The organism is Neoroseomonas terrae, assembly GCF_018129025.1.
Classification (GTDB): Bacteria; Pseudomonadota; Alphaproteobacteria; order Acetobacterales; family Acetobacteraceae; genus Neoroseomonas; species Neoroseomonas terrae.
Genome location: NZ_JAAEDI010000025.1, coordinates 1 through 55,930, shown reverse-complemented (window position 1 = coordinate 55,930; position 55,930 = coordinate 1). Strand labels below are relative to the sequence as shown.

Genomic DNA, 55,930 nt, shown 5'->3' with positions numbered 1-55,930 from the left:
CCGCGATCAAGGACCTGCTGCGGTCGCTGATCTCGCGGCAAGCGCGGCGGCAGCGGATGCGCGCCTGATCCGTCGCCCGCGTTGACCGCGAGGCGGCGGCCCGCCAGCCTGCGGCCAGCACGCGGGGGGAATGGGCATGAGGGTCGGCGTCATCGGTCTGGGCAGCATGGGCATGGGCGCGGCGCTGAGCCTGCTGCGGGCCGGCCACGACGTGACCGGCTGTGACATGCGCGAAGCAGCACGGGCCGAGTTCGCCGCCGCCGGCGGTGCCGTCGCCGCCAGCACCGCCGAGCTGCCCCAGGGCCTGGAGGCGCTGGTCGTGCTGGTGGTGAACGCCGCGCAGACCGAAACCGCGCTGTTCGGCGCCGATGGCGCGCTGGACCGCCTCGTCCCGGGCGCGGTGATCGTCAGCTCCGCCACCATGGGGCCGGACGCCGCCCGCGCCCTGGCGGCAAGGGCCGCGGAACGCCAGTTCCTCTACCTCGACGCGCCGGTCTCGGGCGGCGCCGTGAAGGCGCGCGCGGGGGAGATGACGGTGATGGCTTCCGGCTCCGCAGCCGCCTTCGCCGCGGCGGAACCGGTGCTTGGCGCGGTCGCCGCCAAGGTGTGGAACCTCGGCGAGGAACCCGGCATCGGCGCCACGGTGAAGGTGGTGCACCAGCTCCTCGCCGGCGTGCACATCGCGGTGGCGGCCGAGGCGTTGGCGCTCGGCATCCGCGCCGGCGCCGATCCGCGCCAGCTCTATGAGGTGGTGACGAGCGCCGCCGGCAATTCCTGGATGTTCGAGAACCGCATGGCCCGCGTGCTGGACGGGGACGACGCGCCGCGCAGCGCGGTGGACATCTTCGTGAAGGATCTCGGCCTGGTGGCCGACATGGCGCGCGGGCTTGATTTCCCGGTACCGCTCGCAAGCCAGGCGCAGCAGCTCTTCACCGCAGCGCGCGCGATCGGCCAGGGTGGCAAGGACGACGGCTTCGTCATCCGCGTCTGGCAGGCGATGACCGGGATCAAGCTGCCGGGCGACTGAACGGCATCAGGGCAGGTGGACGGCCAGCCAGATCGTCTCCGCGCCCGGATCGGTCCAGGCGACGCGGTGGCGGCAGCCGGCCGGCAGATGCGCCCAATCGCCCGGGCCCAGCGCCTGTTCCGTCCCATCGGCGAAGGCGAGCCGCCCCGCGCCGGCGACGAGCAGCACGAATTCCGGCCAAGGCTGCTCGTACCACGCCCCGTCGCGCACAGCGCGGGAGGCGATGCGTTCCACCCGCGCACCGCCGGCATGCAGCAGTTCCGTGAACGTCTCGGCCCCCGGCGCCTGGGGCGCCGGGCCGTCGCGCAGGTTGCCGAAGCGCGGCACCGTCACGCCGCGAGCGCGGCCTCCACCGCCGTCGCCACCTGGAACAGCCGGGCATCGCCCATATGCTCGCCGGTCAGCATCAGCCCGACCGGCGCCTCGCCTTCCGCGTGGCAGGGGATGCTGATCGAGCAGCGGTCGAGGAAGTTGCCGACGGCCGTGTTGCGCAACAGCAGCATGTTGATGCGGTTGTATTCCGGCTCCGCCTCCACCTCGGCCAGGCGCGGGGGCACGATCGGGCAGGTCGGGCCGATCACCGCATCGAAGCAGGCCGTGCGAGGGGCGATGGCAGCGATGATGCGAGCACGGGCCTCGACCAGTTCCACGTAGTCTGCCGCCGACATCCGTTCTCCACGGCGGATGCGCTTCAGGATGCGCGGGTCGTAGGCCTCGGCCTTCTCGGCGATCAGGCTGTGGTGCCAAGCCCAGGCTTCGCTCGCGGCGAAGCCCCCTGCCCCGTTGACGGCGGCGATCTGCTCGAGCTCGGGCAGGTCGAATTCGATCACCTGCGCCCCGGCGGCCGATAGGCGCGTGAGGGTCCGCCCGAACACCGCGGCGACGGTGCCGTCCATGCTGTCAGTCAGGAAGGTGCCGCGCGGCAGGCCCAGCCGAAGCCCTTTCATCGGCAGCGCCCGCGGCGGCACCGCGTCCTCGGCGCCGGCCATGATCGCGTCCACCACCGCGCAGTCGCCGACGCTGCGCGCCAGCGGCCCGGCGGAATCGAGCGAGGTCGCAAGCGGCAGGATGCCCCTGATCGGCACGCGCTTCGCCGTCGGCTTCCACCCCACCACGCCGCACAGCGCGGCCGGGATGCGGCAGGAACCGCCGGTATCGGTGCCAAGCGCGGCGAAGCCCATGCCATCGGCCACCGCGACACCGGCGCCAGAGGACGATCCGCCCGGCAGCCGACCGGCCCCGCGATCCCACGGACTTTTCGGCGTGCCGTAATGCGGGTTCACGCCGAGGCCCGAAAACGCGAACTCCACCATGTTGGTCCGGCCGAGGATGACGAAACCCGCGCGGATCAGCCGCTGCACCGTGGGCGCCGTGGCCTTCGCCGCAGGTGCTCCCTTCAGCGCGACGGAGCCTGAGCGCGTCGTCATGCCTGCCTCGTCGTACAGGTCCTTGATGCTGATCGGGATGCCGGCATAGGCCGACGGCGCACGCCCCGCCGCGCGCAGCGCATCCATCGCTGCCGCCGAGGCACGCGCGCTGTCGGCATGGACCGTGATGAAGGTCCGCGCGCCCTCGCCTTCCGGCGCCGCGATCCGCGCGAGCGCGGCATCCGTGAGCGCCGCGGCGGTTGTGCGGCCGGCCGCGAGCGCGGCAGCGGCCTCGGCGATGGTCTTCATGCGGGCGCGGCTCCTTGTTCAGCGCCGCATTGTTCCGCTGCTCCCGGAGATCGACAAGGGCATGGGTGAGCGCGAGAATTTGGCGTGCAGTCAGGCTTGCAGAGGTACATATTCTCGCGCAGGCTCCACGCAGGGATTGCAGTATCCCGCCACCTGGGAGGCTCCCGATGTTCGACCTCGACCGCTTCATCGCCGATTGCCGCGGCGCGATCGCGCAGGACAGCAGCCACAAATCGGTGCGGGAGATCGTCGCCCGCGCGGTGTCCGACCACGCGGGCGTGACGCGCGCCCTCGGCGAGCCGACGCGCGCCGGGCTGACGCCGATCTACCGGTCGGAGAACCTGACCATCCTGAACCTGGTCTGGGGCCCGATGATGACGCTGCAGCCGCACGACCATCACATGTGGGCCTGCATCGGCATCTATGGCGGCCGCGAGGACAACATCTTCTGGCGCCGCATCGCAGAGGGCAGCGGCCACCGCATCGAGGCGGCCGGCGCCAAGGCCATCGGCACCGGCGATTGCACGGTGCTCGGCAAGGACATCATCCATTCGGTGACGAACCCGATCCCGCGCCTGACCGGTGCGCTGCACGTCTATGGCGGTGATTTCTTCGCCGCTCATCGCAGCGAGTGGGACCCGGAGACGCTGGAGGAAGGCCCCTATGATTCGGCCAAGGTGATCCAGCGCTTCGAGGCGGCGAACGAGATGCTGGCGCGACACTGACGCCGATCGCGGCCGGTTATTCAGCCCTTTTCCAGCACCCGGACGGCAAGCGTGGCCCGTCCGGTCTGCTTGCCATCACGCCGGGAACGGCAGTCGGTCCGAGCGTGATCGCGCTCTGCGCGCGCTCTGCGCTGCCGGCCCGATGCTCGGCACCGGGGCCGGCAGCGCCGCCTGCGGCTGATCAATAGATGTCCGGTTCCGGCGTCGGCATCGTGCCTTCCAGGAACCGCATGTCGCAGCCCTCGTCAGCCTGGGTCACGCTGTCGAGGTACAGCGATGTCCACCCGCGCGTGTAGCGCCGCGGCGGTGGCGTCCAGGCGGCGCGGCGCTTCTCCATCTCCGCCTCGTCCACCAGCAGGTCGAGCCGCCGGTTCGCGACATCCAGCCGAATCAGGTCGCCATCCTTCACGAAGGCCAACGGCCCGCCGACATGGCTTTCCGGTGCGACATGCAGCACGCAGGTGCCATAGGAGGTGCCGGACATGCGCGCATCGGACAGTCGCACCATGTCGCGCACGCCCTGCTTCAGCAGCTTCTGCGGCAGCGGCAGCATGCCCCATTCGGGCATGCCGGGCCCGCCCTGCGGCCCGGCCTGCTTCAGCACCAGGATCGAATCCGCGGTGACGTCGAGATCGGGGTCGTCCAGCCGCTTCTTGAGGTCGGCGTAATCCTCGAACACGACGGCGGGGCCGGTGTGCTGCAACAGCCGCGGCTCCGCGGCGCTGGTCTTGATGACCGCGCCGTTCGGCGCCAGCGAACCCTTCAGCACCGCGAGCCCGCCTTCCGCCTGCAACGGCTTGTCGAGCGGCAGGATGACGCTGTCGTCGAACACCTCGGCGCTGGCGATGTTCTCGCCGATCGTCCTACCGGTGACGGTGCGTGCAGAGAGATCGAGATATTCCGCGATGCGCTTCATGAAGGCGCGCGCGCCGCCCGCGTAGAAGAAATCCTCCATCAGCTTGTCGCCGGCATTTGGGCGGAGATTCGCGATCAGCGGCACGCGTGCCGACAGCCGGTCGAAGCGTTCGAGGTCCAGCATCACCCCCGCCCGCCGCGCCATCGCGATCAGATGCGGGATGGCGTTGGTCGATCCGCCGAAGGCCATTGTCGTCGTCACGGCATTGTCCACGCTGGCCTCGGTGATGATGGCCTGCGGCGTCAGATCCTCCCAAACCATCTCGACGATGCGCTTGCCGGCATCGGTCGCCATGCGCGGATGCGCCGAATCGCTCGCCGGGATCGAGGATGCGCCGGGCAGCGTGAAGCCGAGCGCTTCCACCGCCAGCATCATCGTCGCGGCAGTGCCCGCGGTCATGCAGGTGCCGAAGGACCGGGCGATGCCGCCTTCCATGTCCTTCCACTGTTCCTGGGTGATGTTCCCCGCGCGCAGCTCCGCGTGGTACTTCCACACGTCGGAACCGGAGCCCAGCGTCTTGCCCCGCCAATTGCCGCGCAGCATCGGGCCAGCAGGCACGAAGATGCTCGGCAGGCCGCTGCTGATCGCCCCCATCATCAGCCCCGGCGGCGTCTTGTCGCAGCCACCCAGCAGCACGAGACCGTCGCAGGGATGTGACCGCGCGAGTTCCTCCGTCTCCATCGCCAGCATGTTGCGGTACAGCATGGAGGTCGGCTTCTGGTACTGCTCGGTCACCGGATGCGCGGGCAGTTCCACCGGGAAGCCGCCGGCCTGCCACACGCCGCGCTTCACTTCCTCGGCGCGCGTGCGGAAGTGGAAATGGCAGGGGCTCATTTCCGACCAGGTGTTGATGATGCCGATCACCGGCTTGCCGCGGAAATCATCCTCGCCATAGCCCGCTTGCAACATGCGGGAGCGATGGCCGAAGGCGCGAAGGTCGTCCACGCCGAACCAGCGATGGCTGCGCAGATCCTCGGGGCGCTTGCGGGTCATTGGATGGTTCCTCCTGGCGACGGCTCGGCTTCCGCGGGAAGCTGCCAACTGCTATGGCAGTTGTCCATGGCCGCTGCGAAGACAGCCCGTGGGAGGATCGCGCCGCTGCCCGAGGAGGATAGCCTCTCCCTCGGTGAGCGCGCCTACCGGCAGCTCCGCGACGCCATCGTCGAGGGCCTTCTCCCCGCCGGGCGCAAGATCTCCGAGCGCAGCCTCGCCATCGACCTCGGCATTTCCGCCCAGCCGGTGCGGGAAGCGCTGCGCCGCCTCGAACAGGATGGCATGGTCATCACGCTGCCCCGCCGCGGCACGATGGTTGCCGAGGTCAGCCCCGTCCGGCTCGCCGAACTCGGCCGCATCCGTGCGGCGCTGGAAGGCGTCGCAACAGCGCTGGCGGCGGAGCGGATGGATGACGCCGCATTGGCCGTCCTTGCCGCCATCCTGAAGCGGATGCAGGCCGGTACCGAGGCGCATGACGTCGATGCGCTGGCGGAGGCGAATGCCGAATTCCACGCGCTGATCCACCAGGCGACCGGCAACCCCTTCCTCATTCGCTCGCTCGGCTCGCTGCAGGCGTACGACCACCTCGGCCGCCGCCGCGCCGTGGGCAGCACGCCCCGCGACTTCCCGAAGGCGCTCGCCGAGCACCGGGGCATCGTCGCCGCCCTGAAGAAGCGCGATCCTGCGCTGGCCGAGGCGCGCATGCGCCAGCACATCCTGCGCTCGCTCGTCACCAACGGCGTGCTGCCGCCACAATCGCCACGAAAGGGCCACGCCCCATGAGTCTCGGCCAGGCCCTGACGGGCATCTCCGGCATCCTCGTCACGCCCTTCGACAGCCACGACGCCATCGCGCCGGCGCGCCTCGAACCGATCGTCGCGCGCTGCGCCGCCGCCGGGGTCGACGCGCTGACGGTCAACGGCAACACCTCGGAGTTCTACGGCCTGACCTTCGCCGAAGCCGAACGCATGCAGGCCGAGGTCCCGGCCATCGTCGCCGGCCGCGCCACGGTAGTCGCCGGCATCGGCCGCAGCGTGAACGAGGCGGTGCGCCTCGCCGCACGCGCCAAGGCCGATGGCGCGGATGCAGTCATGATCCACCAGCCACCGGATCCTTTCGTCAGCCCGCGCGGCATTGCCGACTATATCCGCCGCGTCGGCGACGCCGCCGGCCTGCCGATCGTGCTCTACCTCCGCAACGCCGCGATCGGCGATGCCGCCATCACCGCCATGACAACGATCCCGGGCGTCGTCGCGGTGAAATGGGCGAGCACCGACCTGATGACCCTGGCCCGCGCCATCCGCGCCGCGCCGCAGGTGCAGTTCGTCTGCGGCCTTGCCGAGCCCTGGGCACCGCCGATGACGGCCCTCGGCGCGCAGGGGTTCACCTCGGGGCTGATCAACGTCGCGCCGGAACGCTCCGTCGCCATCCTCGCTGCGTTGCGCGCGGCGGACTTCACCCGCGCCAACGCCCTGATCGCCGAGATCGGCGCTTTCGAAGCCCTGCGCGCGGAGGAACAGAACGGCGCGAACGTGTCCGTGGTGAAAGCGGCACTGGCGCTATCCGGCAACGACGTCGGCGCGGCGCGCCCGCCGGCAGCCTGGCCGATTGCGGCGGAGTCACTCGCGCGCCTGCGGACGCTGTTGGCGTCGTGGTGATGATGGGCGACCGGAGAGGGGCTTTGCCCCTCTCCGGACCTCACCCCACCAAAGGCCGGAAGGCCTTTGGAAACCTCGACCTGGCGCCGGGCAAGGCTGACACTTCAGTACGACGCCGGTTGTGCCCTGCCCGATGCTGGGATCGTTCCGGGCCTTGGGCATGCGTAGCGCGTCCGACATCGCCGGAACGTGCAGGGCCTCAGGGGTCGCACCGGCTCCATCGCCCATACGGTCTCGGCAATGCCGGTTTGCGAGAGCCGTCAACGGTTTCCAAAGGCCTTTCGGCCTTTGGCGGGGAGGGTCCGGGAGGGGCGGAGCCCCTCTCGGTCTCGTCCGCCGCCAGACCAAAGCGCCCGACCCGCGAACCGACGTTCCCGACACCCCCCACCATTCCTGGGGTAGCTGACCTGCACCCTCCCTCCCACTGGAGCCACCCACTCGCATGAAACCCGTCCTGCTGACCGGCGCCTCCGGCAATCTAGGCCGCCACCTCGCGAAGACCCTGGCCGAGAAGGGCTGGACCCTGCGGCTTACCGACATCGCGCCCTTCCCTGATCCGCTGCCCGCCGGCGCCACCTTCGTAAAGGCCGACATCAACGACGGCGTCGCGCTGCTGCGCCAGGCGGAAGGCTGCGGCGCCATCCTGCACTTCGGCGGCGTCTCGGTGGAGAAGCCCTTCGAGGAAGTCTTCGGTCCGAACCTCCGCGGCCCCTACCACGTCTATGAGGCCGCGCGGCGCGAAGGGGCGCGCGTCGTCTTCGCGAGTTCCAACCATTCGATCGGCTTCCACGAGCGCCCGACCGGCAACCAGGCGAAGCTCGACTACGACTGCGACTTCCGCCCGGACGGCTACTACGGCCTGTCCAAGGCCTATTGCGAGCTGATGGGCCGGATGTACTGGGACAAGCACGGGGTCGAGAACGTCAATCTCCGCATCGGCTCCTGCTTCCCGAAGCCGATCGATCGCCGGATGCTCTCCACCTGGCTGTCCTATGCCGACCTGACGCGACTGGTCGAACGCTGCGTCGTCGCGGAACGCACCGGCCATGCGGTGATCTGGGCGTGTTCCGACAACCCCGCCTCCTACTGGGGCAAGGACCATCGCGACCGCATCGGCTGGGCGCCGCAGGATTCCGCCGAGCCCTATCGCGGCGAGGTCGAGCACATCACCGCCGACCCGGTCACCGAGCGCTACCAGGGCGGCGGCTTCACAGCGATGGAGTATTCGCGGCAGAAGCCCTCCCCGCGCGACGCCTTCAGCCTGGAAGATTGAGACCGATGCTGCGGTTGCATGCCGGCGACTGGATGGCCGACCTCGCACCGGAGGATGGCGGCGGCATGACGCTGCTGCGCTTCGCCGGCCGCGACATCCTGGTGCCGGCGCCGGCGGGCAGCCGCCTCGGCGGCCCTTTCGGCGCCTTCTGGATGATCCCCTGGGCAAACCGGCTGGATGCCGGCCGGCTCGGGGACCACCGCCTGCCGGTGAACCGCGCCTCGGACAACACCGCCATCCACGGGCTGTCACGCGACCGGGCGTGGCAGGTCGAGGCTGCCGCGCCGGATCGCGCCGTGCTGACCCAGGCGGTCGATGCCACGCCCTATGTCTACGCCGCGCGGCTCGACGTCGCGCTCGGGCCGAACGGTCTGTCACTGGCCCTCGCCGTAACCAATACGGGCAGCGCGCCGATGCCCGTCGGCTTCGGCTGGCATCCCTGGTTCGTGCGCACCGTAGGCACGCGCCTCGCCTTTCGCGCGACGCATCGCTGCACGCATGACGCGCGCGGCCTGCCCATCGCCATCGAGCCCACCGAAGGGTTGGATGGCGGGGACGACGCCTTCCTGGGCCTCGACACCCATTTCGCGGGCTGGGACGGCACGGCACGCCTCGCCTGGCCGGGGCTGGCGGTGACCATGGCGGCGACTGGTGCCCTGGCGACCAACCTCCAGATCTATGCCCCGCCCGACAAGGCGGTGCTCTGCGTCGAACCGTCCTCTCACATGACCGACGTCGCGAACCGGGCGGATCTCGCGCCGTTCGGCCCGATGCGGGTGCTGGCCCCGGGCGAGACGCTGACCGGCACCATCACGCTGACCGCCGAGAGTTCACACCTGCCCTAAGGCGCGGCATAGGATGGGGGGATGGGAACGCCACGCACCGCCCTCATCCTCGGCGCCGGGATCATGGGCCTGTCCGCCGCCTGGGCGCTGTCCCGCCAGGGCGTCGCGGTCCGCATCGTCGAGCAGGACCCGGTCCCCAACCCCCGCGGCGCCTCGGTCGACCACCACCGGCTGATCCGCCACGCCTATGGTGCGCAGGCGGGCTACATGCGGATGGTCGATCCGGCCTATGCGGCCTGGGACATCGTGTGGCGCGATCTCGGAGAGGTATTGCACATCCCGACGGGGGTGCTTGCCGTCTCCGGCTCCGCGCGGGGCTGGCTCGGCGAAAGCCGCGCCGCGCTCGCCGCGGATGGCCTGCGCTTCGACGACCTGACGGCGCAGCAGGTCGCCGCCCACTTCCCGATCTTCACCGAGGCGGGCATCGGCGCCGCCTTCCACATGGATGCCGGCGGCGTGCTGCTGGCCGAGCGCATCGTCGCCGGGCTGGCCCGTGCCTGCGCGGCCCGCGGCGTGGTGATCGAACGTGCCCGCGCCACGGATGTGGACCCGGCCCGCGCGACGCTGCGCCTCGACGACGGCAGCGAGCGTAGCGCAGACCTGTTGATCGTCGCCGCCGGCCCCTGGGCGCCGCGTCTGCTGCCGGCAGCGCTCGCGCCACGCGTGGTCGCCTCCCGCCAAATCCTCGTCCTGCTCGACCCGCCGGCGCAGCATCGGGAGGCCTGGACACGTGCGCCGATGCTGCTCGACCTCGCCGAGGATGGCGGCTTCTACGCCGTGCCGCCGGTCGCCGGCACGCCGCTCAAGATCGGCGACCACCGTTTCTCCCGCAGCGGCGACGCCGAAGCCGACAGCCGCGACGCAACTCCCGCGGAGGCTGAGGAGATCCTCGCCTTCGCACGCCCGCGCCTGCGCGACATGGCGGGCTACCGGATCGTCGGCGCCCGCGCCTGCTACTACGACGTCGAGGATGGCGAGCGCTTCGTCGTCGAACCGCTCTCGTCGCGCTGCCTCGTCATGTCCGGCTTCACCGGCCATGGCTTCAAGTTCGGCCCGGTGCTCGGCCTTGCCGTGGCGGCGGCCGTCACTGACGCTGCCCTGCTGCCCGCGCTGTCCTCCTGGGCCGCCGGACAGGCGCCGCCCGCACCCGGCCTGCTCGCGGCCCTGCAAGGTGTCCCCGCATGACCTCGACCGCCGCCACCGACCTGATCTTCGGCCTGACCCGCGTGGTGGGCCTGCCGGCGCTGCCCGGCGCGGCGCTCGGCCCCGACGACATCGCCCAGATCGTCACGGAAGCCGACCGCTTCTGCACCGAGGTCCTGCTGCCTGACGCGCTCGCCGCCGACCGCGCCGGCGCCACCTATGCCAATGGCGTGGTGAAGACGCCGCCGACCTATCCGCCCGCCTACGCGAAATGGGTGGAAGGCGGCTGGCAATCGCTCTCGGCGCCGGAAGCGCATGGCGGCCAGGGCCTGCCCGCGGCGCTCTGGACCGCGATGGTCGAGCTCGGCATGGCCGCCGACACCTCCTTCATGCTCGGCCCGCTGCTGACGGCCGGCGCGATCGAATGCCTGGTGCATTACGCGACGCCCGACCAGGCCGTGCGGTGGCTGCCGAAGATGGTCAGCGGCGAGTGGACCGGCGCGATGTGCCTGACCGAGCCGAACGCCGGCAGCGACCTCGGCGTGCTGCGCACCCGCGCGGAACCGCTTCCCAATGGCAGGTATGCGCTGCACGGCCAGAAGATCTTCATCACCTGGGGCGAGCACGACTGCACCGACAACATCGTCTACCTCGTCCTCGCGCGCCTGCCGGATGCGCCGCCGGGCTCGCGCGGCATCAGCCTGTTCGTCGCGACGAAGCTGAAGGATGACGGCAGCCGCAACGACCTCCGCTGCGGCGGCATCGAGCACAAGCTCGGCATCCACGGCTCCCCCACCTGCGTCATGCTGTTCGAGGGCGCGGAGGCCGAGCTGGTCGGCGAACCGCATCGCGGCCTGAATGCGATGTTCGCGATGATGAACAATGCCCGCCTCGGCGTCGGCACCCAGGGCGTCGCGCATGGCGCCGCCGCGCTGCGCCTCGCGGAGGCCTACGCGGCAGAGCGCGTGCAGAGCGGCCGCATCATCGCCGAGCACCCCGACGTCGCGCGCATGCTGACGGAGATGCGCGCCATCACTCTCGCGGGCCGTCTGCTGGCGCTGGAGACGGCAATCTGCGTGGATCGGGGCGACGCCGCCCAGGCGCGGCTTGCCCTGCTGACGCCGATCACCAAGGCCTGGTGCACCGATCGCGGCGTCGAGACGGCCTCCACCGGCGTACAGGTCCATGGCGGCATGGGCTTCATCGAGGAAACGGGTGCCGCGCGCATCCTGCGCGATGCGCGAATCGCGCCGATCTACGAAGGCACCAACGGCATCCAGGCGATCGACCTGCTGGTGCGCAAACTTGCGAAGGATGGCGGCGCGGAGATGCGTGCCCTGCTCTCGGAGGTGAGGCGCAGCGCCGATGCGCGCCTGCACGCTGCAGCCGACCGGCTGGCGACCGCGACGGCGCTGGTGCTCGACGCCCAGGGCCGTGATGCGGATGCCGCGCAATCCGTGGCCGTCGCCTATCTCGACGCCGCGGGCTGGCTGCTCGGCGGCTGGATGCTCGCGCGCGCGGCAGCCGAGGATGAGGCCGCCTATGGCGCACTCTCGGAATTCTACCTCCGCCGCCTGCTGCCGCGCTGCGCCGGGCGCGTCGCGGAAATCGAAGGAGCCCTCGCCGCCTGACGCCGAATGCCGGGGCAACGTTCCGCGCGCCCCCGCGTTCACCCACATCGACGCCGCGCACCACCCACGCCAACGAAGCCGGATGAACGCCCCTTTCATTGTCCGCACCCGCCCGCACATCGCGGTCATCGGCGCCGGCCCGGGTGGGCTGGCCGCAGCCATGCTGCTTGCCGCGCGCGGGTTGCGTGTCACGATCTTCGAGCGTGACAGCGTCGTCGGCGGCCGCACGCGCACGCTGCAAGCCGAAGGCGGCTATCGCTTCGATCTCGGCCCGACCTTCTTCCTCTACCCGCGCGTGCTGCGCGAGATCTTCGCGAGCTGCGGCGCCGATCTGGATGACGAGGTCGAGCTGATCCGGCTCGACCCGCTCTACCGCCTCATCTTCGCCGGAACCGATCCGCTGACGATCGACGCCACGCCCGATCTCGACCGCATGGAAGCCGAGATCGCGAAGATCAACCCTGCCGATGCGCAGGGGCTGCGGCGCTTCATGGCCGACAACCGTGCCAAGCTCGCCGCCTTCCGCCCGGTGCTGGAACGGCCCTTCGACGGGCTCGCCGATTACCTCTCACCGGCAATGGCCAAGGGGCTCCGCCACCTGCGGCCCTGGGCCTCGGTGAATGACGACTTGGCGCGGCATTTCTGCGACCCGCGCACCCGCCTCGCCTTCACCTTCCAGGCGAAGTACCTCGGCATGTCGCCGTTCCGCTGCCCGAGCCTGTTCTCGATCCTGTCCTTCCTGGAATACGAGCATGGCATCTTCCACCCGCGCGGCGGCTGCGGCGCGGTCTCCGCGGCGATGGCGCGCGTAGCCGAACGGCTGGGTGTGGAAATCCGCCTGAACGCCGCCGTCGAGCGCATCGTCTTCGAGGGCAACCGCGCCGCCGGCGTCGACGTCGCCGGCACGCGCCACGCCATCGATGCGGTGGTGGTGAACGCCGACTTTGCCCATGCCATCCCGGGCCTGATCCCACCCGTGCAGCGGCCGCAATGGCCGGACGGGAAGATCGCCGCGGCGCGCTACTCCTGTTCCACCTTCATGCTGTACCTCGGCATCGAAGGCGCACTGCCGGGCCTTGCCCACCACACCATCCTTCTCGCCGAGGATTACCGTCGCAACCTCGCCCAGATCGAAGCCGGCGAGATTCCCGACGACCCGTCGATCTACGTCCAGGCCGCGACGCAAACGGACCCGTCGCTCGCACCTGACGGTCATTCCGCGCTGTATATACTGGTGCCGGTCCCGAACCTGCGCAACGGTCTGGACTGGGCCGCGACGACGCAGCATTGCCGCCGCCTCGCGCTGGACCGCCTCAAGGCAATCGGCCTGCACGACATCGAGCCACGCATCCGCAGCGAACGCATCGTGACGCCGCAAGGCTGGCGCGACGACTTCGCCGTGGGCTATGGGGCAACCTTCAATCTGGCGCACGACATGCGCCAGATGCTGCATCTGCGCCCGCGCAACCGCTTCGGCCGCGGGCGCGGCGTCTATCTGGTCGGCGGCGGCACGCATCCCGGCAGCGGCCTACCGGTGATCTATGAAGGCGCGCGCATCAGCACGCGGCTGCTGATGGAAGACCTCGGCGTGGCGGCTGCGGCCACGCCAGGCGATTGAAGGGAAGGGGCTGCGTCATGGGTGCGAATGTCGTCATCATCGGCGGAGGGCTGGGCGGCCTCGCCGCCGCCGTGGTGGCACAGGCGCGCGGCCACCAGGTGACGCTGCTGGAACGCAACGCCTGGCTCGGCGGCAAGGCGGCCGTCCTGCACCTGGACAACCCCGACGGACCGGGCCGCTTCCGCTTCGACATGGGGCCGACCATCCTGACCGTGCCGCGCGTCCTGCGCCGCATCTGCGCCGAAGCCCGGCGCGATCAGGCCGAAGCGATCCCGCTGATCCGCCTCGATCCGCAATGGCGCTGCTTCTTCGACGACAACACCCGCATCGACCTGATGGCGGATGTCGATACCATGGCGCGGGCGATGGACGCCTTCGCGCCCGGCAATGGCGCCGGCTATCGCAGCTTCCAGCAGGCGTCGCGCCATCTGCACGAGGTCAGCGAGAAGTTCTTCTTCTGGAAGCCGGTCGAGGGCATCGGGGACACGCTGAACTTCACCGACAATTTCAAGCCCGAGGTGCTGCGGGACGTGCTCGCGCTGCGCATGGGTCGTACGGTCGCCAAGGTCATCCGCGGCCATGTGCCCGATGCACGTCTCGCGCAGATGCTCGACCACTACACGCAGTATGTCGGCTCGAGCCCCTACCTCGCCCCCGCCGTGCTGTGCAGCATCGGCGACATGCAGGCGTCGGAGGGCATCTGGTATCCGGTCGGCGGCACGCGCGCCGTTGCCGAAGGTCTGGCGGCGCTGGCCCGCGATCTCGGCGCCGATCTGCTCACCGACAGCGAGGTGACCGCGATCGAGATCGACCGCGGCGCAGTGCGCAGCGTCACCGCGAATGGCGAGCGCATTCCCTGCGATGCGCTGATCTCCAACATGGATGCGGTGCGCACCTATACCGAGCTGGTGCGTGGCGAGCCCGCGCGCCGCATCGCGAAGAAGGGTTACGAGCCCGCCTGCTCGGGCGTCGTGCTCTATCTTGGTCTCAACCGGCGCTACGACCACCTCGCCCATCACGACTTCGTCTTCTCCCGCAATGCGGAGGAAGAGTTCGACGCCATCTATCGCCGCGGCGTCCCCGCCCCCGACCCGACCGCCTATCTCTGCGCCCCCTCGGTCAGCGACCCGAGCGTCGCGCCGGAAGGCGGCGAGGCGCTCTACGTCCTGGTCCACACGCCGCATCTGCGCCCGGGCCAGGACTGGTCGGCGATGTTCGCGCCCTATCGCCAGGTGATCCTCGACAAGCTGAAGCGTACGGCGGGGCTCGAGGACATCGAGGACCGCATCGTCGTCGAGCGCGCCCTGACGCCGCAGGACATCCACGACCGGTACAAGGTGCTGGACGGGGCGATCTACGGGCTTGCCTCGCACGGTGCGTGGCTCGGTGCCTTCAAGCCGTCGAACCGCTCGAAGACCGTGAAGGGCCTGTATCTCTGCGGTGGCGCTTCGCATCCCGGCCCTGGCATGCCGATGGTCATGATGTCCGGCTGGATCGCCGCCGACGCGCTGGACCGCGACCATGGCGGGCGTGGCATGTCGGCCGCCGCCGACCGCGCGGGCCAGCGGGACGCGCTGCGCGCCGCCGAATGACCCCGCCGCGCGACCCGGTGGCGCTGCGCTCGGCGCGGCACATCGCCTTCTTCGATGTCGCCTTCACGCGCTTCTTCCGCCGCCACATGCGTGCGCTGCGTATTCCGGCCTGGGGCATGCCCGCCATCCCGCCCGGCGCGCCGGCAGTGGTGTTCGCGAACCATCCTTCCTGGTGGGACGGCATGGCGGTGATGCTGATCGGCCGGCGCCTGCTGGGGGACCGGCAGGTCTTCACGCCGATGGATGCCGCGGCGCTGGAGAAATACGCCTTCATGCGCCGCATCGGCGTGTTCGGTATCGAGCCGGGCACTCCCCGCGGAGCAGCCGCCTTCCTGCAGACGGCGCGGCGCGTGCTGGGCGAGCCGTCACATCTGCTCTGGATCAACGCTCCTGGCCGCTTCGCCGACCCCCGCGAGCGCCCCGTTCCCATCGCCCCTGGCCTAGCGCGGCTGCCGGAACTGGCGCAGACCGCGCATTTCGTGCCGCTGGCCCTCGACTATCCGTTCTGGTCCGAGCGCAAGCCGGAGATGCTGGCCGCCTTCGGTCAGCCCGTGCCAGCGGCGTCGTTGCTTGCACTCGACCGCGACGCGCGGATCGCGTCGTTCGCGACTGCCCTTGCCGACACCTGCGACCGTCTGACGCAGGACGCCATCACCCGCGACCCCTCACGCTTCGAGACGATCCTTCAAGGGCGCGAGGGCATGGGCGGCGTGTACCAGCTTTGGCGCCGCGCCGGCGCGATGCTGCGCGGCCAACGCTTCGACCCGCGCCATACGCCGGATGGCCCGACATGATCGCGGACGCCGCCTGGATCGCGCTGGGCCTCGCCGCGCTGCCCGCAGCGATCGGGCTCGTCAATCTGCTGCTGCTTCGCGCGCCGCGCGGCGGTGGCTCGCCGGACACCGTCGTCTCGATCCTCGTGCCTGCACGCGACGAGGCTGCCTCCATCGCGACTTGCGTCGAAGCGGCGCTCGCGCAGCAAGGCGTCGCGATCGAGGTCATTGTCATGGACGACGCCTCGACCGACGGCACGCCCGCCATCGTAACCGCGATCGCGACGCGCGACGACCGGCTGCGGCTCCTGACCGCACCAGCCCTGCCCCTCGGCTGGTCCGGCAAGATGCACGCCTGCGCCCGCCTCGCCGAAGCCGCGCGCGGCACGCATCTGCTGTTCATCGACGCCGACGTCACGCTCGCGCAGGGCACCGCCGCCGCGCTGTCGGGCCACGCACAGGCACATCGCCTCGGCCTTGTCAGCGGCGTACCGCGGCAGCGCATCGGCACACTGGGCGAGGGCCTGACGGTCCCCATCATCAGCCTGCTGATGGTCGGCTACCTGCCCGGCGGCGGCCGCGCCTTCACACGCTTCCGGAGCCTCGCCGCGGGCTGCGGCCAGATGATGCTGGTGGAACGCCGCGCCTACGATGCCGCCGGCGGCCATGCCGCGATCCGGGCGACGCTGCATGACGGCCTGATGCTGCCGCGCCGCTTCCGTGCCACCGGGCACCGCACGGAACTCGTCGCCGGCGCCGGCCTTGCCACCTGCCGCATGTATCGCGGCATCGCCGAAGCCTGGCGCGGCTTCCTCAAGAACGCACGGGAAGGCATGGCGACGCCGTTCGGCTTGCCGGTCTGGACGATGCTGCTGGCGGGCGGCCACCTGTGGCCCTTCCTGCTGCTGCCGGATGCGCGGGCGATCGCGGCGTTGGCGTTGATCTTCGGCCTGCGTCTCGCGGTCACGCTGCGCGCGCGCGAACCTCTCTGGACCGTGCCGCTGCATCCGTTCGCGGTCGTCGTCGCGCTGGGCATCCAATGGACGGCGCTGGTGCGCGCCCTGCTCGGCCGCCATGAGGGCTGGAAGGGCCGCGCCTATGCGGCACCCGAGGCACCATGACGCTCGCGGCCGGCCCGCCCACCCGTGACGCGGGCAGCGAGAACTTTCCTGTCGCCTCGCGGCTGATCGCGCCGGCGCTGCGGCCGAAGGTGCTGGCCTTCTACAGCTTCGTGCGTACCGCCGACGACATCGCCGACAGCGCGACGCTGACGCCGGCCGAGAAGCTGGCACGCCTCGATTCGCTGGAATGCGCGCTCGATGATCCGGCAACGACCGACCCCGTCACGCGCCCGCTGCATGACAACGCCGTCGGCACGGGGGAGGCGCGATGCATGCTCGCCGCCTTCCGCCAGGATGCGACGCAGCGGCGCTACCCGGACTGGGCCGCGCTGGAAGCCTATTGCAACGTTTCGGCAAACCCCGTGGGGCGGCTGCTGCTGCGCCTGCATGGCGAGACATCGCCCGACGCCGAGGCGGCGGCAGACGCCCTCAGCACCGCGCTGCAGGTACTGAACCATCTGCAGGACCTGGTGCCGGACCGCGACGCGCTGGACCGCATCTACCTGCCGGAATCATGGATGGCGCTGGCAGGCGGCGAAGCCGCCTTCTTCGACCCCGCCAACCTCGTGCGACGCCGTGCCGTGCTCGATACGGCGCTGGACCGCGTGGCCGAACGCCTCGACGCCGCAGCGGCATTGCCGCGCCTCCTCGCCTCCCGCCGCCTCGCCATGGAAGCCGGGGTCACGCTCGCCATGGCGCGCCGCCTGCTCGCCAGGCTGCGCGGGGCTGATCCGATCGCCGGACGCATCGCGCTCACCAAGGCCGATGCGCTGACCGCGCTCGTGTCGCTCCGCACCCCATCGGACGCCGCGCTGGTCCGCGCGCACGTTACCGCGTCACGTTCCTCCTTCAGCCGCGGGATGGCGGCGCTGCGCGGCGACCGTCGCCGCGCGCTCTGGGCCGTCTATGCCTTCTGCCGGGCCGTGGACGACATCGCCGACGGCGCCATGCCCGTCGCGGAGAAGCGGCGCCTCCTCGCCCGCTGGCGAGACAAGCTGCGGCGCCCCGACTGTGCCGTTTCCCGCGAACTCGCGCGCGCGCGCGACCGCTACGAGCTGCCGGTCGTGGAGTGCGAGGCGATGATCGACGGCATGGAGACCGATGCCGCGCCCGCCGTCCGTATGGCCGATGCCGACGCTCTCGATCTCTATTGCCGCCGCGTGGCGGGCAGCGTCGGCGCCATGGCCGTGCGCATCTTCGGCGCGCCGGACGCGACCGCCTTCGGCCTCGCCCTCGGCCGCACGCTGCAACTGGTGAACATCCTGCGCGACATCGACGAGGACGCCACGCGCGAGCGAGTGTACCTGCCGCTCGATATGCTTGCCGCTCACGGCGTCGAGGACGCAGCGGCTGCGCGCCTCCTCGCCGCCCCGGGTACATCCCTCGTCGCCCATGCCATCGCCGCGCAGGCAGAGGCCGGGTTCGTGGAGGCCGACATGGCCCTGCGGGGCCTCGACACCACCGCGCTGCTGCCGGCCCGCATCATGATGTGGGGATATCGGCGCCTGCTCGCGCGGCTGCTGGCCCGCGGCTTCGCGCCACCGCGCACCCGCATGCGCCTCAGCCGCGGCGACAAGGCGCGCATGGCGGCCTTCGCGCTGCGCCTTGCACCGGTCAGCGCGCGATGACCGTCCATGTCGTCGGCGCAGGCGTCGCCGGGCTGGTCGCGGCGCTGGGGCTCGCGGAGGCCGGCCGCGCCGTGACGCTGCACGAAGCCACGTCCGTCGCCGGCGGCCGCTGCCGCGCCCTGCCCGACGGCACCGACAACGGCACCCACGCGCTGATGGGCGCGAACCACGCCGCGCTGCGCTTCCTCGACGCTATCGGCGCTCGCGACCGCTGGGTGGAACCGGAGCCCGAAGGCTTGCCGCTGTTCGACCTCGCCGACGGTTCGGCGCGTCGCGTCGCCGCTTCGCCGCTCGCGTGGCGTGACCCGTCGAAACGCCCGCCCGGCCTGACGATCGGCGGGGTGGTCACCCTGCTTCGCATCGCCTCCGGCATCACCGACCAACCCGTCGCCGAGGCCCTCGCGAAGCATCCGGCGCTGCTGCGCAGCTTCATCGGGCCTCTCACCGTCGCCGCACTCAACACCCCGCTTGCCGAAGCCTCCTCCGCCCGCCTCGGCCAGGTGCTCCGACGCATCCGCGGAACCGGGGCCGCGCGGCTTCTGGTGGCGCGGGACGGGCTGGGACCGGACCTCGTCGCCCCCGCGCTGACCGCGCTAGAGCGCGCCGGCGCCACGATCCGCTTCGGCGCCCGCCTGCGGGCGATGACAATGGCCGAGAGTCGCGTCATCGCGCTGCACCTCGGCGAGGACACGCTGCCGATGGGCCAGGACGACGCGGTCATCCTCGCGCTGCCTCCCTGGGAAACCGCGCGCCTGATCCCCGGTCTGCGCGTGCCCGACCGCCATGCCCCGATCCTGAACCTGCACTTCGCCCATCCCGGCGCCGACCGCGTCCGCTTCCTCGGGGTGCTCGGCGGCCTCGTCCAATGGGTGCTGGTTCGCCCCGCCGGCATCAGCGTGACCGTCAGCGCCGCCGACGCGGAAGCCGACGAACCCGTCGACGCGCTTGCCCCTCAAGCCTGGCGGGAGATCATCGCCACCGCCCGCGCCTTCGCCCTGCCAGGTGACTGGCCCGACGCGCCGCCCCCCTGCCGCGGCGTGAAGGAACGCCGCGCCACACCCCGCCACGGCGTCGGCATACCGCCCGTCGCACCTCGCCAGCCGATGCGGAACCTCGCGCTGGCTGGCGACTGGACCTGGCCCGGCCTGCCGGCAACCATCGAAGCCGCGGCACTGTCAGGCGAGGCGGCAGCGGGAACGGTGCTCAGGACATGACGGCGTTGGTCGAGCATCACGGGGCGCTGCCGGCCGAGGCGGGTCTCGGAGAGGGGCTTTGCCCCTCTCCGAACCTCACCCCACCAAGGGCCGAAGGGCCTTTGGAAACCTCGATTTGGTGCTGGGCAGACGCTTTGCCTGCGGCAGACGGGACCGCATCGGGCACCGCGCATCGGATTCGATCCTGGGCGCCGGGCCCACCGTTCGTCCCCCGTCGGAACTGTCGCGCCCGACACCAAATCGAGGTTTCCAAAGGCCCTTCGGCCTTTGGCGGGGAGGGTCCGGGAGGGGCGGCGCCCCTCCCGGTTCCGCCCCGGTCCGCCCCTCACGCCGCAACGGCGGCGCGCCGCTCATGACCCCCGCCGCCGCCCTCGCCGCCCTGCGCGCGGCCGAAGCCCGGGATGGCGCGCCGGACCTCACTCGCCGCCGGGCCCTGCTGGCACGCCTGGCTGACGAGATGAAGCGCCGCGCCGAGGACATCGCCGCCGCAGCTGATGCCGACTTCGGCGGCCGCTCCCGCACCGAGACGATTCTCGCCGATGCCATCCTCGTCGCTGATGCGGCGCTCCATGCACGGCGCCGTCTGCGAGGCTGGGCACGCCCGCGCCGCGCGGGGGTCCCGATCCACTTCCAGCCCGCGCGGGCGTGGATAGAACCCGTGCCGAAGGGGATCGTCGGCATCATGGGACCGTGGAACTACCCCTTCCAGCTCACGCTGGTGCCGGCGGTCGATGCCATCGCCGCGGGCAACCGGGTGGTTCTGAAGCCGTCGGAACACGCGCCGCGCTGTGCCTCTCTGATCGCCGAGATCGTGGATGCGGCGCTCGGCCCCGAGATGGCGCGCTGCGTCACCGGAGATGCGACGGTCGCGGAGGCCTTCGCCGCGCAGCCCTGGGACCATCTGGTCTTCACCGGCGGCACGGCCACCGGGCGGGCCGTGGCTCGGGCGGCGGCGGAGAACCTCGTGCCGGTCACCCTGGAACTCGGCGGCAAGTGCCCGGCCGTGGTGCTGCCCGGCACCGACCTCACAACGGCGGCACGAGCGATCATGGTGGCCAAGGCGCTGAACGGCGGCCAGACCTGCGTCGCCCCCGACACCGTCCTGCTGGTTGGCCACGACCGCGCCGCCTTCGAGACAGCATGCCGCGCCACCGGCGTCGCCATGCCGGAGACGGCTATCGTCAGCGATCGCCAGGCCGGGCGTCTCGACCGCCTCGCCGCCGGCGCCGCGTTGACGCCTCTCGCCCCCGATGGGCCTGGCCGCCGCCGCGCCATCGCCCTGGCCGAAGCAGCGGACGACCATCCGCTGATGTGGGAGGAGGTCTTCGGCCCCATCCTGCCCGTCCGCGCTTGCTCCGACCTGCCCGAGGCGATTCGCTGGATCGCCGCGCGGCCGGCGCCGCTCGCCGTGTACCTGTTCGGCGGGACCGCGGCACAGGAAGCCGCCATCGCGGGCGCCACGCGCTCCGGCGCCGTCGTCAGGGACCGCTGCGTGGAACATGCCGGCATGCCGGGCCTGCCGTTCGGCGGCATCGGCGCTTCCGGCCATGGCCGCACGCATGGGGAGGAAGGCTTCCGGGCCCTGTCGAACCTCCGGGCGCGGGTTCGGCATGGGCGGTTCTCGCTCGCGCGTCTTCTCGACCCGCCGCGTTCCGCGATGGCGGAACGCATCCTCAGGATGCTGATGCGGCGGCATCGAAAGTAGGGCATACTGCCGTAATGGTTGTGCAAACGCAGAATCTTCCGCCTGTGGATACCCTGCGACTGCGGCTGCGTCCCGCGGAAGCCGACGATGCCGAAGCGCTGGCCGGCCTGATGAGCGAGGCGGTCAGCCGCCGCCTCGCCTCCTGGCCCGTGCCGTATACGCCGGTCATGGCGCTCGACCGCATCGCCGGCGTGCGCATGGCGGCAGCCGAGCGACGGTCGCTGCCGCTGGTCGTCGAGCGGCGGTCGGACGGCCAGGTGATGGGCTGGATCAGCATCTCACGCGCGCCGGGCGACCCGACCACGGCGCTGATCACCTATTGGCTCGGCGAGCATTATCAGGGCCTCGGCTACATGCGTGAGGCGATGCCCGCAGCGGTGCGCGAAGCCTTCACGCTGATGGACGTGGCGCGGCTGCGCGCCGCCGTCCAGGCGGACAACGCACCGTCACTCGCGGTGATCCGGCGGCTCGGCCTGGCGCCGATGGGCGAGGGCCGCATCTGGTGCCCCGCGCGCGGCCGGGACGAACCCTGCCTGTGGTTCGAAGTGCCGCGCGAGGAGGTACGGCTGGAACAGCCGACGCACGCTGCTGCGGCATCCTGACGCGGCGCTACCGCCGAAGCGTTTCATGGTGTTCGCCAGTCCCGCGCGCGCAGTCGTTCCCGCGGGTTCGGACACCGGCTATCGTCGGCACCGATAGATACCGCCCGGGGTCCCATGGTCGGCTTCCCTGCCTCCCGCCTGCTCGACCTTCATGTGTGCCCGATGTTCACGGGCCCGGTGCCCCATGTCGGCGGTCCCGTGCTGCCGCCCTGCATGGTCACGGTGCTGACGGGCAAGCGCCCGCAGGCGCGAATCTCTGACATGGCCGTCTGCGTCGGACCGCCCGACGTCATCGTCGCCGGTGCCGCGACGGTGCTCGTCGGCGGTTTGCCGGCGGCTCGCATCCTGGACAGCACCGCCCATGGCGGCATCCTGGTGCTCGGCGAGTTCACCGTGCTGATCGGGGGGCCGGCCTTCAAGCTGCCGCCGAACATCAAGCTCGAGGGCTCGCCCAGCTTCCAGCAGAAGACGATCCGTGACCTCTACATGCTGTCCACGACCCCCACCGGGAAACAGCTCATCGACGACCTCGGCGCCTCCGGGCAGCCGGTGACCATCGTCGAGCACAGCGGCACCAACGGCTTCTGCACGCCGAATGACGGCACGAAGGCGGCCAACGGGACGGGCACGGGCTCGGTGATCCAGTACAACCCCGACTATCGCTCGAACGCCTATGACAGTTCGGGCAACCTGATCGCGCAGCCGTCGCAGGTCATCCTGGCGCATGAGATGGCGCATGCCCGGGCGAATGCGAATGGCAACCAGGCGCAGGGCACAGATACCGCCCCGCCGACATCCGAGCCCAACATCGATGCGGAGGAGGCCCAGGCCATCGGTACCGGCAGCTACAACGGCACGTCGCCGTCGGAGAACAGCCTCCGCCAGGATCTCGGCCTGCCGCGCCGCGACAACCATTTCGGCACGGGCGGCCCCACTGCCGGCGAACCGCCGCCGGTCAATCTCCGCCCCGGGAGCCCGCCGCTGTGACCGCCGTTGCATTTGGCGCGCGCCTGGATATCGAGGCGGCCTCGGGGCCCGGAGAGAATCCGCCGCTGCGCATCCGCTGGCGGCTGCGCAATGTGGGCGGCGTGGATCTCGGCGTGTTCGCGCGCCTGCCGGATGCCGACCCGGCGCGATCCTACGCGCCTGAGCTGTTCTACATCGATGTCGTCGCGGACGTGCTGCACCTGCGCAAGATGGTGCTGCCGGTGCCGCCCGGCCTGCAGATGGCCGAGCGGCAACCGCCCGGCGTCGTCATCCTGCGGGTCGGTGCCGAGGAGCAAGGCAGCCTCACGCTGGCCCAGCCGGTGCCGGTCTGGAACCCCTACCGCCACGCCGTGATGGTGGGTGAGGCCAGGGGCAAGCCGGTCGCGCCGACCCTGCCCCGCCGCGTTACCGAACTCGCCGTTTCTTTCGGCCTGTTCAACCTCCTGCCGGAGGAGAAGGTCTTTCCGCTTTCGCCCGACCGGCCCGAAGTGGTGCGGCTGTGGCCACCGGGAGCGTCGATGCAGCGGCAGGTGGTCCTGACCGACCATATCGCGCTGCCCCAGCCCGTCGTGGCGTTCGACTACGAGACGCAGCCACCGCCGCGGCGGCGGTAGTTTCCCTCAGGCGCCGGCGCAGGTGTCCGCGTAGCCGGCTTTCGCACCATGCAGCGGCAGGCCGACGGTCAGGGCACGGTCGCGCCGTGCGCATCGCGCCGCAGGTCAATCGACAGCGCTGCTCACGTGTAGCTTCGCGAAAAGGGAATGCCCGCCGCCGGACTCGAACCGGCACATCCTTGCGGACTGCGGATTTTAAGTCCGCTGCGTCTACCATTCCGCCAGGCGGGCACCTGTTTGTCGGCCGTCCAGGTAGCCGCCACACGAGCCCTACCTGCACCGTCGAACGGGCCAAGTATCTCCCCTAATGCCCCTCGTCGATAGGGGCGTGGCCGGGCACCTCGATCCGCTTCGGCGCCAGCAGCGCCAACCCGCCATCGGGCGCTGCACCGAAGGCGTGCAGCCAGAAGTACCGCGCCTCCGCATCCAGCGCGCCCATCACCGGCGACGGTGCGGACAGGATGCGCAGGCCACCGCTGCCGCCCATCCAGTCGACGTGTCGATGCCCGTGCATCACGACGATTCGCAGCGCGTGCCGGCGCAGCCGGCGCAGCACCCAATGCCCGTTCACCAGCGCCGTGCCGATGCGGTCCGCCAGCGCAGCGCCCGGTCGTGGATACTCGACCGGATGATGATGCAGAGCGACCACCCAGCGGGCCCGCGGCCATTCCCGCATCGCGATCTCCGCCGCGCGGAGCTGCGACAGGCCCAGGATGCCGAGCGCGTTGGTGAAGGAGAAATGCGTCTCGGCGTTGGAATCGAGCAGCACCACGCCGAGCCCGTCCGGCGTCGCCGGCGGCGCGATAAGCGGAAAGGCCTCGTCCCACGCGCCACGCGCGTCGAACCCCGCCCGCAGCCCGCCCTCATCCATGAAGCGCGCCAGCCGAGCCGCGCGCCCATCCTGCGCCAGCCAAGCGTCGAGCGTCGGCCCGACACGCCCGGTGCCGTGGTCCACCACGCGCACCCGCCGCCCCTGCACCCGCGCCATCGATGACAGGAAGCGCAAACGCCGCAGCTTTCCCCCCGGCGCGGTCGGCAGTTCCAGCCGCGACGGGTTGGCGCGATCGACGATGTTCACGTCGTGATTGCCGGGGATGATCAGGAGCCGGTCGCGCAGCGACGGATGCCGCGCCACGGCCTCCTCGAAGGCGATGAACTCGGCGTTGCGCGCCGCATCGGTGATGTCGCCGGTGATCAGCACCCATGCCAGCTTGTCGTCGCGATCTTCAGCTTCGATTAACGCCAGCGCGCGGTCGAAGCGCGCGTTGCCACGCGGCCCGTCACGGCCGCATTCCAGCCGGAAGCCATAGGCGTCGCCGACGATGTGGATGTCCGACAGATGCGCGACGCGCCAGCGCGCCTCCCCTTCATCGGGCGCGCCGATATCCTCCGGCGTGCCGGCCAGCGCCTCGGCGATGCTCCAGGCCGGCGCGCCGACCATCAGATAGACGGCGACGACCCAGACGCCATTGCGGATGGCGTCGAGCACGATGCCGACCAGCTCGCCCGCGCCGATGCCCGCCACGCGCAGCGTCGGCAGCGGCCCCGCCCACCAGGCGACCGCCGCGCCGAGCAGCGCGATCGCCGCGCCCGCCGCCAGCCCCGCATCCCGCCGCGTCGCCGCCAGGTTCCGGCCCGGCGCCGCGGTTTCCAGCGCCAGCCGCATCGCCTCCCGCACCGCGGTGTAGAGCGGCTGGACCAGACCGGCATTCAGCGCCCAGAAATTGCTCTCGACGACGCGGAACAGCGGACGGCCCCAGCGCCAGGCGACGACGGTCGCGATCGCCGCGAAGCTGACCAGCGCAGCGACGAGGCCAAGGCGCGCGACACCGTGCCAGGCCGTCTCGGTCAGCCACAGCACCGCCTTGGGCGCAGCACCGATCAGCAGCGCCGGCACCACCAGCAGCATCGTCGCAGCCAGCGCCAGCTTGGGCAGGCTGATCTCGAGCAGCATGCGCGTGGCGTGGCTGAACAGCGAGTGGCGCGAGGTGGAGGAGGCGTCGTCCTCGAGGTCCCCGTCGCGGGGGTCGGCGAAGGTCATCGGGCGGTGTGGGTGCGGGTGTGGCGCACCGTGGCGTCGCTGGTGATGCGGCGGCTGTGGACGTCAGAGGGGCTTTGCCCCTCCGACACCTCCTCACCAAAGGCCGAAAGGCCTTTGGAAACCTCCACCTGGCGCCGGGCGCCGATGCCGGTATGCGCGCCGAAATCTGTTTTTGCGCCCGAAGCAAGCTCGCAAGGACAACAGGACGGCAGCATTGCAGGACACCAAGAGATTGCGGTCCAGGATGCCCAGCATCCTGGCGGGTGGAGGCTTGGAGGAGGGCAGAGCCCTCCTTCGATCTTCCGCTTTCGGCCTTTGGCGGGGCTGGATTTGGGGAAGGCCCCGGTCCACTGAGCCGTCACGCACCCTCCCGCACGATCCGGCGGCAATGTACCAGCGCGGCTTCCAACAGGTTGTCCGTCGCCTCCGGCGTGCGGAACGCCGAATGTGAGGTCATCGTGACATTCGGCAGCGACGCGATCGGATGACCTGCCGGCAGCGGCTCCTCAACGAACACGTCGAGACCCGCCGCGCCGATCCGTCCGCTACGCAGCGCCTTGATCAGCGCCGGCTCGTCCACGATGGCGCCGCGCGCTGTGTTCACGAAGATCGCGCCCGGCCGCATCTTCGCCAGCCGCTCCGCACCGAGGAAGCCGCGCGTCTCGTCGTTCAGCAGCAGGTGCAGCGAGACGACGTGGCTCTCTGCCAGCAGCGTGTCGATGTCGGTGAAGGTCACGCCGGGATGCGACTTCGTCGACCGGTTCCAGGCCAGCACCTTCATGCCGACGCCGGCGCAAAGCCGCGCCATCTCCGCGCCGATCCCTCCGAAGCCGATGATGCCGACCGTCTTGCCGGTGATCTGCATGCCCTCGTCGCGCGGCCAGCCGCCGCCGGTCATGGCGTGGTGCGTCGGACCGATGCCGCGCGCAGCGGCCCACATCAGCGCGAAGGCCATCTCGGCAACGGCGGTGTCGCCATAGCCTTTGATGATGTGCACCTTCACGCCGCATTCGGCCTCCAGCGCCTCAGGGTCCATGTAGGACCGCGCGCCGGTGCCGAGGAAGACGATGTGCTTCAGGTCGGGGCAGCGCTTCACCACCTCGACCGGGAATTGCGTGTGGTCGTCGATCGCGATCTCGACGCCCTTCAGCAGCGCCGGCAGCGCCTCGGGGGAGATGTCGGGGTCCTCGTGAATCGCGACCGGCAGGTCATCGGCGCGGTGAAGCCGCCGCATGATGGCCGCGAGGGGGGCATTGGCATCGACGAAGGCGGCTTGCATCGCTCGATCTCCTGTTCAGACATCCGCGGCATGCTGCGCCAGCGCCGCCTCATCCCACACAATGCCCATCCCCGGCCGGTCCGGCACCAGCGCCATGCCGTCCTTCACCTGGAAGGGCTCGGCCACCAGCGGCGCCGCGACGTCCAGATGTTCCAGCAGATGCGCCGTCGGCGTCACATTCATCAGATGCACGCTGGCCTCGACGAAGATGTGGGACGACATCGGCACGCGATGCGCCGCGGCGATCGACGCCGCGCGCATCCACCCGGTCACGCCGCCGATCTTCATCGCATCCGGCATGCACAGATCGACCGCGCCGGCGGCCAGCGCCCGCTGCATCGCGGCCGGCCCCCACCAGTTCTCCCCGCCCTGCACCGGCACCGTCAGCCGCCGTGCGAGTTCCGCCAGCCCGGCATCGTCCTGCACCGGCAGCGGTTCCTCGAGCCACCGCACGCCGAGGTCCTGCAGCGCGCGGCCCCGCCGCTCGGCTTCCGGGAGGTCCAGCGCCTGGTTGTAGTCGACCAGGATGCCGACCTCGTCGCCCACCGCCTCGCGTACACCGCGCACCGTGTCGAGGTCGTCCTCGAGCCGCGCATGACCGATCTTGAACTTCACCCACCGGGCGCCGAGGGTCGCGACAGCCCGCCCGGCCTCCTCCGCCAGCATCGCCGGCCCCCACCCGCGCAGGGAGGCATAGATCGGCACCGGCCGGGCCTCGCCGCCCAGCAGCCCGCACAGCGGCAGCCCGGCGCGCACCGCCAGCGCATCCCACATCGCCATGTCGAGCCCGGACAGCGCGATCTGCACCAACCCCTCAGTGCCGAGGATGCGCCCGGCATCATGCAGCTCCCGCCAGATCGTCGCGGGCGCCAGCGATCGTCCGACCAACCCCGCGCCCAGGCTGCGCGCCAGCGCCGCCGTCGGTCCCAGTGCGGCCGGCGTGTACGGGAACACATAGGCCGTTCCCGCCGCCCCGCATGCGGTGTGCAGATCGACAATCACCAGCGGCGCCCGCCGGATGACGTTCAGGCTGTTGCGCAGCGGCGGCTCGAAGGGCGCATCGACCGCGCGCACACGGACCTCGGCGATGACGGGCAGGTTCATGGGCGGGTTCCTCCGCCGCCGATCCTGCCCGCGCCTCACGCCTCCGTCGAGGCGTGCTGCTCCATCAAGGCGACGTTCAGCTCCGCCCCCAGCAGCACGACATAGACCGACACCCAGAACCACATCAGCAGCACGACGACGGCGCCGAGCGGCCCGTACATCAGGTCATAGGTCGCGAAGTTCGAGACATAGAGCGTGAATCCGAAGGAGGCCGCCGCCCAGATCAGCGTCGCCACCACCGCGCCCGGCAGCGTCCAGAGAACCCCGGGATGCGACCCCGACGGCCCGAGCCGATAGACCACGATCAGTCCGAGGAACACCAGCAGCAGCAGCGTTCCCATGGACATGCCCCGCAGCGCCCAGGCCTGCGGCGCCGGCAGGCCCAGCAGCGCCGCTACGCCCGGCAGCGCGACCAGGGATGCGATGGCCAGCGTGGCCGCCAGCGTCACCGCCAGCGTAATGCCGATGGCGAGCGAGTGGTACCGCAGGAACCCCCGCGTCTCCGTCACGTCATGCAGCATGTTCAGGGCACCGAGCATCGCTCGCGTGCCCGCCGAGGCCGACCAGATCGCGACGCCGCCCGACACGATCGCGCCCCAGTTCATCGCCGGCCGCGGCTGCGCGACCAGTGAATGCAGCCGGTCCGCGATCAGCGAGAAGGTCTCGGCCGGCAGTAGTTCCCGCAGGATGTCGAGCTGCGGTTCTACCGTCGTGCTGTCGAAGGCCAGGCCATAGATCAGCACCAGCAGGAAAATCCCTGGGAACAGCGCCAGCATCGCGTAGAACGCGCATCCGGCCGCGGTCAGCGAGATCCGGTCCGACGATGCCTCCCGCATTACGCGAACGCCGATGGCGATCGCGCCCCGGCGGCGCGATCTTCGCCGGCGAAGGGGCGGCATGACATCCATGTCGCCACAGCTAGAACAGATCGCGTCCGAGTGGAATCACACAGCCGCGCGCTATCTCCGCGCGGCCTCCAGGGCCGCATTGGCCGGCGGTTCGAGCTGCCGCTCGGTCCTCGCCCGCAACTCCAGCGACGTGATCCGTCCATCCTGGTCGGTGTCGAGTCGCTGGAGCAGGGCGGCGAGCGCAGTGCCCGTCGGTGTACCTGGCCCCGCCATGTTGGCGGGACGTTGCTGCACTCCTTGCAGCGTGGCGGCGAATTCCTGTCGGCCGCCGGCAGCCTGAAGCCGAGCCGCATCCTGCTGGCTCTGCATGCGGAATGCCCGGATCGCCTGTGGCGCGGTGGGCGAACGCTCCGGGGTGATCTGCATGGCCGCGAACTCCTTCGTGGTCAGTCGCCCGTCCTTCTGTCGGGCCACGCCGTCCTGGCGCGGACGACAGCATTGCAGGCGGCGTGCCAGAAGCTGCTGGAGAGGGGCGCCGCCCCTCTCCAGACCTCTCCCCGCCAGGATGCTGGGCATCCTGGACCGCAATCCGTTGGTGGCGGGCGCGGCGGGCCAGCGGACCCTCGCAACGCTTCGGGCGCAGGAGAGCGGCTCGGCGAGCATCCTGACAGCGATGCCGGGCGCCAAGTGGAGGTTTGCAAAGGCCTTTCGGCCTTTGCTGGGGTGGTGTCGGAGGGGCAACGCCCCTCTGACGTCCGCAGCGGAGGTATCGCCGTCATCAGCCCCCAACGCCGCGGCCAAGCTGCGCGAATGGGTCAGCCGAGCCGCGCGAAGGTCAGCTCGTGCTTGTTGTGAAACCCATGGAAGAGCTGGGCTCCGGGGATCGCCGCGAAGGCCGCCGCGGCGTCGTGGTCCGTCTCGCCCTGGAACTTCAGCGTGCACACGAAATTCCGCGCGGCCCCCGCCTCCATCCAACGCCGGACAAGCCCCAGCAGGCGCTCCGGGTAGCAGATGATGTCCGAGAACAGCCAGTCGACCGGCACTTCCTGCCGGGGGTCGAGGCCGAAGGCGCTTTCCTGCCGGCAGGAAACGCCGGGCATGGCGGCGATGGCGGGGTCGAGCGGCGCCTTGTCCACCGCCGTCACGCGCGCGCCGAGCTTCGCCATGACCCATGTCCAGCCGCCGGGCGATGCGCCGAGGTCGAGGCAGGTCTCGCCCGGAACCGGGTGCCGGCCAAGCCGGGTCAGCGCCTCCCACAGCTTGAGGTAGGCGCGGGACGGTGGCCCCTCGCGATCCTCGGCGAAGTGGACTTCGCCGTTGACGAAGGGGCTGGTCTTGTTCGGGCTCGCCAGCATCCGGTCGGGGGCCAACAGCGTCCAGGCGCCGAGATGGCCGCTGGGCGCGGGTTCCGGAAACACCAGCGCCCGCGCCTTCACCGGCGGCAGGCGCTCGGCCAGCAGGGCCGACCGGCGGTGATGCAGCAGCGGGTAATGCGCCCAGTTCCGTTGGATCGCCCGCAGCGCATCGGCGCCGGCCTTAACGGAGGGCACCGCGATCTCCCGCGGATCCGTCCAGACATCGAGCGCCCAAGGTGCGGCCACCGGCATGTCGGCGGACAGCGCGAGGCGGCCGTGCCAGGCGTCGAGACGCGCGCCGGCGCGTCGAAGGTCCTCGGCAAGGTCGTTCTCGAAACCCTCGGCCGCCAGATAGGCGCTGCGGATCACCGCTTCAGCGCCGCCAGCGCCAGCAGCGCCCAACCGGCCATCAGCACCATGCCGCCAGTGGGCGCGAGCGGCAGCGCGATGCGCGGATAACCCAGCGCCCCCCACCACACGGCGCCGCAGAACAGCACCGTGCCGACGGCGAAGGCAAGGCCCGCGAGATGCGCGATCCGGCTGCCGCGCTCGGCCAGCAGCCCGGCCGCGATCAGGGCGAAGGCGTGCCAGCCCTGGATCATCAGCGCATTGTCCACCGCGCGGCGCGGCCCCGGCGCGAAGCCGGCGGGCGCGCCATGGGCGGCCCAGGCGGACAGGCCGACCGCCGCGAGCCCAGTCAGGGCACCAAGGAAAAGCCAGACCCGATTCATGGCCGCGCTTTAGCAGCCCGGCCGGGTTCTGTCGCGCCGACCCTATGCTGATCGGCACCGCGGCGGGGCCGCGATTGCCGTCGCGAGCCGTGCTGCGATCGGGCGAGGATGCCCGTCCGATCTGGACCAGACGCGCCCCACGCCCTGGGGCGGGACGCGCGGCAGCATCGCTAGACCCGCGCGTCCAGCACCACCTGCCCGAGCTTGACCATGTCCGAACCCGACACCGACGGCAGGTCTCCGAGATCGACGCCGGCGTTCCGCTTCATCGCGCGCTCATCGCTGATCGCCCGGCGATGCACCATCACCAGGTCCAGCGCCGGCAGGCCGAGGATGAACTGCCCGTAGTGCCCCGACGCCAGAAAGGCGCCACGCCATTCCGGCGCCTCGGACTGCATCGGCACCCACCAGTAGTACCCGTAGCCCATGGCGCGCCCGGCGAAGGTGCCGTGCATGCCTGCCGGTGTCACATGCGGCATCGTGCTTTCATGCACCCAGGCTTCCGGCACGATCTGCCGGCCATTCCATCGCCCGCCGCGGAGCGCCAGCAACCCGACCCGCGCCATGTCCCGGCCAGAAAGAAACATGTGATAGGCGAGGAACCGCGAACGATCGGGATATCCCAGCATCCGCTGCCGATCGCGATCGAAATCCTCGAAGCCAAGCGGCACGGCAAGCTGGTCGCGCAGTGCGTCATGCACGGCGATGCCGGTCAGCTGCTCGAAGATCGCGCCGGCGACGTTGAAGTCCCAGTTGTTGTAGTGGAAGCGCGTGCCGGGCGCGTGCGCCCCACGCTCCGGCGTGCCGGCATCATCCCCGCCCGGACTGCCCGCCGGGTAGTAAACGCCGGAGCGGCTGGTCAGGATGTCGCGGATCGTCGCGCGCCTCTCCGCCGGCAGCAGCCCCTTCACATCGTCGATGCCGAGCTGTTCCAGCGTCAGCGACAGGTCGATCGTCCCCGACGCCACATGCGGCCCATACAGCAGCGACAGGATGCTCTTGCGGGTCGAGGCGAGATAGCTCGCCTCCGACACGTCGCCGTAGCGATAGATCGAGCGCCCGCCGGCGACGATCATGAAGGAGGTCGTCGTCAGCCCGCGCAGCCGCTCGGTGAAGCGGTCGAGCGCGGCCGCGTCTAAGCCGGCCGATCCCGGATCGGCTTCCTCCCAGGATGCGGCGGGAAAAACGTCAGTGGTGGTGATGCTCATCTCGGTCACGGCTCCGCCCGGCGGACGTCCTTGGCAAGGCTCCGTTCATCCAGCCGGGGTTGATAGGTCAGGCGACGCTGCATCGCCCAGGTGTTGGTCTGGTGATAGAGCGGGATGATCGCGGCATCCTCCATGGCCATGCGCGTGGCCTGGCGCAGCATCTCCTCGCGCGCCGCATCCTCGAACGTCGCGCCCGCGCGCGCGACCAGCGTGTCCAGCGCAGGATTGCTGTAGTTCGTCGTATTGCTCGCGCCGGTGTTGCGCGTGCGGTCGGGCGTGCCGAGCACGTTCACGAGCATCGAGGTCGCATCGAAGGTCGCGCTGCCCAGTCCAAGAACGCCGATCGCGAAATTCGCGCGCTGCGCGGCATAGGCGCTCCAGGGCAGCGAGGCGACGGAGGTCCGCACGCCGATCCGCGTCCACATCTGCGCGATCGCCTGCGCCACGGCCGGCGCGCCGGGATAGCGATCGGTCGGCACATGCAGCGTCAGCCGGAAGCCGTTCGGATAGCCCGCGCTCGCCAACAGCGCGCGCGCCCGTTCGGGGTCCGCGGCGCCGACCGTCAGGTCCGGCACGGCCGAGAAGGTCCCACGCGGCACGATCTGCACGGTCGGCGTGGCGGTGCCTTCCAGCACGCGCTCCGTCAGGCCGCTGCGGTTGATGGCGATCGACAGCGCCTGCCGCACCTCGCGCCGGGCGAGCGGGTTGCTCGGCAGCGGGCTGCCATCCGCCGCGCTGACCGACGCTGCCGGCACCGCGGTGCCGACTTCCGGCGACAGGTAGATCACGCGCAGCCCCGGCGCGCTGACCACGCGCAGTTCCGGTGTCGCAGTCAGCCGCGGCAGGTCCGAGGCCGAGGGCATCTCGATGATGTCGACATCGCCGGTCAGCAGCGCCGCGGTTCGCGCGGCGGCGTTCGGCATCATGCGATAGGTCGCGACGTCCCACGCCACCTGCCCGCCCTGCCAGGCCGGGTTGCGCTCCAGCTCGACCCGCTCACCGGGCCGGAAGGCGCGCAGGCGGAAGGCGCCACTGCCGATCGCCGCGCGGCCGGCATTGTAGTCGGCAGTCGTCGCATCCTCCCCGACATGGCGGGAGATGACGGCGACATTCGCGAGGTCGCCCGGCAGGCCCGGCGCCGGCCCCGGCGTCTCGATGCGCAGCGTCGTCGCGTCCACGGCGCTGACGGAAGCCACGCTGCGCAGGAAGCCGCCGAAGCCGCCCGGGCTGTTCGGGACGTTGCGCGCGCGGGTGTAGCTGAAGGCGATGTCGTCCGGCGTGACCGGCTTTCCGTCATGCCACGTCAGCCCCGGCCGCAGCTTGAACTCCCAGACCGTCTCCGAAACCGGTCGCCAGGATTCCGCAAGACCCGGAATCAGCCGCCCCTCCGGATCGCGCTCCACCAGCCTGTCGAAGATCTGCATCGCCAGGCTGTTGTTGGGCGAGGCGTTGTGAAAATGCGGATCGACCGAGGTGACGGCGCCGGCCATGCCCATGGTCAGCGAGTCGGCCTCCGCGACAGCCGTCGCGAACAGCGCGAGGCACGCGGCCGAGCACAGCGTCCAACCCTTCGACATCGCACGCCTCCTCTCGCCGACACCCATGACGGCGGGAAGGTCATCGCAGCGCCGCAGGCGGTCAAGCCGTCAGCCGCGGTTGAACAGCCGCCGCATCCGTTCCGCCGCGCCCGCACAGCGGCGGCCGAATGAAGCTTCCATCGCCTCGATGCGCGAGACGTGGTGCGGCCAGCGCCCTTCCACCCAGCCCCAGCGCCGCGCCGCCCAGATATGCTGGTCGCGCAGCACGAAGACGCCGAGTGCCAGGAACAGGAAGCCCTGCAGAAAGGGAAGGACGAGGCCCGCCGCACCCAGGCCGAGGCAGCACCAGCCCGTCAGCTTGCGGGACCGTGAGGGACGCAGGATGACCATGCCGACCGACATGGCCCGCCGCCGACGCGGCCGCAACGGCGGTTACACGCCGTTGCTCGGCGAGGTGACGTTTCCTTCCGGTTCCGTCACGGCATGTTCCCCGGTGCCGCGCCAACGACGTCGCCCGCCCGAGGGCGGGGCACGTCACGCCGCGCGCTCAAGCCCGCCGGCTTCAAGCGCCGCCAGATGGATGCACAGCGCGATGCCTTCCGCCGCGGTGCGGACGTCGTCCACGGACGGATAGGTCGGTGCCAGCCGCAGAACGGAGTCGGTGGGGTCCCGGCCGTAGGGCGAGGTCGCCCCCGCCGGCGTCAGGGCGATGCCGAGCCCCCGTGCGAGTTCCACCACCCGCTTCGCCGATCCCTGGATCATCTCGACCGTGATGAAGTACCCGCCCTCCGGCTTCGTCCAGCGCGCGAGATTCAGGCCACCGAGCCGCACGTCGAGCGCCTCGAGCACAGCTTCGAACTTCGGCGCGATCAGCCGGCGATGCCCCGTCATGTGGCGGTGGATGCCATCCAGATCGCGCAGGAAGCGCGTATGGCGAAGCTGGTTCAGCTTGTCCGGCCCGATCGTCCGCCGACCCGCCTGCTCCAGGTACCATGCGACATTCGCCTTGGACCCCGCGAAGAAGGCGAGGCCCGCGCCGGCCAGCGTGATCTTCGAGGTCGAGGCGAAGATGAAGGCGCGGTCCTCATGCCCCGCCGCCGCGGTCAGGCCAAGGATGTCATGCGGCGCCGGACGGTTCTCGGTCAGGTGGTGCACGCCATAGGCATTGTCCCAGAACAGCCGGAAATCCGGCGCGGCCGTCTTCAGCCCTGCGAGGCGCTGCACCGTTGCATCCGAATAGGTCACGCCCGACGGGTTGGAGTAGGACGGCACGCACCACATGCCCTTCACCGCCGGGTCCGCGGCCAGGCGCTCGGCCTCCGTCACCACCGGCCCGTCCTCATCCATCGGCACCGGGATCAGGCGGATGCCGAACCCTTCGCACAGCCCGAAATGCCGATCGTAGCCCGGCACCGGGCAGAGGAACGCGATCTCCTGCCGCACCCAGGGCGCACCACCCGGCACGCCCTTCAGCAGCGCCCAGACGATGCAGTCATGCATGACGGCAAGCGAGGAGTTCTCGTTCACCACCACCGCCTCGGCCGGCACGCCCAGCATGGCGCCGAACAGCCGGCGCGCCTCGGCCAACCCCTGTAGGCCGCCATAGTTCCGGGCATCCTCGCCGGCCTCGGTCACGAAATCCCGGTTGCCCGGCAGCGCCAGCATGCCTTCCGCGAGGTCGAGCTGCTCCGGCGACGGCTTGCCCCGCGTCATGTCGAGCTTCAGCCCCTTGGCGGCCAGGCGCGCATACGTCGCGCCCGCCTCCGCACCCTGGGCGGCGAGCACATCGGGGGAAAGAACGGTCACGGGAGATCTCCGCATCACGACAGGCGACAACGGCGCGCACGGTGTGCGACACATTGCCTCGGATCAATCGCGATATTGTCCTGAGATCAATATGCCCGAAGCCGACTATCGCCGCCTCGCCGACGCCATGGCCGCCGAGATCGCCGCCGGACGATTGCGCCCCGGCGCACGGCTGGAACCGGTGCGACGCTACGCCTATGGCCGCGGCATCGCGGTTTCCACGGCGAACCGGGTCTATGCGGAGCTCGCCCGGCGCGGGCTGGTCGCCGGCGAGGTCGGCCGCGGCACCTTCGTCCGTGCCGGCCTCACGCAGCCACCGCTGGCCGAGCCCGGCCGGCCCGATGTCATCGACTTCGAGTTCAATTTCCCCGCCATTCCCGGCCAGGCCGAAGCGCTCGCCGAGGCGCTGCGCGACGCGCTCGCGCCCGACCGCGCCGCCGAAGCGATGCGTCCGGTCGGCGCCACGGGCCATGCCGCGGCGCGCCGCGCGGCAGCGCGACACCTCGCCCGCGGCGGCTGGGCTCCGATGCCGGAGGAGATGCTGTTCACCGGCGGCGGGCGGCAGGCGATCGCCGCCGCGCTCGCCGCCTGCGGCACCGCCGGGGACCGCATCGGCATCGAGGCCATGACCTACCCGGCCGTGAAGGCCGCCGTGACGCGGCTCGGCCTCGTGCCGGTCCCGCTCGCGATGGATGCGGAAGGCGTAACGCCGGCAGCGATTGAGGCCGCCGGGGCGCTGAAGGCCATCTACCTCCAACCGGTGATCCACAACCCGACCGGCGCCAGCATGAGCATGGCCCGGCGCCGCGCGCTGGCCGACCTCGCCCTGCGCGAGGACATCATCCTCATCGAGGATGCCGTCTTCGGCTTCCTTGACGAGACGGACGCGCCGCCGCTGATCGCCCTCGCACCCGACCGTGTGCTGCTGGTGGACGGCATGTCGAAGCGCGCCTCGCCGGGGCTCAGCAGCGGCTTCGTCGCCGCGCCCGCCGCCGCGCTGCGGCGGCGCGTCGCTGCCGCGATCCGTGCAGGGGCGTGGCACGCCTCCCCCATCGGCCTCACCGCCGCCACGGCGTGGATGGAATCGGGGCTGCTGCGGTCTCTCGAAGCGCGCAAGCGGGTGGATGCGATGGAACGCCAGGCGGTGCTGCGGCAGGGGCTCCCCGGCCACGCCCTGCATGGCGACCCGCGCGCCTATCACCTGTGGCTGGAACTGCCGGAGCCCTGGCGGTCGGACGCGTTCACCACCGCGGCCGCCCGGCGTGGCGTGGCGGTGACGCCATCCAGCGCCTTCGCCACGCAGCCCGGCCATGCGCCGAACGGCGTGCGGATCGCGTTCTCCTCGCCCTCCCCGTCAGCGATGGCAGAGGGCGTGCGCATCCTCGCCGCGCTGTTGGCCGAAGGGCCAGAGAACCTGTCGGAGTAGTGGCCCGGTTCAGCTTCCCAGGCGGCGCATCAGGAAGCGGGTGCCGGCGATCGGCGTTACGTAGTACGGCGCGGTCTCGACGAAGCCGAGGCGGGCATAGAGCGCCTGCGCCTCCGTCATGCTCGGCAGGGTATCGAGGCAGATTTCGCGATAGCCAAGGCGCGCGGCCTCGGCGCAGATCGCTTCCGCCATCGCCTGGCCCAGGCCAAGCCCGCGGCCAGGCGGCGCGACGTAGAGGCGCTTCATCTCGCAGCGCCCGGCTTCCGCCATGGCGCGCAGCGCGACGCAGGCGAGCGGCTCGCCAAGGTCGCTTTCCGCGATCAGCAGCGCACCCCGCGGCGCAGCATAGTTGCCCGGCAGCCCCGCGAGTTCCGCCGCGAAGTCCTGATAGGCGAGATCGACGGGCAGCGCTGCCGCATAGTCCCGGAACAAGCGCGCCACCTGCGCGATCTGCGCCGCGGTTTCAGCCCGAACGATACGGGTGCCTTCGTCGCGCATCGCGCGACTATGATTACCCCTCTCCACCCTTGCAACGCGAACGCCGCCAGCGGGCGGGTTGACGGGCTAGGCATCGGGACGAAGATGCCGGCTCTCCCCTGCACGAAATCGGATACTCACGATGCGATCGGTACTTCTCGGACTCGCGATGCTCGCCATGGGCGCATCGCACGCGGCGCTGGCACAGACCTTTCCCGACCGCCCAGTCCGCCTCGTCATTCCCTACGCCGCCGGAGGCGCGCTCGACGTCATCGGGCGCCCGGTCGCGGAGCAGTTCCAGCGCATCACCGGCCAGCCGCTCGTCCTCGAGAACCGTGCCGGCGCCAACGGCACCATCGCGGCCGACCACGTCGCGAAGTCGCGGCCCGACGGCTACACACTGTTCATGGCGACGAGCGGCCCGATCACCGTCGCGCCGTCCCTGATGCCGTCCCTGCCCTATGATCCGCGCACCGACCTGATGCCGGTTACGTACCTGGTGAACATGCCGAACGCGCTGTTCGCCGCCGGCGATGTCGGCAACGATCTTCCGGCCGTCCTCGCGGCCGGTCGCGCCGCGCCAGGGCGGATCAGCTTCGGCTATCCCGGCAGCGGATCGCAGGGGCATCTCGCTTTGGCGCTGATGTCGCAGGCGACCGGGACGGAATGGCTGGGCGTGTCGTATCGCGGCGCGTCCCTCGTGCTGAACGACATGGTCGCCGGCACGGTGTCGCTCACCTTCACGACCTTCGCGACCGCGCGCGGTCTGATCGCGGGCGGGCAGGTGCGGCCGATCGCGGTGGCTGCCGCGACGCGCACCGCCTCCATGCCGAACGTGCCGACCTTCGCGGAGCTGGGCTTCCCCGCCGTGGAAGTCCCGCTCTGGGCCGGCGTGATGGCACCGCGCGGCACACCGGATGCGATCGTCACACGGCTCAACGAGGCGCTGGTCGCGGCCGTGACCTCACCGCCCGTGCGCAGCCTGATGGAGACGGTGGGCGCCGACATCACCGCACAGGGACCCGCCGAGTTCCGCACGATGGTCGAAGCCGACTATGCCCGCTGGGCCGACGTGATCCGACGCGGCAACATCCGCATCGACTGAGATGGAACGGAAGAACACGATGTCCCGCAGAGCCTTTGGCGGAAAGACGATCTACGGCGCGCGCGTCGGCATCCTGATGCTCGACACCGCCTTCCCCCGCGCGCCGGGTGATACCGGCAACGCCGACACCTGGCCCTTCCCCGTTCTCTACAAGGTCGTGAAGGGCGCAACAGCGCGCGAGGTGGTGCATGAGAAAGGCGGCACGCTGCGCCAAGCCTTCCTCGATGCAGCCGCCGATCTCGTGAGGGAAGGCGCCGACGGCATCACCACCACCGGCGGCTTCCTCTCCGTCTTCCAGAAGGATCTCGCCGACCATGTCGGCGTGCCCGTCGCGAGTTCATCCCTGATGCAGATTCCGCTGGCGCAGAGCCTACTGCCCCGGGGCAAGCGCGTCGGCATCCTGACGGTACAGGGCGAACGCCTCGGCCCCGACCATCTGAAGGCGATCGACGTGGACCCCACCACGCCGATCGTCGGCACGGAGAAGGGCACGGAACTCACCCGGGTGCTCATCGGCAACGAACGCGAGATGGACTACGAGGCCGCCGAGCAGGACATGCTCCAGGCCGGCGAGGAACTGATGCGGCGCCACCCGGACACCGGCGCGATCGTCCTGGAATGCCACAATATGGCGCCGTTCTCGCGCATCCTGGCGCGGACCTTCCGCGTGCCGGTGTACGACGTCTACACGCTGGTCACGTGGTTCCACGCCGGGCTGTCGCCGCGGGACTTCGGCCCGCCGGGGTCGCGGCCCGGATATGGGGATTGGCGGGAACGGTGACGCGTCAGGGGACCGAGAGGGGCGCCGCCCCTCTCGGGCTCACCCCGCCAAAGGCCGAAGGGCCTTTGGAAACCTCAAGCCGACCTTGCACACGGTTCGCGCCGGATGGTCGGGGGTTCCGTTTGGGGTGCTGAGAGCGCCGGCCGGCGCTCCGCGATGCCAGGAAAATCGGCAAGCCAGACGGGCAAGCCGCTCACACCAACGACCCCTACTCGGGACCGTTGGCAAGCTTTCTCATGCCCACAGGCGCCGGGCGAAAACCTCCGGTTTGCTTGGCTTTCGCCGGACTACCGGCGGGCCGCATTCGCGGCCTCGGACCGGTCAGCAGACCGGCCCGTTGGTATCAGAAGCAAAATAAGGCGCTGACGCCGCGGCCGGTCCCCGTGAACAACCAGGCAGCGCGCGCAGCACGCCCCCTACCTTCACGGCAAACCCCCCCTCCACCCAGCACCCAGTCGAGGTTTCCAAAGGCCTTTCGGCCTTTGGTGGGGAGAGGTCCGGAGAGGGGCAAAGCCCCTCTCTGGTCCCCCTCGATCAGATATGGATCGGCTTCGTCCAGGCCGCCAACGCCGCTTCCTTCACCGCCTCGTTCAGCGACGGATGCGCGTGGCTGACCCGCCCGATGTCTTCCGCGCTCGCGCCGAACTCGATTGCGATCGCCATTTCCGCGATCAGCGTGCCCGCATCCGGCCCGATGATATGCGCGCCGAGCACTTTGTCGGTCTTCTTGTCGGCCAGCACCTTCACGAAGCCGTCCGTCGCGCCCATCGCGCGGGCGCGGCCATTCGCCATGAAGGGGAACTTGCCGACCTTGTATTCGGTGCCGGCGGCCTTCAGCGTCTCCTCGGTCGCGCCGACCGACGCGACTTCCGGCCACGTGTAGACCACGCCCGGGATGGCATCGTAGTTCACATGCGGCTTCTGGCCGACGAGCAGCTCGGCGAGCGCGTAGCCTTCGTCCTCCGCCTTGTGGGCAAGCATCGCGCCGGCGATGGCGTCGCCGATGGCGTAGATGCCCGGCACGTTCGTCGCGAAATGCGCGTCCGTCTTCACGCGGCCGCGCTCGTCCAGCGCGACGCCGACCGCCTCCAGTCCGAGGCCGGCAACATACGGCCGGCGGCCGATCGCGAGCAGCACGACGTCGGCGCGCATCTCCTCCGCATCGCCGCCGGCGGCGGGCTCGACCTTCAGCGTCACGCCGCTGGCGTCCGCGACGGCGCTCGTCACCTTCGACTTCAGGCGGATCTTCATGCCCTGCTTGGTCAGGATGCGCTCGAACTGCTTGCGCACCTCGCCGTCATTGCCGGGCAGCAGGCCGTCGAGGAATTCGATCACCGTCACCTCGGCGCCGAGGCGGCGCCACACCGAGCCCAGCTCCAGCCCGATCACGCCGCCGCCGATGACGACGAGGTGCTTCGGCACCTCCGCCAGCTCCAGCCCACCGGTCGAGGTGACGATGCGCTTCTCGTCGACCTCGACGCCCTTGAGCGGCGTGGACTCCGACCCCGTCGCGATGACGATGTTCTTCGTCTCATAGGTGGTGCCGGCGACCTCGACCTTGCCGGGGGCGGCGATCTTTCCCTCGCCCTTCAGCCAGGTGATCTTGTTCTTCTTGAACAGGAACTCGACGCCGCTGACGTTGGCCTTCACCACGTCGGCCTTGCGCGCCTGCATCTTCGCGAGGTCGAGCCCGACCTTCTCGATGACGATGCCCTGCTCCGCGAAGTGATGCCCGGCTTCCTCGAAGGATTCCGACGAATGCAGCAGTGCCTTCGAGGGGATGCAGCCGATGTTGAGGCAGGTCCCGCCCAGCGTCTCCCGCTTCTCGACGCAGGCGACCTTCAGCCCGAGCTGCGCGGCGCGGATCGCGCAGACATAGCCGCCGGGGCCGGCGCCGATGACGATGAGGTCGAAAGTGTCGGGCATGAACAGTGTCCTGCGCTCGGTGTCTCTGGGATCGTCCGGCGTCGGGCCACGGCCCTGGACCAGGGCGCGCCGATGCCGGCTTCAAGATGGGCCGGAAACTGCCCCTCCGGCGGGGCGGGATCAAGGCTCGGAAATCTTGTGAACGGCGCCGGGCCCCGCCTATCCTGCCCGCCATATGGGCAGGCGCCGCCAGATGCGCCGCCCTGGAGGAGGAATGTTCATGATCGACCGGGACATGGGTGCCCCGCGCCCGACGCGCCGCCTGCTGATCCTGTCCGGCGCCGCAACGCTTGCCGCGCCTAGCCTTGCACGCGCGCAGGGACGCTATCCGGACCGCCCGATCCAGCTCGTCGTGCCCTGGCCGGCGGGCGGGTCGGCGGATGTGCAGCTCCGCTCGATCGGGGATATCGCCTCGCGCACGCTCGGCCAGCCGGTGGTCATCCAGAACCGGCCGGGCGCGGGCGGCACGCTCGGGCCGATGCAGGTGGCGCAGCAATCGCGGCCGGATGGCTACACGCTGACGCAGATGCACCTGTCGGTGCTTCGCCGCCCCTGGATGATGCGCACGCCGCAATGGGACCCGATCGCGGACTTCACCCACATCATCGGCATGACGGGCTGGCTGTTCGGCTGCGCCGTCAAGGCCGACAGCCCGTTCCAGACCTGGCAGCAGATGATCGCCTATGCACGGGCCAATCCGGGCAAGCTGAACTACACCACCTCGGGCATCGGCACGACCAACCACCTGGCGATGGAAACGATCCAGGAGAAGGAGAACGTCCAGCTCACCCACGTTCCCTTCCGCGGATCGAACGAGGCCGTCACCGCCGTCCTCGGCGGCCAGGTGGAGATGGTCTGCGACAGCTCGACCTGGGCGCCCTTTGTCGAGAACGGTCAGATGCGCTGCCTGTCGGTATGGACCGCCGAGCGCGTGCCGCGCTTCCCCAACGTGCCCACGTTGAAGGAACTCGGCTACGACCTGACCGTCACCTCGCCCTATGGCGTGTCCGGTCCGAAGGGCATGGATGAAGGCGTGGTGCGCGTGCTGCACGACGTGATGAAGACCGCGCTGATGAGCCCCGAGAATACCGAGGTCCGCAGCCGCTTCGACATGCCGCTCGTCTACCAGGACACGCAGACCTACCGCGCCTTCATCGCCGAGCGCGTGGAATACGAGAAGGCGATGGTGCGCCGCCTGAACCTCAGCCTCGATAGCTGAGGGGCACCGCCATGATCGCGCGTCGCATCCTCCTTGCGGGCGCGGCGCTGCCGCTGCTCGCGCGGCCTTCGCTCGGCCAGGGCCGCTTTCCGAACCGCCCGGTGCGCTTCCTGATCCCCTGGGCGCCGGGCGGCACGCTGGATGGCTTCATGCGCATCCAGGCCGAGATCTTCCAGCAGGAATTCGGCCAGCCGCTGATCATCGAGAACCGCCCGGGCGCGCGGGGCACCCTCGCCGCCATCCAGCTGACGACGCAGGCGCGGCCGGATGGCTACACCGTCGCGCATCATCATCTCTCGGTCATCCGACACCCCTTCCTGACCCGGCGGCCGAGCTGGGACCCGGTCAACGACTTCACCTACATCATGCAACAGACGGGCTTCGTGTTCGGCCATGTCGTGCTGCCGAGTTCCGGCTGGAACACGCTCGGTGACATGTGGAACGCGGCGCGCGCGCGGCCGGGCCAGCTCTCCTACGGTACCTCCGGCATCGCGACCTCGAATCACCTGGCGCAGGAGGATCTGTGCGAGCGCGAGAACGCGCCGATGCTGCACGTGCCGTTCCGCGGCACCAGCGAGAACATCACCGCGCTGCTCGGCAAGCAGATCGACGTCATCGCCAATTCCAACGCCTGGCAGGGCGCTGTCGAATCCGGCCAGCTCAAGCTGCTCGCGGTCTGGACCCGCGACCGCCTGCGCGCCTTCCCCGACGTGCCGACGCTGCTCGACCTGGGCTACGGCATGTCGGTCACCTCGCCCTACGGCATCGCCGGCCCGAAAGGCATGGACCCGGAGATCGTCGAGTTCCTGCACCAGGCCTTCAAGCGCATGCAGTTCAGCGACCAGATCCAGGCCTACATGGCGCGCAACGACCTGCCCGACGAATATCTCGGCCCGGCCGACTACCTCGCCTTCGCGCGCGAGCGGGCGGTCTATGAGGAACGGATGGTGAAGCGGCTGAACCTCAGCATCGACTGACGCGCCGGCGGCAAGGCGCGCGGGGAAGGAGAGAGGACCATGACGTCACGCATCTCACGCCGCGCCGCCCTCACTGCCGGCGCGGCGCTTCTCGCCCGGCCGGCGCTCGGCCAGGCGCGCTATCCCAACCGGCCCATCCGCATCATCACGCCCTGGCCGCCCGGCGGCTCGCTCGACGCCCTCCAGCGAACGATGTTCGACATCGTCGGCCGCGACCTCGGCGTCACCGTGATCTCCGAGAACATGCCCGGCGCGCGCGGCACCCGCGCCGCAATCCTGCTGACGACGCAGGCGCAGCCCGATGGCTACACCCTCGCCCACCATCACCTGTCGATCATCCGCCACCCGTTCCTCACGAAGACGCAGACGTGGAACCCGGTGACGGATTTCACCTACATCATGCAGCTCTCCGGCTTCGTCTTCGGCACGGCGGTGCGCGCCGACAGCCCCTGGCAGACGCTGGCGCAGCTGTTCGAGGATGCGCGCCGGCGGCCGGGTGCCCTCACCTACTCCACCTCCGGCATCGCGACGACGAACCACCTCGCGATGGAAGACCTGTGCGCGCGCGAACGCTGCGAGATGACGCATGTTCCCTTCCGCGGCGCGCAGGAAGGCGTCACCGCACTGCTCGGCCGGCAGATCCATGTGGTGGCGGATGCGCAATCCTGGCGGCCGCAGGTGGAGACGGGCGAGTTCCGCCTGCTCTCCGCCTGGACCCGCACGCGCCTGCCTTCCTTCCCGGACGTCCCGACGCTGAACGACCTCGGCTACAACATGGCCGTCACCTCGCCCTACGGTTTCGCCGGCCCGAAGGGCATGCCGCCGGAGGTGGTCGACATCCTCCACCGGGCCCTGCGCAAGGCGATGCAGGATGAGGCCAGCCAGGCGATCATGCGGCGGTGGGAGATGCCGGACGAGTATCTCGGCCCGCGCGAGTATCTCGCCTTCGCCGTGGAGCGGACGGCGTATGAGCGGGAGACGGTGGCGCGAATGGGGCTGTCGATCGATTGATCCCGGCGCGTGCGGGAAAGGGGCGGCGCCCCTCCCCGCCAGGCGGCCACGGACGGCCCGGCGGACGATGCCGACCGCGATTCGTCAGACACCGCCGGCCGCCGCGCCACCGCCATACCGACCAAGCACCCATCCAGCCCAAGGCCGGGTCGACGGGTCCGAACGCCCATGGGCCTTGGCAGGGGAGGGACAAAGCCCCTCCCGCGTTTATCCCACTTCGATCCGCGCTTCCCGCACGATCCGCCCCATCAGCGCCCGCTGCTCCGCCACGAACCGCGCGAAGGTCTCCGGGTCCGTCCCCACCGGCAGCGCGCCGAGCGCATCCAGCCGCTGCCGCACCGTCGCATCCGCCAGCGCGTGCTTCGCGGCCTCGTACAGCCGCTGCACGATCGGCGCCGGCGTGCCGGCGGGCGCGTACAGCCCGTTCCACTCGTTCAGCTCGTAGCCCTCGAAACCCTGCTCCGCGATGGTTGGCACGTCCGGCAGCGGCGCGATGCGCTGCGCCGTCGTCACGCCGAGCGCCACCAACCGCCCGTCGCGCACGAGCTGCAGAGTCGAGGAGACGGTGCCGAAGACGAAAGCGATCGACCCGCCGAGCAAATCCTGCAGCGCCGGCGTGCCGCCGCGATACGGCACATGCGTGACGTCGAACCCGGCCCGGTTGAGGAACAGCGCCGCGGCCAGATGCGCCGCCGTCGCGTTGCCCGAGGAACCGTAGGACAGCGTCGCCGCGCGCGGTCGCGCCCAGGCGATGAACTCCTGCACGGTCCTGGCCGGGCAGTATTGCGGGTTCACCGCCAGGATCTGCGGCAACACCACGACTTCACTGATCGGCGCGAAGGCCGTCGCGTAGTCGAAACCCAGGCCGCGGATCACGTGCGGGTTCACCGTGTGGGCCAGCGCATCGATCATGATGGTCTGTCCATCCGGCGCGCTGCGGGCGAGTTCCTGTGCGCCGATTGACCCGCCGGCACCGCCGCGGTTCTCGACCACCACGGGCTGGCCGAGGAAGGCCCCCATCGGGCCAGCCAGCAGGCGGGACGTCGTGTCGACCCCGCCACCCGGCGGATAGGGAGCGATCAGGCGGATCGGGCGCGACGGAAACGCCTGCGCCCGCGCACCGATCGGTAGCAGGAGCCCGGCGGCGCCCAGGGCAGCCCGTCGCGCGAAGGGGAAGGTCATGGCGTCGTCTCTCTCCGGATCGGTCTCGACGCTTCTACAGCCTCCATCCCTTCCTGGTCACGACGGGCGATGGCGTCGGTGATGGCCGTCAGCAGCGCCGCCACCGATGCCGCGTCAAGGCAGCGCTTCGGCACGATGTTGGCGTATTGCGGCCCGATCAGGATGAAGACGTGTTCGGGCGTCTGCTCGACACCATCGATCGCGCTCCAGAAGTACAGGCTGCGCGCGCCGGTCGCCGTCACCTCGATGCCGTCCGGCAGGATCGCCATCGTCATCGGGCCCGTCATCACCGTGCTCGCCCGGCCGGCGAGCTGGAACGCCGTGCTGCTGCGGGCGGAGGCGCGGCGCATCCTGCCGAAGAAGGGCAGCAGGCACAGGCCGAGCAGCGATGGCAGCAGCGCCGTGAGCAGCGCGCCGGTATCAGGCTGCAGCCTGCGGAACCCTCCCATGACCCAGGCAAAGAGCATCACCAGCACGGGCAGGCACAGCAGCAGCAACAGATAACGCTGCGTCATCGCCCGACGCAGGGCGGGCCGGGTCGCGACGTGGCACTTGAAGGCGTCGATGTCCGCGGGCAGCAATTCGTAGTCGAGGCGCAGCATCCTGTCCCTTTCGCTCTGCCCGCGATGGCTGCCACAGGCCGGAACCCAGGGCCATTCAACTGTCGAGGCGGATGCCTTCCTCGCGGATCAGCGTTTCCATCTGCGCGCGTTCTTCCGCCAGGAACCGCGCGAAGGCCGCGGGTCCATCGGCTGCCGGCAGCAGGCCGAGGTCATTGAGGCGCGGCCGCAGCGACGCCTGGGCCATCGCCTCCGCCGCCGCGGCGGCGATGCGCGCCACCACCGGCGCCGGCGTCCCGGCCGGCGCCAGCAGCCCCAGCCAATCGCCCATCGCGAAGCCTGCGAAGCCCTGCTCGGCGACTGTCGGTACATCAGGATATTGCGGGCTGCGCTGCGCCGACGACACCGCCACGGCGCGAAGCCGCCCATCCCGCAGCAGCGGCGCCGCCAGCGCGACCGAGGTGAACCCCATCGGCACATCGCCCCGCAGCAACCCGGCGATCTGGTCCGCGCCGCCGCGATAGGGGATGTGCTCGCCGCGGATGCCGGCGCGGCGCAGCAACTGCGCCATGGCAAGCTGCGTGCGCGCACCCACGCCGACGCTGCCGTAGCGCGCCTGCGCAGGCTCGGCACGCAGCTTCGTCAGCAGGTCGGGCAGTGTCGAGACGCCGAACTCCGCCCGCACCACCAGCAGCAGCGGCAGGGTCGCGAGCAGCGTCACCGGCGCGAGGTCCCGCACATAGTCGAAGGACAGCCCGCGCATCAGGAAGGGATTCACCGTCTGCCCGCCGGAATCGAGCAGCAGCGTGGTCCCATCCGGCGCCGATTGCGCGACATGGCCGGCGCCCACGGCGCCCGAAGCGCCGGACCGGTTCTCCGGCGTCACCAGCGCGCCGAGCGCCTCGCTCATGCGCGGCGCGATCAGCCGGCCGAGGATGTCCGTGCTGCCGCCCGGCGGGTAGGCGATGACCAGGCGCACGGGCCGGTCCTGGGCCAGAGCGGGGGTCGCGAACGGCAGGGCAAGCAGGGCGCGGCGCAGCATGGCCGTCCCGGTGGGCCTGCCCCGCCGGCCGGTCAAGTTACGATCCGGTTGCGGCGAGACGGGCGTCGAACGCCGCGCGGATGGCCGCGACATCCGCCGGTGCGAAGCCGGCCTTCGCCATGATGAAGGGCGGCAGCGTTCCGAAATGGACGAGGATGAAGTCGCGCGTCTCGTCGATGCGCGTCAGCGTGCTCCAGGGCCTCGGCTCGCCGTCCTCGCCGAACCGCAGTTCCACCGTATCCGGGTGCATCGACAGGGTGACCGGCACCGGCAGGTCCGCGGGCCAGCCGCGCTGCTCGCCATCGCGACGCAGGACTTCGACCTCGCCGCGCATCCGCCGCCAGCCCCAGAACCACAGTGCGGCGATGGCGATGAGGCCGACGCCGCCGATTGCCGCGATCGTCCTGCCGGGCCAGGCCAAGGCGAAGCCGGCCAGCGGCCAGATGACCAGCGACCACACCAGCAGGATCGGCAACCCGTGCCGCCATGCCATCCGCCGGCTCGCCTGCGGGAACGCCTGGCCGATGCCGGCCTCGAGCTGTGCCCGCGTGATCGTTCCGCTGAAGGATGGCATCCCGCTGGCCCTACTCCAGGCGGATGTTCTCCGCCCGGATCAGTTCCACCAGCCGCGCGCGCTGTTCCGCGGCGAAGGCCGCAAGCTGCGCCGGCGTGCTGCCGACCGGCAGGATGCCGATCTCGGTATAGCGGCGCTGCACGGCGGGCTCGGCCAGCGCCGCGGCCGCCGCCTCATGCAGCCGGGCGATGATGGCGGGCGGCGTCGCCGCCGGCACCCACAGCGCCACCCACTCGTTCAGCTCGAACCCCGGAAAACGCTGCTCGGCCACGGTCGGGACGTCGGGAAAGGCGGCCAGCCTTTCGCGCGTGGACACGGCCAGCGCCCGCAGCCGCCCCTCCTGCACCAGCGGCGACGCCGCGGGAACGGTCGAGAAGGTGAAGGACACCGTCCCCGCCAGCACATCGGCCAGCGCCGCGGCGCTGCCGCGATAGGGCACATGCACCACCTCGATGCCCGCCAGCCGCGACAGCAGCGCCGAGGCGAGATGCGGCCCCGCCGCGATGCCCGAGGAGGAATAGGTGAGCTGCCCCGGCCGCTGCTTCGCCTGCGCGACCAGCTCTGCCAGGGTCCGCGCCGGGAAATCCGGCTTCACCACCAGCACATGCGGCAGCACGGACACCTGCGTCACCGGGGCGAAGGCCGTGGCGTAGTCGAAGGTCAGGCCACGCATCAGCGTATCGTTGCTGACATGCGCCGCGGCGTCGGCGAGCACCGTGTACCCGTCAGCCGGTTGCTGCGCGACATGGGCCGCACCGATCGAACCCGAGGCGCCGCCGCGATTCTCGACGACGATCGGCTGGCCCAATACCTCCTGCATCTTCGGCAGCAGCAGCCGGATCGGCACGTCGACGCCGCCGCCCGGCGTCCACGCGACCAGGATGCGCACCGGCCGGGTCGGCCACGGCGCCGCCTGCGCCCGCGCCACGGCGGGGGCGACGAGCAGGGCAAGCGCCGCGCGGCGCGCCAGGGCTGGTCGGAACGGCATGTTTCTCTCCCGGGGGATCGACGGTGTATCCTGGCTCCATGGCTGCTCGCCGCCCACAGGGCAATCCCTCCCCCGCCAGCGACCTTTTCGGTTCCCAGGAAGAAGCGGTCGCGGAGCCGCATGACGCCGCCCGCCCCCTCGCTGACCGGCTGCGTCCGTGCATCCTCGCCGAGGTGGTCGGACAGGACCATCTGCTCGGACCGGAAGGCGCGATCGCGCGGATGCTCGACCGCGGATCGCTCGCCTCGCTGATCCTCTGGGGACCGCCCGGCGTCGGGAAGACCACCATTGCGCGGCTGCTGGCGGAAGCCGCCGGGCTGCGCTTCACGGCGCTCTCGGCGGTGTTCTCGGGCGTCGCCGACCTGAAGCGCGCCTTCGACGAAGCTCGCGCGCGCAAGACCAACGGCCAGGGCACGCTGCTGTTCATCGACGAGATCCACCGCTTCAACCGCGCGCAGCAGGATGGCTTCCTGCCGGTGGTCGAGGACGGCACCGTCACCCTGGTCGGCGCCACGACCGAGAACCCGTCCTTTGCGCTGAACGGCGCGCTACTGTCGCGCTGCCAGGTCATGGTGCTGAAGCGGCTGGACGATGCGGCGCTCGACCTGCTGCTCGCGCGCGCGGAGACCGAAATCGGCCGCGCGCTGCCGCTGGATGAGGAAGCGCGCGGCACGCTACGCGCCATGGCCGATGGCGATGGGCGCTACCTGCTGAACATGGCTGAGCAACTCGCCGCGCTGCCGGCGCGGACGAAGCCGCTCGACACCGCCGCGCTGTCGACGCTGCTCGCGAAACGCGCCGCGCTCTACGACAAGGATCGGGAGGAGCACTACAACCTGATCTCCGCGCTGCATAAGTCGATGCGCGGTTCCGACCCCGACGCGGCGCTCTACTGGTACGCGCGCATGCTCACGGGCGGCGAGGATCCGCGCTACATCGCCCGCCGCCTGACACGCTTCGCCGCCGAGGATATCGGCATGGCCGATCCACGGGCGCTGCCGCTCGCCATCGCTGCCTGGGAAACCTACGAACGTCTCGGTTCGCCGGAGGGCGAGCTCGCCCTCGCGCAGCTCGTCGTGCATCTCGCGACCGCGCCGAAGTCGAACGCAGTCTATGCCGGGTTCAACGCGGCGATGCGCGCGGCGCGCGAGACGGGCAGCCTGATGCCGCCGAAGCACATCATCAACGCGCCGACGAAGCTGATGAAGGAGATCGGCTACGGCTCGGGCTATGAATACGACCACGATGCCGAGGAAGCCTTTTCGGGGCAGGACTACTTCCCCGAGGAAATGCAGCGGCAGAATTTCTACCAGCCGACCGATCGCGGCGCGGAGGCCGCGATCGCCGAGCGCATGGCGCGGTGGGAGGAGATGCGGCGGACGCGGCGCCGCTGACACCCCGCCCCGATCCGGCCGTCAGCGAACCACTTCGAACGCGTAGATGTAGCGCACGCCGAGGAACTGGCTGGCGTAGGCCTCGAACAGATTCCAGGTGAAGTCGTAGGAATCCTTGGCGTTGATCCGATACTCGCCGAGGTTCGGATCAAAGAGGTAGAAGTGCTTTCCGCCGATGAGCGACCCTTGCGAGGAGTAGCTCGCGACCATGTGCCCGGCATTGCCGTTGGCGGTCGACAGGCCGATGCTCCAGAGCGTGTAGGTCCCGGGCGGGTCGGCCACATCGGTCGCCACGTCCGCGAGCTTCCGGAAGTCGCTGGTGAACTCCTTCTTGCAGTTCGTTCCCGATACCCGCAGGGCATAGGCCTTCAGCGGATCACCGTACAATTCGTTCATCGCCGTGTACGCGTCACCGGTGGTGGCGCTCAGGGCGGCGTGAATGTCCTGCGTCTTGCCGCCCCAGATGAAGGCGGCGTTCGTGTAGATCGCCTTCGCCCGCTGCTCGGCGCTTTCGCTGTGGAACATCATCCGCCGCGCTGCCCAGATCATGGACAGGCCGCTGCAGATGCCGTTGCGCTTACCGTCCGACAGCGGCGTGTTGTACAGCGCCTGGAACAACTGGTCGTTGCCCAGGATCTGCCCCTGGTCCAGCGCCCAGGTCGGCGTATAGCCTTTCACCCTCATTCAATTTCCCTTCCCGTTTGGCGCGATCCACGTAAGCCGGCGCGGGTGCCATGGAGCGGTCGCGCACCGCCCCTGCTTCAGGCGCGCCGCAACTCCACTGAACAGACGTGCCGCACACCCGTGAAGGTATCCAGGTAGGCTTGCACCCAGCCCTTCAGGTACGTCTCGCCGTCACCGGTACCGACGCGGTACTCACCCATGTTCGGGTCGAAGTGATAGAAGTGCCTGTTGTGTCCCAGCGTGCCGTGGGATGCGTAGGACGCCGTCCAGTGCCCGCACGATGCGCCGGCATTGTCGAGCCAGATGTAGTGCAGCACGTATGAACCGGCCGGCCGCGCCGGCGCCCACATGACGGCGGCATCGCCACCCGCATCGGTATGCGCGGCGGTCGAGATGGTGGACGGCACGACGCGCAGCGCATAGGCCCGCAGCGCCTCGCCGAGCATGGTCTCGAGGTACTCGCCCCAGCTGCTGCCCGACGCCGGGTTTGCATTGTGGATGTCCTGCGTCTTGCCGCTCCACTGGAAGCCGGGCGTGCTGATCAGCGACGCAGCGCGCTGCTTGGCAGACTCGTCGTGGAACATCATGCGCCGGGCGAGCCAGACGAGCGACAGGCCGCAGCAGATGCCGCCGCGCTTACCATCGCTCAGCGGCGCGTTGTACAGCGCCTGGAACACCTGGTCGTTTCCTAGAATCTGGCCCTGGTCGAGTGAGAAGGTCTTTGTGAATCCCGCTACTTCCATCGGTCGCCGCCTTCTCTTTTGTGTGTCGGACGGGACGCTAACGGGCCGCGTAGAATGCGGCAATTCCGTGATCGGGCATGATCCATCTCACTGTGCAATACTTCACGGCCCGCCCGACGGAACCCTGCCCATGGCCGCTGTCAGCCTGACCACCATCGCCCTCGTCGCGCTCGGCGGCGCGGCCGGGTCGGTGCTCCGCTACCTCACCTCGGTGCTGGCGCTCGACTGGCTCGGCCCGGCCTTTCCGTGGGGGACGCTCGCGGTGAATGCGATCGGCAGCTTCGTCATCGGCGCCGTGGCAGGGGCGGATGTGGAAGGTCAGGCGCGGCTGCTGCTGGTTGCGGGATTCCTTGGCGGCTTCACGACCTTCTCGGCGTTCTCGCTGGAGGCGACGATGCTGTGGGACCGCGCACCGGCGCTCTCCATCGCCTATGTCGCCGCCTCGGTGCTGCTCGGCGCGACGCTGTGCCTCGCCGGCTTCTGGCTGTTCAGGCGGTAGGCCGGCCAGCCCAGATGCGCGCGGGGATGAACACCTCGCCCGCCATCAGCTTGCGCGCGGTGCGCAGCGTCCCGCCACCCAACACCTCCACGCTCTCATTGCCGGCGCGCCTGGTGCTGATCACCGCCTCCATGTGCCCGGTCGGGTGTTCCAGCACGATGGTTTCGCGTTCGTTCGGCCCGATGCGCGCCAGGCTCTCCGCCACCGTCCCCGGCAGCATGCAGGCGGTCGCGATGCAGATGCCGCCGGTCACCGCCATCGCCTCATGGCAGGCGAGCGGCGTGAAATAGCGCGCGGCGATCCCGGTGCCGCCGGCCGCCTCCGCCACCATCGCGAATTTCGGCATCACCTTGCCCGTCGCGTCGCCCATCCCCATCGCGACGCTCGCCGCACGACGGATGCGCTCGATGCGCTCCATGAAGTCGCGATCGGCGTCGAGTTCCTTCGCACTCTCTCGCGCCGTCTTTCCCAGGTCCTTCGCCCGCGCGATCACCACGGGCATGGCGACGTCGAGGCAGGTGACCTCCACCCCTTCGATCGCATCTTTCGCGTTGCCGGTCGGCATCAGGCGGCCGGTCGCGCCGCCGACGGCATCGGCGAAGTTCAGCACGATGGGTGCGGCGGTGCCGGGCACGCCGGCGATTGCCGCATCGCCGTCATAGGTCACGCGCCCGCCCGGCGTCTGCACGACGGATTCGATCAGCGCGCCGGTGTTCACCGCGCGGATCATCACGGACGTCTCGCCGTCCTTCGCCGGCACCAGCCCCTTCTCGATCGCGAAGGGACCGATCCCCGCCAGCATGTTCCCGCAGGTCGGCCCGAAGTCGACGAAGGCCTTGTCCACCGATACCTGCGCGAACAGGTAGTCGACCTGCTGCTTTTCCCCGGACGCCGCCGGAGAGACGATGCAGACCTTGCTGGTCAGCGTCGTCGCGCCGCCCAGCCCGTCGATCTGACGCGCATCGGGGCTGCCCATGGCGGCAAGCAGCACCTCGGCGATGCCTTCCCGGCTGTCCGGCAGGTCGGCCGCGAGGAAATACGGGCCGCGGCTGGTGCCGCCACGCATCAGGGTGCAGGGGATCGCGGTCTGGGTCATGCGCGCATTGAAGCGCGAAAGCGGGGTTCTGTGCAGCGGGGTCGGGTGCGGTCGCGGCTGTGGAGCTCGTACCCACCATATCAACCACTCGTTTTACTCTTTCGCATGCAGGCGGCCTGAGTCCGGCCGCCGCATGTGCTAAGCTGCCGCCATGCCCGTCACGCTTCGTACCGTTCGCCCTGCCGACGGCGAGATCCGCCTCGACCGCTGGTTTCATCGCCACTTCCCCTTGCTCACCCAGGGCGCGCTGCAGAAGATGCTGCGCAGCGGCCAGATCCGCGTGGACGGCAAGCGCGCCGAGGCGAACACCCGTCTCCTCCCCGGCCAGGCGATCCGCGTCCCCCCCATGCCCGAGGGCCAGGCGCCGCTCGCCGAACCGAAGCCGGTTGACCCGCGGGAGGCCGCCGCACTCGAACGCCTGGTGATCTACCGCGACGAATCGGTCATCGCGCTCGACAAGCCGCAGGGCATGCCGGTGCAGGGCGGCCCCGGCATCGCGAAGCACCTGGACGGCATGCTGGACGCGCTGCGCTTCGGCAATGAGGACCGGCCGCGGCTGGTGCATCGCCTCGATCGCGACACCACCGGCGTGCTGCTCCTCGCCCGCACCCCGGCGGCCGCCTCGAAGCTCGCCGCCGCCTTCCGCGGGCGGGATGCGCAGAAGACCTACTGGGCCATTGTGGTCGGCCGGCCGCATCCCCTGGACGGTCGCATCGACATGGCGCTCGCGAAGCACGCCGGGGGCCATGGGGAACGCGTCATCCCCTCCGACGGCAAGGATTCCGCGCGCGCCGTCACGCTCTATCGCACCATCGATTCCGCGCAGAAGCGCGCCGCGCTGCTGGAGATGACGCCGCTCACCGGCCGCACCCACCAGCTCCGCGTCCATTGCGCCTCGGCACTGGAGACGCCGATCCTCGGCGACGGGAAGTATGGCGGCGCGGCGGCGCATCCGGACGGCTTCGGCGACCGCACGCTGCACCTGCACGCCCGCGCCCTGCGCCTGCCGCATCCCGAAGGCGGCTTCCTCGAACTCGCCGCCCCGCTGCCGTCGCATATGAAGGACACCTTCACCTTTCTGGGCTTCGACAAGCCGAGGACGCCGCCCTGCCGGCGGGTGCGCTGACCATGCGCGCGGTGAAATGGATCGGCGGCCTGCTCGGCGGGTTGGTGCTGCTTCTCGGCATCGGCCTCATCGGGCTGACCTACGCCCTCGACGCCGGCGTGCTGACGCCGCGCATCCTCGCTGCGATCGAGGCCTCGACAGGGCGCACGGCGACGCTGGGGCGCGTATCGATCGGCCTCGGCCTGACGCCGCGCGTCGTCATCCGGGATGCGACGCTCGCCAACCTGCCCGGCGGCTCGCGCCCCGACATGGCGCGCATCCGCCGGGCTGAGGCGAGCCTCGCCATCCTGCCGCTGCTCGGCGGCGACATCGCCTTCCGTCAGGTCGCCATCGAGGGCGCCGACATCCTGCTGGAACAACTGCCGGACGGCACGCCGAACTGGGTGTTCCAGGCCCCGCCGCGCGACGCGGCGCCAGCCCCCGCCCCTGCCGGCGTGCCGCCGGCCGAGCGCCCCGAACGGCAGCTCACCATTGACGCCATCACCCTCGCCGACAGCCGCGTCACCCTGCCGGACCCGCGGATCGGCACGGTCGAGGTGCAGACGGCCCGCGTGCAGGGCTTCGGCAGCGGCGCGGAGAGCTTTACCGCCCGCTTCCTGCTGCATGGCGTCACCCTGTCCCTGATCGGGGAGGTGCCGCCGGCACCCGCGCCGATCCGCGCCACGCTGGCGACGGGTGGCAACCGCCTCGCCGCGCAGGGTCGTCCCGGCGCCGGCCTCGCCTTCGAGGCCACCTTGCCGGACTACGCGGCGCTCCGGCCGCTGCTCGTCGCCCTCGCGCCTCAGGCGCCGCTGCCAGCGGTGCTGCCCCCACTCAGCGGCACGCTGCGCCTCGGCGCCGACCTGCTGCCGCTGGCGGCGACGCTGCAGGCCGGCGCGGCGGACCTCGCGGCTCTGCGGCCAGGGTTGCGGCTGACACGGCTCGACGTCGCCGCACCCGGCCTCGACCAGCCCGCCGAGGTGACGATCGCGGCGACCCAGGGCGAGTTGCCCATCACGGCCACGCTCACCCTCGACCGTCCGGGCGTCCTGCTGCCCTGGATGCCCGAAGCGCCGCTCGGCTTCCGGCTGCGCAGCGCCGCCGGCGGCGCTGAAGCCGAGGCGACCGGTCGCATCGAACGCCCCCGCGCCCTGGAGGCCGCGACCGCCGAATTGCGCGTGACCGTGCCGGACATGCAGGCCCTCGCGCCCATCCTGCCGGACCCTGTGCCGCTGCGCGATGCGACCGTCACGGCCCGCGTCATCGCCGAGGGCCCGCTGCGTGGCCCGTTGCGCATCGAGGCGCTGCGCATCACGGCTGACGCACTCGCCGCCGAGGGCGAGATGCGCCTCACCCCCGGCCGCCCCTTCGGCGTCGACGGCAGGCTGGCGGCCGAGCGGATCGACCTCGACGCCCTGACACGCCGCGCGCCACGGGCTTCGCCGGATGCGTCGCCGGCGCCCCCCGCGCCCGCGGCGCCGCCCGCCACC

Annotated in this window: 53 protein-coding genes and 1 tRNA gene (1 of these 54 cut by a window edge); 29 read left to right on the top strand and 25 right to left on the bottom strand. The window is 70.6% G+C overall.

Annotation, left to right across the window (positions count from 1 at the left end):
- Positions 1–68, top strand: the 3' portion of a protein-coding gene (locus tag GXW78_RS21240; protein WP_338147806.1) for a MarR family winged helix-turn-helix transcriptional regulator. It extends 358 nt beyond the left edge of the window; 68 of the gene's 426 nt are visible here — the last part of the coding sequence; the start codon falls outside the window, past its left edge; the stop codon is at positions 66–68.
- A 68-nt stretch (positions 69–136) separates the two neighbouring features.
- Positions 137–1,027 (top strand): L-threonate dehydrogenase, encoded by an 891-nt coding sequence (gene ltnD, locus GXW78_RS21235; protein ID WP_211870898.1) that lies wholly within the window; start codon positions 137–139, stop codon positions 1,025–1,027.
- A gap of 6 nt (positions 1,028–1,033) precedes the next feature.
- On the opposite strand, the gene GXW78_RS21230 is transcribed toward ltnD, so the two are convergent.
- On the bottom strand, positions 1,034–1,360 hold the full coding sequence (locus tag GXW78_RS21230; protein ID WP_338147805.1) for a cupin domain-containing protein: 327 nt from the start codon (positions 1,358–1,360) through the stop codon (positions 1,034–1,036).
- Positions 1,357–2,703 carry an amidase gene (locus tag GXW78_RS21225; protein ID WP_211870897.1) on the bottom strand — a complete coding sequence of 449 codons (1,347 nt, stop codon included), beginning with the start codon at positions 2,701–2,703 and terminating at the stop codon, positions 1,357–1,359. Before GXW78_RS21225 ends, GXW78_RS21230 begins: the two co-directional genes overlap by 4 nt.
- A gap of 167 nt (positions 2,704–2,870) precedes the next feature.
- Between GXW78_RS21225 and GXW78_RS21220 the strand changes: the two genes are divergently transcribed.
- The gene (locus GXW78_RS21220) at positions 2,871–3,428 is read left to right on the top strand and encodes a cysteine dioxygenase family protein (RefSeq protein WP_211870896.1); all 558 of its coding nucleotides are present in this window, start codon (positions 2,871–2,873) and stop codon (positions 3,426–3,428) included.
- A gap of 181 nt (positions 3,429–3,609) precedes the next feature.
- On the opposite strand, the gene araD is transcribed toward GXW78_RS21220, so the two are convergent.
- Entirely contained in the window at positions 3,610–5,337 is a 1,728-nt protein-coding gene (araD, locus tag GXW78_RS21215) for an L-arabinonate dehydratase (protein WP_211870895.1), read from the bottom strand.
- Between the two features lie 66 nt (positions 5,338–5,403).
- On the opposite strand from araD, the gene GXW78_RS21210 reads away from it, so the two are divergent.
- The 16 genes from GXW78_RS21210 (at position 5,404) to GXW78_RS21135 (ending at position 23,741) form a co-directional block, all read left to right on the top strand.
- The gene (locus GXW78_RS21210; RefSeq protein ID WP_211870894.1) at positions 5,404–6,120 is read left to right on the top strand and encodes a GntR family transcriptional regulator; all 717 of its coding nucleotides are present in this window, start codon (positions 5,404–5,406) and stop codon (positions 6,118–6,120) included.
- Positions 6,117–6,995, top strand: a complete 879-nt coding sequence (locus tag GXW78_RS21205; RefSeq protein WP_211870893.1) for a dihydrodipicolinate synthase family protein — start codon at positions 6,117–6,119, stop codon at positions 6,993–6,995. Before GXW78_RS21210 ends, GXW78_RS21205 begins: the two co-directional genes overlap by 4 nt.
- Positions 6,996–7,437: 442 nt before the next feature.
- Complete coding sequence (locus GXW78_RS21200; protein WP_211870892.1) at positions 7,438–8,268, top strand: NAD-dependent epimerase/dehydratase family protein; 831 nt, start codon at positions 7,438–7,440, stop codon at positions 8,266–8,268.
- A gap of 5 nt (positions 8,269–8,273) precedes the next feature.
- A complete protein-coding gene (locus tag GXW78_RS21195; protein ID WP_211870891.1) occupies positions 8,274–9,113 on the top strand; it encodes an aldose epimerase family protein in 840 nt (279 codons plus the stop codon).
- A 21-nt stretch (positions 9,114–9,134) separates the two neighbouring features.
- On the top strand, positions 9,135–10,298 hold the full coding sequence (locus GXW78_RS21190) for an FAD-dependent oxidoreductase (RefSeq protein ID WP_211870890.1): 1,164 nt from the start codon (positions 9,135–9,137) through the stop codon (positions 10,296–10,298).
- Positions 10,295–11,887: an acyl-CoA dehydrogenase gene (locus GXW78_RS21185; protein ID WP_211870889.1), complete on the top strand. Its 1,593-nt coding sequence runs from the start codon at positions 10,295–10,297 to the stop codon at positions 11,885–11,887. Before GXW78_RS21190 ends, GXW78_RS21185 begins: the two co-directional genes overlap by 4 nt.
- Positions 11,888–11,969: 82 nt before the next feature.
- Complete coding sequence (gene crtI, locus GXW78_RS21180) at positions 11,970–13,505, top strand: phytoene desaturase family protein (RefSeq protein WP_211870888.1); 1,536 nt, start codon at positions 11,970–11,972, stop codon at positions 13,503–13,505.
- A 17-nt stretch (positions 13,506–13,522) separates the two neighbouring features.
- Entirely contained in the window at positions 13,523–15,097 is a 1,575-nt protein-coding gene (locus GXW78_RS21175) for a phytoene desaturase family protein (RefSeq protein WP_211870887.1), read from the top strand.
- The gene (locus GXW78_RS21170) at positions 15,094–15,891 is read left to right on the top strand and encodes a lysophospholipid acyltransferase family protein (protein WP_211870886.1); all 798 of its coding nucleotides are present in this window, start codon (positions 15,094–15,096) and stop codon (positions 15,889–15,891) included. Before GXW78_RS21175 ends, GXW78_RS21170 begins: the two co-directional genes overlap by 4 nt.
- Positions 15,888–16,991: a glycosyltransferase gene (locus tag GXW78_RS21165; RefSeq protein WP_211870885.1), complete on the top strand. Its 1,104-nt coding sequence runs from the start codon at positions 15,888–15,890 to the stop codon at positions 16,989–16,991. Before GXW78_RS21170 ends, GXW78_RS21165 begins: the two co-directional genes overlap by 4 nt.
- A complete protein-coding gene (locus GXW78_RS21160) occupies positions 16,988–18,619 on the top strand; it encodes a squalene/phytoene synthase family protein (RefSeq protein WP_211870884.1) in 1,632 nt (543 codons plus the stop codon). The genes GXW78_RS21165 and GXW78_RS21160 overlap by 4 nt, the downstream gene beginning before the upstream one ends.
- Positions 18,616–19,833: a hydroxysqualene dehydroxylase gene (locus GXW78_RS21155; protein WP_211870883.1), complete on the top strand. Its 1,218-nt coding sequence runs from the start codon at positions 18,616–18,618 to the stop codon at positions 19,831–19,833. Before GXW78_RS21160 ends, GXW78_RS21155 begins: the two co-directional genes overlap by 4 nt.
- Positions 19,834–20,185: 352 nt before the next feature.
- A complete protein-coding gene (locus tag GXW78_RS21150) occupies positions 20,186–21,538 on the top strand; it encodes an aldehyde dehydrogenase family protein (RefSeq protein WP_211870882.1) in 1,353 nt (450 codons plus the stop codon).
- A 44-nt stretch (positions 21,539–21,582) separates the two neighbouring features.
- A complete protein-coding gene (locus GXW78_RS21145; RefSeq protein WP_211870881.1) occupies positions 21,583–22,140 on the top strand; it encodes a GNAT family N-acetyltransferase in 558 nt (185 codons plus the stop codon).
- Positions 22,141–22,254: 114 nt separating this feature from the next.
- A complete protein-coding gene (locus GXW78_RS21140) occupies positions 22,255–23,127 on the top strand; it encodes a M91 family zinc metallopeptidase (protein WP_211870880.1) in 873 nt (290 codons plus the stop codon).
- On the top strand, positions 23,124–23,741 hold the full coding sequence (locus GXW78_RS21135) for a hypothetical protein (protein ID WP_211870879.1): 618 nt from the start codon (positions 23,124–23,126) through the stop codon (positions 23,739–23,741). Before GXW78_RS21140 ends, GXW78_RS21135 begins: the two co-directional genes overlap by 4 nt.
- 148 nt (positions 23,742–23,889) lie before the next feature.
- Here GXW78_RS21135 and GXW78_RS21130 read toward each other — a convergent pair.
- The 12 genes from GXW78_RS21130 to GXW78_RS21075 form a co-directional block, all read right to left on the bottom strand.
- Positions 23,890–23,972: transfer RNA gene (locus GXW78_RS21130), tRNA-Leu, on the bottom strand.
- 73 nt (positions 23,973–24,045) lie between these two features.
- Positions 24,046–25,782 (bottom strand): metallophosphoesterase family protein, encoded by a 1,737-nt coding sequence (locus GXW78_RS21125; RefSeq protein ID WP_211870878.1) that lies wholly within the window; start codon positions 25,780–25,782, stop codon positions 24,046–24,048.
- Between the two features lie 358 nt (positions 25,783–26,140).
- Positions 26,141–27,061, bottom strand: coding sequence for an NAD(P)-dependent oxidoreductase (locus GXW78_RS21120; protein WP_211870877.1), 921 nt, complete (start codon positions 27,059–27,061; stop codon positions 26,141–26,143).
- Between the two features lie 15 nt (positions 27,062–27,076).
- A complete protein-coding gene (locus GXW78_RS21115) occupies positions 27,077–28,165 on the bottom strand; it encodes an enolase C-terminal domain-like protein (RefSeq protein ID WP_211870876.1) in 1,089 nt (362 codons plus the stop codon).
- 35 nt (positions 28,166–28,200) lie between these two features.
- Positions 28,201–29,064, bottom strand: a complete 864-nt coding sequence (locus tag GXW78_RS21110; protein ID WP_211870875.1) for a YihY/virulence factor BrkB family protein — start codon at positions 29,062–29,064, stop codon at positions 28,201–28,203.
- Between the two features lie 60 nt (positions 29,065–29,124).
- Positions 29,125–29,589: an EF-hand domain-containing protein gene (locus tag GXW78_RS21105; protein WP_211870874.1), complete on the bottom strand. Its 465-nt coding sequence runs from the start codon at positions 29,587–29,589 to the stop codon at positions 29,125–29,127.
- 239 nt (positions 29,590–29,828) lie between these two features.
- On the bottom strand, positions 29,829–30,737 hold the full coding sequence (locus GXW78_RS21100) for an SAM-dependent methyltransferase (protein ID WP_211870873.1): 909 nt from the start codon (positions 30,735–30,737) through the stop codon (positions 29,829–29,831).
- Positions 30,734–31,099, bottom strand: a complete 366-nt coding sequence (locus GXW78_RS21095; RefSeq protein WP_211870872.1) for a DUF423 domain-containing protein — start codon at positions 31,097–31,099, stop codon at positions 30,734–30,736. Before GXW78_RS21095 ends, GXW78_RS21100 begins: the two co-directional genes overlap by 4 nt.
- 170 nt (positions 31,100–31,269) lie before the next feature.
- Entirely contained in the window at positions 31,270–32,307 is a 1,038-nt protein-coding gene (locus GXW78_RS21090) for a serine hydrolase domain-containing protein (protein WP_211870871.1), read from the bottom strand.
- 5 nt (positions 32,308–32,312) lie between these two features.
- Positions 32,313–33,884: an ABC transporter substrate-binding protein gene (locus GXW78_RS21085; protein ID WP_211870870.1), complete on the bottom strand. Its 1,572-nt coding sequence runs from the start codon at positions 33,882–33,884 to the stop codon at positions 32,313–32,315.
- A gap of 69 nt (positions 33,885–33,953) precedes the next feature.
- A complete protein-coding gene (locus GXW78_RS21080) occupies positions 33,954–34,247 on the bottom strand; it encodes a PGPGW domain-containing protein (protein WP_211870869.1) in 294 nt (97 codons plus the stop codon).
- Between the two features lie 132 nt (positions 34,248–34,379).
- Positions 34,380–35,651: an aminotransferase class I/II-fold pyridoxal phosphate-dependent enzyme gene (locus tag GXW78_RS21075; protein ID WP_338147804.1), complete on the bottom strand. Its 1,272-nt coding sequence runs from the start codon at positions 35,649–35,651 to the stop codon at positions 34,380–34,382.
- 91 nt (positions 35,652–35,742) lie between these two features.
- Between GXW78_RS21075 and GXW78_RS21070 the strand changes: the two genes are divergently transcribed.
- Positions 35,743–37,077: an aminotransferase-like domain-containing protein gene (locus tag GXW78_RS21070; RefSeq protein ID WP_211870867.1), complete on the top strand. Its 1,335-nt coding sequence runs from the start codon at positions 35,743–35,745 to the stop codon at positions 37,075–37,077.
- A gap of 9 nt (positions 37,078–37,086) precedes the next feature.
- Here the strand turns inward: GXW78_RS21070 and GXW78_RS21065 are convergent, their stop codons facing one another.
- The gene (locus GXW78_RS21065; RefSeq protein WP_211870866.1) at positions 37,087–37,575 is read right to left on the bottom strand and encodes a GNAT family N-acetyltransferase; all 489 of its coding nucleotides are present in this window, start codon (positions 37,573–37,575) and stop codon (positions 37,087–37,089) included.
- 121 nt (positions 37,576–37,696) lie between these two features.
- Between GXW78_RS21065 and GXW78_RS21060 the strand changes: the two genes are divergently transcribed.
- A complete protein-coding gene (locus GXW78_RS21060; RefSeq protein ID WP_211870865.1) occupies positions 37,697–38,659 on the top strand; it encodes a Bug family tripartite tricarboxylate transporter substrate binding protein in 963 nt (320 codons plus the stop codon).
- A 19-nt stretch (positions 38,660–38,678) separates the two neighbouring features.
- Positions 38,679–39,440, top strand: a complete 762-nt coding sequence (locus GXW78_RS21055; protein ID WP_246522499.1) for an aspartate/glutamate racemase family protein — start codon at positions 38,679–38,681, stop codon at positions 39,438–39,440.
- A gap of 534 nt (positions 39,441–39,974) precedes the next feature.
- On the opposite strand, the gene lpdA is transcribed toward GXW78_RS21055, so the two are convergent.
- Positions 39,975–41,366, bottom strand: coding sequence for a dihydrolipoyl dehydrogenase (gene lpdA / locus GXW78_RS21050; protein WP_211870863.1), 1,392 nt, complete (start codon positions 41,364–41,366; stop codon positions 39,975–39,977).
- A 220-nt stretch (positions 41,367–41,586) separates the two neighbouring features.
- Between lpdA and GXW78_RS21045 the strand changes: the two genes are divergently transcribed.
- Genes GXW78_RS21045 through GXW78_RS21035 form a run of 3 tightly spaced genes read left to right on the top strand, consistent with a single transcriptional unit; the run spans position 41,587 to position 44,573 of the window.
- The gene (locus GXW78_RS21045; RefSeq protein ID WP_246522498.1) at positions 41,587–42,585 is read left to right on the top strand and encodes a Bug family tripartite tricarboxylate transporter substrate binding protein; all 999 of its coding nucleotides are present in this window, start codon (positions 41,587–41,589) and stop codon (positions 42,583–42,585) included.
- An 11-nt stretch (positions 42,586–42,596) separates the two neighbouring features.
- Positions 42,597–43,562: a tripartite tricarboxylate transporter substrate binding protein gene (locus GXW78_RS21040; RefSeq protein ID WP_211870862.1), complete on the top strand. Its 966-nt coding sequence runs from the start codon at positions 42,597–42,599 to the stop codon at positions 43,560–43,562.
- 39 nt (positions 43,563–43,601) lie between these two features.
- A complete protein-coding gene (locus GXW78_RS21035; RefSeq protein ID WP_211870861.1) occupies positions 43,602–44,573 on the top strand; it encodes a tripartite tricarboxylate transporter substrate binding protein in 972 nt (323 codons plus the stop codon).
- Positions 44,574–44,780: 207 nt separating this feature from the next.
- Here the strand turns inward: GXW78_RS21035 and GXW78_RS21030 are convergent, their stop codons facing one another.
- The 5 genes from GXW78_RS21030 to GXW78_RS21010 are packed head-to-tail and all read right to left on the bottom strand — an operon-like array spanning position 44,781 to position 48,919.
- A complete protein-coding gene (locus GXW78_RS21030) occupies positions 44,781–45,755 on the bottom strand; it encodes a Bug family tripartite tricarboxylate transporter substrate binding protein (RefSeq protein ID WP_211870860.1) in 975 nt (324 codons plus the stop codon).
- Positions 45,752–46,357: a YcxB family protein gene (locus tag GXW78_RS21025; protein ID WP_211870859.1), complete on the bottom strand. Its 606-nt coding sequence runs from the start codon at positions 46,355–46,357 to the stop codon at positions 45,752–45,754. The genes GXW78_RS21030 and GXW78_RS21025 overlap by 4 nt, the downstream gene beginning before the upstream one ends.
- Before the next feature lie 55 nt (positions 46,358–46,412).
- Positions 46,413–47,357 carry a Bug family tripartite tricarboxylate transporter substrate binding protein gene (locus GXW78_RS21020; RefSeq protein ID WP_211870858.1) on the bottom strand — a complete coding sequence of 315 codons (945 nt, stop codon included), beginning with the start codon at positions 47,355–47,357 and terminating at the stop codon, positions 46,413–46,415.
- Between the two features lie 37 nt (positions 47,358–47,394).
- A complete protein-coding gene (locus GXW78_RS21015) occupies positions 47,395–47,931 on the bottom strand; it encodes a YcxB family protein (protein WP_211870857.1) in 537 nt (178 codons plus the stop codon).
- 10 nt (positions 47,932–47,941) lie between these two features.
- Positions 47,942–48,919, bottom strand: coding sequence for a tripartite tricarboxylate transporter substrate binding protein (locus GXW78_RS21010; RefSeq protein ID WP_211870856.1), 978 nt, complete (start codon positions 48,917–48,919; stop codon positions 47,942–47,944).
- A gap of 38 nt (positions 48,920–48,957) precedes the next feature.
- Here GXW78_RS21010 and GXW78_RS21005 point away from each other — a divergent pair, with 38 nt between their 5' ends.
- Entirely contained in the window at positions 48,958–50,313 is a 1,356-nt protein-coding gene (locus tag GXW78_RS21005) for a replication-associated recombination protein A (RefSeq protein ID WP_211870855.1), read from the top strand.
- A gap of 21 nt (positions 50,314–50,334) precedes the next feature.
- Here the strand turns inward: GXW78_RS21005 and GXW78_RS21000 are convergent, their stop codons facing one another.
- The gene (locus tag GXW78_RS21000; RefSeq protein WP_211870854.1) at positions 50,335–50,997 is read right to left on the bottom strand and encodes a YopT-type cysteine protease domain-containing protein; all 663 of its coding nucleotides are present in this window, start codon (positions 50,995–50,997) and stop codon (positions 50,335–50,337) included.
- A gap of 77 nt (positions 50,998–51,074) precedes the next feature.
- A complete protein-coding gene (locus GXW78_RS20995; RefSeq protein WP_211870853.1) occupies positions 51,075–51,740 on the bottom strand; it encodes a hypothetical protein in 666 nt (221 codons plus the stop codon).
- 130 nt (positions 51,741–51,870) lie between these two features.
- Between GXW78_RS20995 and GXW78_RS20990 the strand changes: the two genes are divergently transcribed.
- Positions 51,871–52,239 (top strand): fluoride efflux transporter FluC, encoded by a 369-nt coding sequence (locus GXW78_RS20990; protein ID WP_211870852.1) that lies wholly within the window; start codon positions 51,871–51,873, stop codon positions 52,237–52,239.
- On the opposite strand, the gene GXW78_RS20985 is transcribed toward GXW78_RS20990, so the two are convergent.
- Complete coding sequence (locus GXW78_RS20985; RefSeq protein ID WP_211870851.1) at positions 52,229–53,335, bottom strand: 4-oxalomesaconate tautomerase; 1,107 nt, start codon at positions 53,333–53,335, stop codon at positions 52,229–52,231. The genes GXW78_RS20990 and GXW78_RS20985 overlap by 11 nt on opposite strands.
- A gap of 151 nt (positions 53,336–53,486) precedes the next feature.
- On the opposite strand from GXW78_RS20985, the gene GXW78_RS20980 reads away from it, so the two are divergent.
- Both GXW78_RS20980 and GXW78_RS20975 read left to right on the top strand, forming a co-directional pair.
- Positions 53,487–54,461, top strand: a complete 975-nt coding sequence (locus GXW78_RS20980; protein ID WP_211870850.1) for an RluA family pseudouridine synthase — start codon at positions 53,487–53,489, stop codon at positions 54,459–54,461.
- Between the two features lie 2 nt (positions 54,462–54,463).
- On the top strand, positions 54,464–55,930 hold a 1,467-nt coding region (locus GXW78_RS20975; RefSeq protein WP_211870849.1), incomplete at its 3' end, for an AsmA family protein.

What these genes read in the sequence shown, in the direction of transcription:
- ltnD (WP_211870898.1), top strand. Translation starts at nt 137, where the DNA reads ATGAGGGTCGGCGTCATCGGTCTGGGCAGCATGGGCATGGGCGCGGCG.
- GXW78_RS21225 (WP_211870897.1), bottom strand. Translation starts at nt 2,703, where the DNA reads ATGAAGACCATCGCCGAGGCCGCTGCCGCGCTCGCGGCCGGCCGCACA.
- GXW78_RS21220 (WP_211870896.1), top strand. Translation starts at nt 2,871, where the DNA reads ATGTTCGACCTCGACCGCTTCATCGCCGATTGCCGCGGCGCGATCGCG.
- araD (WP_211870895.1), bottom strand. Translation starts at nt 5,337, where the DNA reads ATGACCCGCAAGCGCCCCGAGGATCTGCGCAGCCATCGCTGGTTCGGC.
- GXW78_RS21210 (WP_211870894.1), top strand. Translation starts at nt 5,404, where the DNA reads ATGGCCGCTGCGAAGACAGCCCGTGGGAGGATCGCGCCGCTGCCCGAG.
- GXW78_RS21205 (WP_211870893.1), top strand. Translation starts at nt 6,117, where the DNA reads ATGAGTCTCGGCCAGGCCCTGACGGGCATCTCCGGCATCCTCGTCACG.
- GXW78_RS21200 (WP_211870892.1), top strand. Translation starts at nt 7,438, where the DNA reads ATGAAACCCGTCCTGCTGACCGGCGCCTCCGGCAATCTAGGCCGCCAC.
- GXW78_RS21195 (WP_211870891.1), top strand. Translation starts at nt 8,274, where the DNA reads ATGCTGCGGTTGCATGCCGGCGACTGGATGGCCGACCTCGCACCGGAG.
- GXW78_RS21190 (WP_211870890.1), top strand. Translation starts at nt 9,135, where the DNA reads ATGGGAACGCCACGCACCGCCCTCATCCTCGGCGCCGGGATCATGGGC.
- GXW78_RS21185 (WP_211870889.1), top strand. Translation starts at nt 10,295, where the DNA reads ATGACCTCGACCGCCGCCACCGACCTGATCTTCGGCCTGACCCGCGTG.
- crtI (WP_211870888.1), top strand. Translation starts at nt 11,970, where the DNA reads ATGAACGCCCCTTTCATTGTCCGCACCCGCCCGCACATCGCGGTCATC.
- GXW78_RS21175 (WP_211870887.1), top strand. Translation starts at nt 13,523, where the DNA reads ATGGGTGCGAATGTCGTCATCATCGGCGGAGGGCTGGGCGGCCTCGCC.
- GXW78_RS21170 (WP_211870886.1), top strand. Translation starts at nt 15,094, where the DNA reads ATGACCCCGCCGCGCGACCCGGTGGCGCTGCGCTCGGCGCGGCACATC.
- GXW78_RS21165 (WP_211870885.1), top strand. Translation starts at nt 15,888, where the DNA reads ATGATCGCGGACGCCGCCTGGATCGCGCTGGGCCTCGCCGCGCTGCCC.
- GXW78_RS21160 (WP_211870884.1), top strand. Translation starts at nt 16,988, where the DNA reads ATGACGCTCGCGGCCGGCCCGCCCACCCGTGACGCGGGCAGCGAGAAC.
- GXW78_RS21155 (WP_211870883.1), top strand. Translation starts at nt 18,616, where the DNA reads ATGACCGTCCATGTCGTCGGCGCAGGCGTCGCCGGGCTGGTCGCGGCG.
- GXW78_RS21150 (WP_211870882.1), top strand. Translation starts at nt 20,186, where the DNA reads ATGACCCCCGCCGCCGCCCTCGCCGCCCTGCGCGCGGCCGAAGCCCGG.
- GXW78_RS21140 (WP_211870880.1), top strand. Translation starts at nt 22,255, where the DNA reads ATGGTCGGCTTCCCTGCCTCCCGCCTGCTCGACCTTCATGTGTGCCCG.
- GXW78_RS21125 (WP_211870878.1), bottom strand. Translation starts at nt 25,782, where the DNA reads ATGACCTTCGCCGACCCCCGCGACGGGGACCTCGAGGACGACGCCTCC.
- GXW78_RS21120 (WP_211870877.1), bottom strand. Translation starts at nt 27,061, where the DNA reads ATGCAAGCCGCCTTCGTCGATGCCAATGCCCCCCTCGCGGCCATCATG.
- GXW78_RS21115 (WP_211870876.1), bottom strand. Translation starts at nt 28,165, where the DNA reads ATGAACCTGCCCGTCATCGCCGAGGTCCGTGTGCGCGCGGTCGATGCG.
- GXW78_RS21110 (WP_211870875.1), bottom strand. Translation starts at nt 29,064, where the DNA reads ATGCCGCCCCTTCGCCGGCGAAGATCGCGCCGCCGGGGCGCGATCGCC.
- GXW78_RS21105 (WP_211870874.1), bottom strand. Translation starts at nt 29,589, where the DNA reads ATGCCCAGCATCCTGGCGGGGAGAGGTCTGGAGAGGGGCGGCGCCCCT.
- GXW78_RS21095 (WP_211870872.1), bottom strand. Translation starts at nt 31,099, where the DNA reads ATGAATCGGGTCTGGCTTTTCCTTGGTGCCCTGACTGGGCTCGCGGCG.
- GXW78_RS21090 (WP_211870871.1), bottom strand. Translation starts at nt 32,307, where the DNA reads ATGAGCATCACCACCACTGACGTTTTTCCCGCCGCATCCTGGGAGGAA.
- GXW78_RS21085 (WP_211870870.1), bottom strand. Translation starts at nt 33,884, where the DNA reads ATGTCGAAGGGTTGGACGCTGTGCTCGGCCGCGTGCCTCGCGCTGTTC.
- GXW78_RS21080 (WP_211870869.1), bottom strand. Translation starts at nt 34,247, where the DNA reads ATGTCGGTCGGCATGGTCATCCTGCGTCCCTCACGGTCCCGCAAGCTG.
- GXW78_RS21070 (WP_211870867.1), top strand. Translation starts at nt 35,743, where the DNA reads ATGCCCGAAGCCGACTATCGCCGCCTCGCCGACGCCATGGCCGCCGAG.
- GXW78_RS21065 (WP_211870866.1), bottom strand. Translation starts at nt 37,575, where the DNA reads ATGCGCGACGAAGGCACCCGTATCGTTCGGGCTGAAACCGCGGCGCAG.
- GXW78_RS21060 (WP_211870865.1), top strand. Translation starts at nt 37,697, where the DNA reads ATGCGATCGGTACTTCTCGGACTCGCGATGCTCGCCATGGGCGCATCG.
- GXW78_RS21055 (WP_246522499.1), top strand. Translation starts at nt 38,679, where the DNA reads ATGTCCCGCAGAGCCTTTGGCGGAAAGACGATCTACGGCGCGCGCGTC.
- lpdA (WP_211870863.1), bottom strand. Translation starts at nt 41,366, where the DNA reads ATGCCCGACACTTTCGACCTCATCGTCATCGGCGCCGGCCCCGGCGGC.
- GXW78_RS21045 (WP_246522498.1), top strand. Translation starts at nt 41,587, where the DNA reads ATGATCGACCGGGACATGGGTGCCCCGCGCCCGACGCGCCGCCTGCTG.
- GXW78_RS21040 (WP_211870862.1), top strand. Translation starts at nt 42,597, where the DNA reads ATGATCGCGCGTCGCATCCTCCTTGCGGGCGCGGCGCTGCCGCTGCTC.
- GXW78_RS21035 (WP_211870861.1), top strand. Translation starts at nt 43,602, where the DNA reads ATGACGTCACGCATCTCACGCCGCGCCGCCCTCACTGCCGGCGCGGCG.
- GXW78_RS21030 (WP_211870860.1), bottom strand. Translation starts at nt 45,755, where the DNA reads ATGACCTTCCCCTTCGCGCGACGGGCTGCCCTGGGCGCCGCCGGGCTC.
- GXW78_RS21025 (WP_211870859.1), bottom strand. Translation starts at nt 46,357, where the DNA reads ATGCTGCGCCTCGACTACGAATTGCTGCCCGCGGACATCGACGCCTTC.
- GXW78_RS21020 (WP_211870858.1), bottom strand. Translation starts at nt 47,357, where the DNA reads ATGCTGCGCCGCGCCCTGCTTGCCCTGCCGTTCGCGACCCCCGCTCTG.
- GXW78_RS21015 (WP_211870857.1), bottom strand. Translation starts at nt 47,931, where the DNA reads ATGCCATCCTTCAGCGGAACGATCACGCGGGCACAGCTCGAGGCCGGC.
- GXW78_RS21010 (WP_211870856.1), bottom strand. Translation starts at nt 48,919, where the DNA reads ATGCCGTTCCGACCAGCCCTGGCGCGCCGCGCGGCGCTTGCCCTGCTC.
- GXW78_RS21005 (WP_211870855.1), top strand. Translation starts at nt 48,958, where the DNA reads ATGGCTGCTCGCCGCCCACAGGGCAATCCCTCCCCCGCCAGCGACCTT.
- GXW78_RS21000 (WP_211870854.1), bottom strand. Translation starts at nt 50,997, where the DNA reads ATGAGGGTGAAAGGCTATACGCCGACCTGGGCGCTGGACCAGGGGCAG.
- GXW78_RS20995 (WP_211870853.1), bottom strand. Translation starts at nt 51,740, where the DNA reads ATGGAAGTAGCGGGATTCACAAAGACCTTCTCACTCGACCAGGGCCAG.
- GXW78_RS20990 (WP_211870852.1), top strand. Translation starts at nt 51,871, where the DNA reads ATGGCCGCTGTCAGCCTGACCACCATCGCCCTCGTCGCGCTCGGCGGC.
- GXW78_RS20985 (WP_211870851.1), bottom strand. Translation starts at nt 53,335, where the DNA reads ATGACCCAGACCGCGATCCCCTGCACCCTGATGCGTGGCGGCACCAGC.
- GXW78_RS20980 (WP_211870850.1), top strand. Translation starts at nt 53,487, where the DNA reads ATGCCCGTCACGCTTCGTACCGTTCGCCCTGCCGACGGCGAGATCCGC.